Origin of the sequence: Streptomyces sp. BBFR2, from assembly GCF_044497305.1 — a bacterium.
In the GTDB taxonomy this organism is placed as follows: domain Bacteria; phylum Actinomycetota; class Actinomycetes; order Streptomycetales; family Streptomycetaceae; genus Streptomyces.
In genome coordinates, this window is the sequence record NZ_CP172415.1 from 5,766,775 (window position 1) to 5,824,445 (window position 57,671).

Below are 57,671 nucleotides of genomic sequence, written 5' to 3' on the forward strand. Positions count from 1 at the left end.
GATGTGGACCGTCGCCCACGCCCGCGCCGCCTCCGCGTCACCGGTGCGCAGGGCGGCGAGGATCGCGCGGTGCTCGGTGAGCGTGCGGGCCACCGCGTCCTTCTGTGTCAGCCCGCGCCAGACCCGCGCCCGCGTGGTCGGCCCCGACAGGCCCTCCAGCAGGGAGCAGAGCACGGAATTCCCGGACGCCGCGACGATCCGCCGGTGGAACTCCAGATCCCCGGCGACCAGCTCCTCCACCGAGGGATCGGGCCCCAGCGCCGCCAACCCCGCCTCCAGCGCGTCGAGTTCGGCCGCCGCGATCCGCCCGGCGGCCATCGCGGTGGCGGCGGGCTCCAGGATCCGGCGGACGGCGAGGAACTCCAGCACCGTGTCGTCGCGGTGGAAGTCCACCACGAAGCTCAGCGCCTCCAGCAGCAGTTGCGGATCGAGGCTGGTCACGTACGTGCCGTCGCCCTGCCGTACGTCGAGGATGCGGATGAGCGACAGCGCCCGCACCGCCTCGCGCAGCGAATTGCGCGACAGGCCCAGCTCCGCGGCGAGTTCGCTCTCCTTGGGCAGCCGGTCGCCCGGCCGCAACGCCCCGGAGACGATCATCGCCTTGATCTTCTCGATGGCCTCGTCAGTGACCGCCACGGCCGGCCTCCCCCGTTCCGATCCGCCGGACGCCCTCCCAGACATCCGATGTCTGGGCCCATTATGTACCGGCCTGCGAACCCATCCCCAGGCCGGTCGGTAACGGACGGTCCGGCGGCCCGCCCGCCGCCCGCGTCCGCACACGCCGAAGGGGCGGCTCCCGTACGGGAACCGCCCCTCCGCCGGACCGTACGCGCGTGGCGTACGCCCTCGGCTCAGTTGTCGAGCATGCCCTTCACCTTGGCGCGGACGTCCTCCGTGTCCAGGCCGCGGATGGTCAGCGTGGTCCGGCGGCGCAGCACGTCGTCCACGGTCTCGGCCCACTCGTGGTCCCGGGCGTAGGCGACCTGCGCCCAGATCTCCGGCGCGTCCGGGTGGATGCGCTCGGCCAGCTCCGGGTTCTCGTTGGCCAGGCGCGCGATGTCGAACGAGAGCGAGCCGTAGTGCGTGGCGAGGTGCCGCGCGGTCTCCGGCGCCATCTGCGGGCCGTCGGCGGTGCCGTCGACCAGCAGGCGGTGCGCCACCGCGTTCGGGTTGGCGATACCGGGCAGCGGGAGCTTCTTCGGCAGGCGCGCGATCGGCTCCATGTCGCCGGCCAGCGGGTGGCCGGGGAGCGCGGCGAGCTTGTTCATGACCGTACGGCCGATGTGGCGGAAGGTCGTCCACTTGCCGCCCGCGACGGACAGCATGCCGCCGCTGCCCTCGGTCACGACCGTCTCGCGCTTGGCCTTGGAGGTGTCGCCGGGGCCGCCGGGCAGCACCCGCAGACCGGCGAACGAGTAGGTGATCAGGTCGCGCGAGAGCTGCTGGTCACGGACGGAGAAGGCGGCCTCGTCCAGGATCTGGGCGGTGTCCTTCTCGGTGACCGCGACGTCCGCCGGGTCGCCCTCGTACTCCTCGTCGGTGGTACCGAGCAGCAGCATGTCCTCCCAGGGGAGGGCGAAGGTGATGCGGTACTTGTCGATCGGGGTGGCCAGCGCCGCCTTCCAGGGGGAGGTGCGCTTGAGGACCAGGTGCGCGCCCTTGGACAGGCGGATCGAGGGGGCCGCGTTCGGGTCCTCCATCTTGCGCAGGTGGTCCACCCACGGGCCGGTCGCGTTGAGGACCAGGCGGGCGTTGACGCCGAACTCCTCGCCGTCGGTGCGGTCCTTCAGCTCGGCACCGGTGACCCGGCCCTGGGTGAAGCGCAGCCCGGTGACCTCGGAGTGGTTGAGGACCGTGGCGCCGGCCGCGACGGCGGCGCGGACGGTCATCAGCGCCATCCGGGCGTCGTTCATCTGGTCGTCGCCGTAGACCGCGACGGCCTTGAGGTTGTCGGTCCGCAGCTCCGGCACGTCGCGCTGGGCCTTGGCCGGCGATATGACGTGGCCGACGCCGTCCCCGAACGCGGAGAGCGCGGAGTAGGCGAAGACACCGGCGCCGAGCTTGGCCGCGCCGTGCGGGCCGCCCTTGTAGACGGGCAGGTAGAAGGTGAGGGGGTTGGCGAGGTGCGGCGCCACCTCACGGGAGACCGCACGCCGCTCGAAGTGGTTCTCCGCCACCAGCTTCACCGCGCCGGTCTGCAGGTAGCGCAGTCCGCCGTGCAGCAGCTTGGAGGAGGCGGAGGAGGTGGCGCCGGCGAAGTCGCCGGCGTCCACCAGGGCCACCCGCAGTCCGGCCTGCGCGGCGTGCCAGGCAGTGGAGATGCCCAGGATGCCGCCACCGATCACCAGGAGGTCGTACGTCGCCTTGGACAGCTGTTCCCGGGTCTCGGCGCGGCTCGGGGTCGAACCGTCGGCCGGGTGCGTCCCGAGTGCCGGGACGCTCTGCAGGGTGCTCATTTGATTACTCCTCGACAGTGTCGTCGTCGAGCCAGCCCATGGAGCGTTCCACTGCCTTGAGCCAGCTCTTGTATTCGCGGTCACGGGTGGCCGCATCCATCCGGGGGGTCCATTCGGCGGCCCGGCGCCAGTTGGCGCGCAGCTCGTCGGTGCTGGACCAGAAGCCGACGGCCAGACCGGCCGCGTAGGCAGCGCCGAGGCAGGTCGTCTCGGCGACCATCGGGCGCACCACCGGCGCGTCCAGGAAGTCCGAGATGGTCTGCATCAGCAGGTTGTTGGAGGTCATACCGCCGTCGACCTTGAGCGCGGTCAGCTCGACGCCGGAGTCCTTCGTCATGGCGTCGGTGATCTCGCGGGTCTGCCAGGCGGTGGCCTCGAGAACGGCGCGGGCGATGTGCGCCTTGGTGACGTAGCGGGTCAGACCCGCGATCACGCCGCGCGCGTCGGAGCGCCAGTAGGGGGCGAACAGGCCGGAGAAGGCCGGGACGAAGTACGCGCCGCCGTTGTCCTCGACGGTGGAGGCCAGCGTCTCGATCTCCGCGGCGGAGTTGATCAGGCCCATCTGGTCGCGCATCCACTGCACCAGCGAGCCGGTGACCGCGATGGAGCCTTCCAGCGCGTAGACCGCGTCCTGGTCGCCGATGCGGTAGCCGACGGTGGTCAGCAGACCGTTGTACGAGTTCACCGGCTGGTTGCCGGTGTTCATCAGCATGAAGGTGCCGGTGCCGTACGTGGACTTGGCCTCGCCCTGCGAGAAGCAGGTCTGGCCGAAGAGCGCGGCCTGCTGGTCACCGAGGGCGGAGGCGACGGGCACGCCCGCCAGGGTGCCGGCGGCGGTGGTGCCGTAGACCTCGGCGGAGGACTTGATCTCCGGGAGGACGGCGGCGGGGATGCCGATCGACTGGAGGATCTTGTCGTCCCACTCCAGCGTGTGGAGGTTCATCAGCAGGGTGCGCGAGGCGTTGGTGACGTCCGTGACGTGCACACCGCCGTTCACACCGCCGGTGAGGTTCCAGATGACCCAGGAGTCCATGGTGCCGAAGAGGATGTCGCCGCGCTCGGCGCGCTCGCGCAGCCCCTCGACGTTGTCCAGCAGCCAGCGGATCTTCGGGCCCGCGAAGTACGAGGCCAGCGGCAGGCCGGTCTCGCGGCGGAAGCGGTCCTGACCGACGTTGCGGCCCAGCTCCTTGCAGAGCGCGTCGGTCCGGGTGTCCTGCCAGACGATGGCGTTGTGGACCGGCTCACCCGTGTGCTTGTCCCACAGCAGTGTGGTCTCGCGCTGGTTGGTGATACCGATCGCCTTGACGTCGTCGGCGGTGACGCCGGCCTTGGCGACGGCGCCGGCCACGACCTGCTGGACGTTCTCCCAGATCTCGGCGGCATCGTGTTCGACCCAGCCGGGCTTGGGGAAGATCTGTTCGTGCTCCTTCTGGTCGACCGACACGATGCGGCCGTCCTTGTCGAACACGATGCAGCGGCTGGAGGTCGTGCCCTGGTCGATGGCCGCGATGAACGGACCGTGACCGTGGGAGGAGGTGGAGGGGGTGTCGCTCATGGTGTGCTCCAGTGATTCTGTGCGGGCGGGGGCGTTACGGGCACGCGGCTCAGGCGAACGCCACCTGATAGATGCCACCGGCGATGGCTCCGCCAATCAGCGGGCCGGCGACCGGGATCCACGCGTAGCCCCAGTCGGATCCGCCCTTGTTCGGCAGCGGCAGCAGCGCGTGCACGATACGCGGACCGAGGTCGCGGACCGGGTTGATCGCGTAGCCGGTCGGGCCACCGAGCGACAGACCGATACCGACGACGACGAACGCCACCAGCAGGGAGCCGATCGGGCCGACGCCCTTGCCGTCGTCGCTCAGGCCGAGGTTGAGGATCGCCAGCACGAGCACGATGGTGGCGATGATCTCGGTCACGAGGTTCTGAACTGCGTTCCGGATCTCCGGACCGGTGGAGAAGATGCCGAGGACCGGGCCCGCCTTGGGGGCGGTCGCCTTGTCCACCATGCCTTCCTGGCCGTTGTGCGCGGCCAGGACCTCCGGGTCGGTCAGATGCGCCCGGAACTGCCCGTAGTACGACAGCCAGACCAGCACCGCACCGATCATGGCGCCGAGCAGCTCACCGGCGAAGTACACCGGCACCTGGCTCCACTCGATGCCGCCCTTGATGGCGATACCGACGGTGACCGCGGGGTTGAGGTGCGCGCCGGACTTTGCGGCGATGTACGCGCCCGTGAGTACGGCGAAGCCCCAACCGAGGGCGATGGCGACCCAGCCGGCCTCATACGCCTTGGAGCGCTTGAAGGTGACGGCGGCGCAGACGCCACCGCCGAGCAGTATCAGAACAGCGGTACCGATGGTCTCGCTGAGGAAGATGTCGGAGCTGGACACCCGCGACTCCTTTGTCCTTCGTCCAGGGGAAGGCGAACCCCGGGTCTCCGGTGGTCCGCGCCCTCCGAGAGGGCTGTGGTCGGCCCCGCGGCACTGTCCACCATAACGAATATTGTCGTGTGGTGTTCGACAATGCCGACCGACGAACGGCAGTTTTGTTCACCTGTTTGGTGGCGTCAAGGGTTCTGTGGCGAAAAAGTCGCGTGAACAATCAGTCGCAATACGGTCAGAATCGGCCTGCGCCCAGATCCCTGGACACAGCGCGTGCGCAATCCCTGACAGCAGCGACGATTTCCGGCCGCACCGCGCCCTCCCGGCACACCCGCTCCACGGCACCCGTGATGCCCACCGCACCCACCGGCATCCGCCGCCGGTCGTGCACCGGCGCGGCCACCGACGCCACGCCCTCCCACGTCTCCTCGACGTCCGCGGCCCACCCCCGCGCCCGGGTCAGCTCCAGCGCCGTCTCGAACGCGTCCGCCCCGGTCACCGTGTGCGCCGTGAGCGCTTCCCGCTCCACCTCCGCGACCTCGCTGTGCGCCACCGGGTCGTACGCGCACAGCACCTTGCCCAGCGCCGTGCTGTACAGCGGATGCATCGCGCCCACCTCCAGCACCTGACGGCTGTCGTCCGGCCGGAAGACGTGGTGCACGATCAGTACGCCCTGCTGGTGCAGGACGCCGAGGTAGACGCTCTCGCCGCTGGAGCGTGCCAGGTCGTCGGTCCACACCAGGGCGCGGGCCCGTAGCTCGTGGACGTCCAGATAGCTGTTGCCCAGGCGCAGCAGCTCGGCGCCGAGCTGGTAGCGGCCGGACGCCGGGTCCTGCTCGACGAAGCCCTCCTGCTGGAGGGTGCGCAGGATGCCGTGGGCGGTGCCCTTGGCCAGGCCGATCGCCGAGGAGATGTCGGACAGTCCCAGCCGCCGTTCCCCGCCCGCGAGCAGCCGCAGCACCGCGGCGGCTCGCTCCAGCGACTGGATGGTGCGTGCCATCGGACAACCTCCAAGATGCGCGGTTCGACAATGCGGAACGATATAGGTCCATGCCGAACCACGGGAGGGCCGGACTCCGCTCCCGATCATGGCCGAGGTGCGACCGGCCGGGGGACGGCGGGCCGTCCAGGCGGTGGAACACCGGAACACCTGTCCCGGACCTCGGGCTAGGCTGGCCGCGTGCGCCGTCCACCGGAGGGCGCAAAGCCGACAGCCGTCGCAACCAGGGGAGCACCTCCATGGCCTCGTACACGTCCACGTCCTCCAGCGCGTCCCGCGTCGACTCCTTCCGCGAGGCGCTGGCCTCCCGGGTGGTGGTCGCCGACGGGGCGATGGGCACGATGCTCCAGGCGCAGGACCCCTCGATGGAGGACTTCCAGCAGTTGGAGGGCTGCAACGAGGTCCTCAACATCACCCGTCCGGACATCGTCCGATCGGTCCACGAGGAGTACTTCGCGGTCGGCGTCGACTGCGTGGAGACCAACACCTTCGGCGCCAACTTCGCCGCGCTGGCCGAGTACGACATCCCCGAGCGGGTCTTCGAACTCTCCGAGGCGGGCGCCCGCATCGCCCGCGAGGTCGCCGACGAGTTCACCGCCTCGACCGGACAGCAGCGCTGGGTCCTCGGCTCGATGGGCCCCGGTACCAAGCTGCCCACCCTCGGCCACGCCCCGTACACCACCCTCCGCGACGCCTACCAGCGCAACGCCGAGGGCATGATCGCCGGCGGCGCCGACGCGCTGCTGGTCGAGACCACCCAGGACCTGCTCCAGACCAAGGCGGCCATCCTCGGCGCCCGCCGCGCCCTCGCCGCCACCGGCACGAACCTCCCGGTCATCTGCTCCGTCACCGTCGAGACCACCGGCACCATGCTGCTCGGCTCCGAGATCGGCGCGGCGCTCACCGCCCTGGAGCCGCTCGGCATCGACATGATCGGCCTCAACTGCGCGACCGGCCCCGCCGAGATGAGCGAGCACCTGCGCTACCTCGCCCGCCACTCCCGCGTCCCGATCTCCTGCATGCCCAACGCGGGCCTGCCGGTCCTGGGCAAGGACGGCGCCCACTACCCGCTCACCGCCGCCGAGCTCGCCGACGCCCAGGAGACCTTCGTCGGCGAGTACGGCCTCTCCCTCGTCGGCGGCTGCTGCGGCACCACCCCCGAACACCTGCGCCAGGTCGTCGAGCGGGTCCGCGGCCTGACCCCGCCGGAGCGCGAGCCGCGCCCCGAGCCCGGCGCCGCCTCCCTCTACCAGACCGTCCCCTTCCGCCAGGACACCTCGTACCTCGCGATCGGCGAGCGCACCAACGCCAACGGTTCGAAGAAGTTCCGCGAGGCGATGCTGGCGGGCCGCTGGGACGACTGCGTGGAGATGGCCCGCGACCAGATCCGCGAGGGCGCCCACATGCTCGACCTCTGCGTCGACTACGTCGGACGCGACGGCGTCGCCGACATGGAGGAGCTGGCCGGCCGCTTCGCCACCGCCTCCACCCTCCCCATCGTCCTGGACTCCACCGAACTGCCGGTGCTCCGCGCCGGACTGGAGAAGCTGGGCGGCCGCGCCGTCATCAACTCCGTCAACTACGAGGACGGCGACGGCCCCGAGTCCCGCTTCGCCAAGGTCACCGCCCTCGCCGCCGAGCACGGCGCGGCGCTCATCGCCCTCACCATCGACGAGGAGGGCCAGGCCCGCACCCCCGAGCACAAGGTCGCCATCGCCGAGCGCCTCATCGCCGACCTGACCGGCAACTGGGGCATCGACGAGTCCGACATCCTCATCGACACCCTCACCTTCACCATCTGCACCGGCCAGGAGGAGTCCCGCAAGGACGGCATCGCCACCATCGAGGCCATCCGGGAGCTCAAGCGCCGCCACCCGGACGTCCAGACCACCCTGGGCCTGTCCAACATCTCCTTCGGCCTCAACCCGGCCGCCCGCATCCTGCTCAACTCCGTCTTCCTCGACGAGTGCGTCAAGGCGGGGCTGGATTCGGCCATCGTGCACGCCAGCAAGATCCTGCCGATCGCCCGCTTCGACGAGGAGCAGGTCACCTGCGCCCTCGACCTGATCTACGACCGCCGCGCCGAGGGCTACGATCCGCTCCAGAAGCTCATGGAGCTGTTCGAGGGCGTCGACACCAAGTCCCTCAAGGCGGGCAAGGCCGAGGAGCTGGCCGCGCTGCCGCTGGAGGAGCGCCTGGCCCGCCGCATCATCGACGGCGAGAAGAACGGCCTGGAGGCCGACCTCGACGAGGCGCTGCGCACCACCCCCGCCCTCGACATCGTCAACAACACCCTCCTGGAGGGCATGAAGGTCGTCGGCGAACTCTTCGGCTCCGGCCAGATGCAGTTGCCGTTCGTCCTGCAGTCCGCCGAGGTGATGAAGACCGCGGTCGCCCACCTCGAACCGCACATGGAGAAGATCGACGACGGCGAGGGATCGGGCAAGGGCACCATCGTCCTGGCCACCGTCCGCGGCGACGTCCACGACATCGGCAAGAACCTCGTCGACATCATCCTCTCCAACAACGGCTACAACGTCGTCAACCTCGGCATCAAGCAGCCGGTCTCCGCGATCCTGGACGCCGCCGAGGAGCACCGCGCCGACGTCATCGGCATGTCAGGACTGCTGGTCAAGTCCACGGTGATCATGAAGGAGAACCTGGAGGAGCTGAACCAGCGCAAGATGGCCGCCGACTACCCGGTCATCCTCGGCGGCGCCGCCCTCACCCGCGCCTACGTCGAACAGGACCTCCACGAGATCTACGACGGCGAGGTCCGCTACGCCCGCGACGCGTTCGAGGGGCTGCGCCTGATGGACGCGCTGATCGCCGTCAAGCGCGGCGTGCCCGGCGCCGCCCTGCCCGAGCTGAAGCAGCGCCGCGTCCCCAAGCGTGAGACGGCCGAGCCGGCGGCCGAGGAGCCCGAGGGCTCGGTCCGCTCCGACGTCGCGACCGACAACCCCGTCCCCGCCCCGCCGTTCTGGGGCACCCGCGTCGTCAAGGGCATCCAGCTCGCCGACTACGCCTCCTGGCTGGACGAGGGCGCCCTCTTCAAGGGCCAGTGGGGCCTCAAGCAGGCCCGCACCGGCGACGGCCCGACCTACGAGGAGCTGGTGGAGACCGAGGGACGGCCGCGGCTGCGCGGCTGGCTCGACCGGCTCCAGACGGAGAACCTGCTGGAAGCCGCCGTCGTCCACGGCTACTTCCCGTGCGTCTCCAAGGGCGACGACCTCATCCTGCTGCACGAGGACGGCACCGAGCGCACCCGCTTCACCTTCCCGCGCCAGCGCCGCGGCCGCCGCCTGTGCCTGGCGGACTTCTTCCGCCCGGAGGAGTCCGGCGAGACCGACGTCGTCGGCCTCCAGGTCGTCACCGTCGGCTCCCGCATCGGCGAGGAGACCGCCAAGCTCTTCGCCGCCAACTCCTACCGCGACTACCTCGAACTCCACGGCCTCTCCGTCCAGCTCGCCGAGGCGCTGGCCGAGTACTGGCACGCCCGGGTCCGTGCCGAGCTGGGCTTCGGCGGCGAGGACCCGTCCGACGTCGAGGACATGTTCGCGCTCAAGTACCGCGGCGCCCGCTTCTCCCTGGGCTACGGCGCCTGCCCCGACCTGGAGGACCGCGCGAAGATCGCCGATCTGCTCCAGCCGGAGCGCATCGGCGTCCACCTCTCCGAGGAGTTCCAGCTCCACCCCGAGCAGTCCACCGACGCGATCGTGATCCACCACCCTGAGGCGAAGTACTTCAACGCCAGGTGAGCGCCCGGGCCGTAACGCCAGGTGAGCGCCCGGCCGTCCGCCGCCCGAACGGCGGACGGCCTCCTTCCGCGTCACCCCGCGGACCGGCGCGCACAGTCGTACACTGGTCGGTCCGGTAGCGGCCGGTCATCACCCCACTCCGGGGCGGTGGCCGGCCCTTTTGTCCCTCAGGGGACCCTCACGGAGGTGGACGGATGACCAGCAGCATCCCCGCGGCCGACTCCCGGGCGGTCGAGGACACGGCTCTCCAGGCGGTCTTCCTCGACCTGGACGGCACCCTCGTCGACACCGAGGGTTTCTGGTGGGAGGCCGAGTCTGAGGTCTTCGCCGAGCTGGGCCACGTCCTGGACGACACCCACCGCGAGGTCGTCGTCGGCGGTCCCATGACCCGCAGCGCCGGATATCTGATTCAGGCCACCGGCGCCCGGATCGGCCTGACGGAGCTGAGCGGACTGCTCAACGCCCGCTTCGCCGCCCGGATCGGCCGCGGGGTACCGCTGATGCCCGGCGCCCGCCGGCTGCTGGCCGAACTCTCCGCCCACGGTGTGCCCACCGCCCTGGTCTCCGCCTCGCACCGCGCCATCATCGACCGCATGCTGCACTCCCTGGGCCCGGCCAACTTCCATCTGACGCTCGCCGGTGACGAGCTGGAGCGCACCAAACCGCATCCGGATCCGTACCTCACCGCCGCCGCCCGGCTGGGCGTCGATCCGGCGCGGTGCGCGGTGGTGGAGGACACCCTCACGGGGGTGCGCGCGGGGGAGGCGGCCGGGTGCCGCGTCGTGGCCGTGCCGTCGGTGGTGCCGGTGCCGCCCGCGGCGGGCCGGACCGTCGTCCGGTCACTCGAAGAAGTTGATCTTTCTTTTCTTCAGGCGCTCATCACGGAAAGCAATTGAGGCATGCACTGAGCGTTCCTCCGGGAAAGCGGTAAGAACTCAGGGCAGCGACCTGCTCATTTTCCGTGACGTATACCCTGGCCGAATTCCCGCATTGCCGCTCCCGCCGGGGCGCGTGACGTTTCTCACGCGCCTCGGCGTCGACAGGTGTCATCACGGGTGTTCCAGGTGGGTCTGCGAGCCTGATGTGCGGGGGTAAGTGTCCGGATTCATTGATCAACGCCCGCTTCGTTCCCGCGTCCGGTAATCGGAGACCTGTGTTCTGTTATCCGGTGTCCCTATAACGGCAACTCCGTTGCGGCCCGGACCCGATGGCTGTTCCTACTAATGTCGACGTGAGCAACACCTCTGCGCTGATAAGGAACCTGCCGACGATGAATCGCAAGACCTTGGTGCTGCCGGCTCTGGCCGGTCTGCTCGCCCCCGTACTCGCGGCCTGCGGCGGCCCGGACGGTGCGGACGGGAGCGATCCCATCGTCGTCGGGGTCGCCACGCAGATCGAGGCCACCAAGGATGCCCCCGCACCGTTCGATCCGGCGCAGGCGTACGACGTCGACGCGATGAACGTGCTGCGCGGCACCCTCCAGACGCTGCTGCGGCTGCCCAGAACCGGCACCACGCCGGTGCCCGAGGCGGCCAAGACCTGCGGCTTCCGGGACACGCGGAACGAGCAGTACCGGTGCACCCTCCGCAGCGACCTGAAGTTCTCCAACGGCCACGCGCTCACCGCGCAGGACGTGAAGTTCTCCATCGACCGCGTGCAGAAGATCAACTACGCCAACGGTCCGGGCACGCTCGTCAACGACATCGACAAGATCGAGACGCCCAGCGACACCGAGGTGGTCTTCCACCTCAAGAAGCCGGACGCCACCTTCCCGCAGAAGCTCACCACGCCCGCCGCGGGCATCGTCGACCACCAGGTGTACCCCGGGGACCGCCTCTACAGCGGCTTCGACCTCGTCGGCTCCGGCCCGTACACGCTCAAGGCCGAGCGCAGCGGCGAGCGCGTCACCAAGATCGTCTTCAGCCGGAACCCCGGCTACAAGGGCGCGGTGAAGCCGCTGAACGACAAGGTCGAGATGCGGTTCTTCCCCAGCTCGTCCGCGATGGAGAAGGCGCTGCGCAAGGGCCAGATCGACCTGATGAACCGCGGTCTGTCGCCCGCGCAGGTCAAGGGCCTGCAGAACTCCCGTGACGAGCACATCTCCCTCCAGGAGATGCCCGGCCAGGAGATCCGTTACCTCGCCTTCAACACCAAGGACCCGTCGGTCTCCAACCCGGCCGTCCGCCAGGCGATGGCGCAGGTCGTCAACCGCTCGCAGATCCTGCGTGACGTCTACTCCTACGTCGGCGACCCGCTGTACTCCCTGGTGCCCACCGGCCTCACCGGCCACATCAACTCCTTCTTCACCAAGTACGGCAACCCCAGCGCCTCCGCCGCCCGCCAGATCCTGGAGCAGGCGAACGTCCACACCCCGGTGAAGCTGACCCTGACGTACACCGAGAACCACTACGGCGCGAGCACCGCCAAGGAGTTCGAGGCCCTCAAGCAGCAGCTCAACGCCAGCAAGCTGTTCGACGTCGACATCAAGGGCATCGACAACTGGCAGCAGTTCCGCACCGACTCCTCGAACGGCAAGTACGCGGTCTACGGCATGGGCTGGTTCCCCGACATCCCGGACGCCGACAACTACGTCGGCCCGTTCCTCGGCAAGGGCAACTTCCTCAACTCGCCCTACCGCAACACCAAGATCGAGACGCAGTTGATCCCCGGCACCCGCCAGCAGACCGACCGCAACGCCGCGGGCGCCGGCTTCAAGGAGATCCAGAACATCCTCGCCGACGACGTCCCGATCCTCCCGCTGTGGCAGGGCAAGCAGTACGTCGCCGCCCGGGACGACATCACCGGTGTGGAGTGGGCGCTCAACTCCTCCTCGGCGCTGCAGATCTGGGAGCTGGGCCGCGGCGTCTCCGAATAACCCGCACGACACAGGAGGGGCCGGTCCGGGAAACCATCCCGGACCGGCCCCTCCGGCCGTTCCCACAGCCCCGGACCGGGGCCCGCGCCGCCGCTACTGGGCGCCGGGGCGCACCAGCCCGCTCTCGTACGCGTACACCGCGGCCTGCACACGGTCGCGCAGCCCCAGCTTCGTCAGCACATGGCCCACATGGGTCTTGACCGTCGTCTCGCTCACGAAGAGATCCGCGGCGATCTCGGCGTTCGACAGCCCGCGCGCGACCAGCTTCAGCACCTCCACCTCGCGGTCGGTGAGGGTGTTCAGCGTGTCCGGCACCGGCTCCTCGCCGGACGGCAGATGCCCGGCGTACTTGTCGAGCAGCCGGCGCGTGATGCTCGGCGCGAGCATCGCCTCGCCCGCGGCGACCACCCGGATCGCCTGCACCAGCTCGTGCGCCGGGGCGTCCTTGAGCAGAAAACCGCTGGCCCCCGCGCGCAGCGCCTCGACGACGTACTCGTCCAGATCGAAGGTGGTCAGCACCAGCACCTTGGCCGGGCCGTCCTTCGCCGGGCCGGTGATCTGACGCGTCGCCTCCACACCGTCCATCCGCGGCATGCGGATGTCCATCAGCACCACATCGGGCTGGAGCGCCCGGACCTGCTCCAACGCCTGCAGACCGTCACCGGCCTCACCGACGACCGCCAGATCCTGCTCGGCCTCCAGGATCATCCGGAAACCCGTACGCAGCAGCGGCTGGTCATCGACCAGCAGGACGCGGATTGCCACCACTTCTCCTTTGTTGGACCGGCTCCATTCTGCCCTGCTCCGGCTACGCGCCGTCCGCCGGGCGGATCTCCAGCGGATACACCGGGGGAGTGCCGCCGAACTCCGGACAGTGCGCCTGGTGATCGCACCAGCCGCACAGCTTCGTCGGCCGCGGCCGCCAGTCGCCCGTCGCCGTGGCCTTCCCGATCGCCTCCCACAGCGCCAGCAACTTCCGCTCCACCGCGAGCAGTTCACTCTCGCCCGGGTCGTACGTGATGACGTCACCGCTGCCCAGGTAGACGAGCTGGAGCCGCCGCGGCACCACCCCGCGCAGCCGCCACATCACCAGCGCGTAGAACTTCATCTGGAACAGCGCGCCCTCGGCGAACTGCGGGCGGGGCGCCTTACCGGTCTTGTAGTCGACGATCCGGACCTCGCCGGTCGGCGCGATGTCCACCCGGTCGATGAAACCGCGCAGCCGGAGCCCCGAGTCCAGCACCGTCTCGACGTACAGCTCCCGGTCGGCCGGCTCCAGCCGGGTCGGGTCCTCCAGCGTGAACCACCGCTCCACCAGCGCCTCGGCGTCCGCCAGCCAACCGGCCAGCCGCTCGCCCGCCGGGTCGTCGGCGAACAGCTCCGCCAGCTCCGGGCGCTTCGCCAGCAGCTTCTCCCACTCGCCGGCCACCATCGCCCGCGCGCCACCCGCCGTACGCTCCGCCGCCGGCGCGTCGAACAGCCGCTCCAGCACCGCGTGCACCACCGTGCCCCGCGTCGCCGCCGGACTGGGCTGCTCCGGCAGCTTGTCGATCACCCGGAAGCGGTAGAGCAGCGGACACTGCAGAAAATCGCTCGCCCGCGACGGCGACAGCGCCACCGGCGGCCCGGGCTGCCCCGAGCGCGCGACGGGCCCCGCCGCCTCCGTACGCGGGCCGTCGCCGGCCGCCCGCGGATCCGCGGCCGTGGCCTGCGGCCCGATCGCGGCCGCCCGCGGTCCGTCCGCCGCCGCGGCGTTCCCGGCCGCGACCGCGCCGTCCGCCGACGGCCCGTCCGCCGGCCCCTGCGCGTGCCGCTCCCGCGCCGTGTCCGCCCCGGCATTCTCGGTGCTCGTTCCCATGACACCCGACCCTACGGCCCGCCACTGACAACGCCCGCGCCGCGGAGCGCCGCCACGGCACCGCCCGCGCCCCGCGACGGATCCGTGACGGTGGCTCGGCATACCATCGAGGCCAGAACCCCTTTGCCCTGCACGATCGGGAACGATCACGCCGAGCAGGCGCGAAGGCCGTATCCGACGAGGGGACGCCGTGGACGACAGCGGGAAGCCGCAGGACCCCAAGGAGCCGCAGGGCCCCGAGGAGCACCGGCCGCCCCAGTCGGCCGAGCCGCCCCCGGGCCCCGGGGCCGGTCCGCGCCGCACGGGCCGCGGCGCGCCGAGGCCCCGCCGCCCCAAGGGCACCGGCGGCGGCATCCTGATGGGCCGCCCCTTCGGCGTGCCGGTCTACGTCGCCCCGAGCTGGTTCCTCGTCGCCGCGCTGATCACCTGGGTCTTCGGCGGCCAGCTCGAACAGGTCCTGCCGGAGCTGGGCGCCCTCCGCTACCTCGTCTCCCTCTTCTTCGCGGTCGCCTTCTACGCCTCGGTGCTCGTCCACGAACTGGCCCACACCGTCGCCGCCCTCCGCTTCAAACTCCCCGTACGCCGCATCCAGCTGCAGTTCTTCGGCGGCGTCTCGGAGATCGAGAAGGAGACCGAGACCCCCGGCCGGGAATTCGTCCTCGCCTTCGTGGGCCCGCTGCTCTCCCTGGCCCTGGCCGGTGTCTTCTACGGAGGCATGCGGCTGGTCGAGCCGCGCACGGTGCCGGGCGTCCTGATGGCCGGCCTGATGATCTCCAACCTCATCGTCGCGGTCTTCAACCTCCTGCCCGGCCTGCCCCTCGACGGTGGCCGGATGCTGCGCGCCGTCGTGTGGAAGCTCACCGGCCGCCCCATGACCGGCACCGTCGCCGCCGCCTGGGTGGGCCGCGCCCTCGCCGTCACCGTCCTCATCGGGCTGCCGCTGCTGACCCATTCCGGTGCGCTCGGCCGCCCGCCCGCCGACATCACCGGCACCGACTCCCTCACCGACGCGCTGCTCGCCGCCGTCCTCGCCGCCATCATCTGGACCGGCGCGGGCAACAGCCTGCGCATGGCCCGCCTGCGCGAACGCCTCCCCGACCTGGGCGCCCGGGCCCTCACCCGCCGCGCGGCGCCCACCGGACCCGACACCTCCCTCGCCGAGGCGCTGCGCCGCGCCAACGACGCGGGGGCCCGCGCCCTCGTCGTCGTCGACCCCGGCGGCGAGCCCACCGGCATCGTCCGCGAGGCCGCCATCGTGGGCGTACCGGAACACCGCCGCCCCTGGGTCGCGGTCGGCACGCTCGCCCAGGACCTCAAGGACGGCATGCGCGTCCCGGCCGACCTCTCCGGCGAGGAGCTGCTGGAACACCTCCGCACCACCCCGGCCAGCGAATACCTCGTCGTCGAGGAGACGGGGGAGATCTACGGCGTGCTCTCCGCCGCCGACGTCGAGCGTGCCTTCGTCACCGCCATGGCCCGCCACTCCTGACCGCCGTGCGGGCCGGTCCCGGGGCCGCCGCCGGACGCCCGGACACCCGCTGGTCCGGGGCACGCCCCCGGGGCCGGTAGGCTGGTCACATGTCCGAACCGACCGGTGCCGCCCGCCGTCGCGGGCCCTTCAAGGTCGGGGACCAGGTCCAGCTCACCGACCCCAAGGGACGCCACTACACCTTCACGCTCGAAGAGGGCAAGAGCTTCCACACCCACAAGGGAGCCTTCCCCCACGACGAGCTGATCGGTGCTCCCGAGGGCAGTGTTGTCCGTACCACCGGGAACGTCGCCTACCTCGCGCTGCGCCCGCTGCTCCCCGACTACGTCCTGTCCATGCCCCGCGGCGCCGCCGTGGTCTACCCCAAGGACGCGGGGCAGATCCTGGCGATGGCCGACATCTTCCCCGGCGCCCGGGTCGTCGAGGCGGGGGTGGGATCCGGCTCGCTGAGCAGCTTCCTGCTCCGCGCCATCGGTGACCAGGGAATGCTGCACTCCTACGAGCGCCGCGCCGACTTCGCCGAGATCGCCACGCAGAACGTCGAGCGGTACTTCGGCGGTCCGCACCCCGCGTGGACGCTCACCGTCGGCGACCTCCAGGACAACCTCTCCGACACGGAGGTCGACCGCGTCATCCTGGACATGCTCGCCCCCTGGGAGTGCCTGGAGGCCGTCTCCAAGGCGCTCGTCCCCGGCGGCATCCTCTGCGCGTACGTCGCCACGACCACGCAGCTGGCCCGCACCATCGAGGCGATCCGCGAGCACGGCACCTTCAACGAGCCGTCGGCCTGGGAGACCATGGTCCGCACCTGGCACGTCGAGGGCCTCGCCGTCCGCCCGGACCACCGCATGATCGGCCACACCGGCTTCCTGCTCACCGCCCGCCGCCTCGCCGACGGCGTCGAGCCCCCGCTGCGCCGCCGCCGCCCCGCCAAGGGCGCGTACGGCGACGACTACACCGGCCCCGGCTCCGCCTCGGGCGGCGCCAAGGACGCCTCCGCCAAGGACGCCGCCGAGCGCGGCTGACGGCCGGTTTCCGGCCACCGAACAACCGGGCGCCGCCGATGAGTTCCCTCCGGGGAACCGTCGGCGGCGCTCTTTCGTTTCCTGGGTGTTCCCGGCGTGAAACTCGGGTCCCACTGGTTCCTCGGCGCCCCGTCCTGTGGAACGATGCTGGGCACTCCCACCGCCACAGCACTTCACAGGAGTTACCCCGCGTGCAGCCCTTGGCAGGCCAGGACCTTTCGCACACCCAGCCCCGCCCCATGCACTGGCTCACCACGGCCACCGCGATCGCCGCGGTCATCGCCGCCGGGTCCTTCGTCCAGCCTCCTGATGCGACCGCCACCACCACCGCCGCGAAGCCCGGCCACACGGCGCCCGCCCCCGACGCGCGCGCCGTGAGCTTCCCCGTCGAATGCGGCCCCAACCGCCTCGATGTGGTGAAACAGGTCTCCGGCGATCTCGACGGCGACGGCACCACCGAAACCGTCGCCTCGGTCCGCTGCCACAGTGAGACCGGCACCCCGCCCAGCGGCGTCTACGTCCTCGCCCGCACCTCCGGCGCCAAGGCCACACCCCGCATCGTGGCGACCCTCCTGGACCCCTCCCGGAAGATGAGCGTCCAGGACCTCGCGCTGCACGACGGCACCATCGCCGCGACGCTCCTGGGCTACTCCACGCTCGACGTCCCGCGCTGCTGCCCGGACATCAGCACCGACACCGAGTGGCGCTGGCAAGGCGGCAGGTTCCTCCGCACCGACAACCGGGCGGCGCCGGGCACCACCGGCGTCTGACCGCGCACCTCCGGGGCCACGGTCCGCCCCGTACCCTCCGACGACACACCGGACCGTACGGGAGCCCCGCCCAGGGCCCCCTTCCGGAAAGCCGAAGGCGGCGGTCGCGATCCGCGCCGCCGCCACTCCCGGTCCGCCCCGCCTACTCCGCGTCGGGTCCGTAGACCTCCACCTGATCGGCGACCCGCCGCACATGGATGCAGTCCCCGGGGCACTCCTTGGCGGAGTCCCTTACGTCATTGAGGAGCGGCAGCGGGACCGGCGTCGTCGCGCCCTTGTCCTGGAGCAGCTCGTCGTCCGCGCTCTTGACGTACGCCAGCCCGTCGATGTCCAGCTCGAAGACCTCCGGCGCGTACTGCGCACAGATCCCGTCCCCCGTGCACAGGTCCTGATCGATCCAGACTTCAAGCTCTGGACGGGCTTCTTCCTGCACGGTCATCTCGCCTGCCGTTTCCTGCGTACGTGAAGCAATTTTGTCTAAGTGGCGCCAGCCCTGACGGGTGTTGACCGTCCCGACGATACAACCGGTCGCTTTCCGATGTTGTTCGGTGGGTATTCCCTTGGTGAGCGGACGTGCGCAAGGGTGAAGATCGGACACGCCCCGACCGTCTTTTCGATCTAGGGGTTTCAACCCGCACCCGCCCAGGTAGGGTCAGGAAGCGTCCAGCTCCCCTTGGAGGAGGTGAGGACCGTGGCAGCCCACGACGACGACATCAACCACGGCATCCGGCCGGGGCGGGGGTCCGAGGATCCCGCCGGTCAGGTTGCCTATCTTGAGCAGGAGATCGCCGTCCTGCGACGTAAGCTCGCCGACTCTCCGCGGCATACGAGGATTCTCGAAGAGCGGATCGTCGAGCTGCAGACCAATCTGGCCGGCGTTTCCGCGCAGAACGAACGCCTCGCGAATACGCTGCGCGAGGCGCGCGACCAGATCGTCGCCCTCAAGGAAGAGGTCGACAGGCTCGCCCAGCCGCCGGCCGGCTTCGGCGTCTTCCTGCAGGCCAATGACGACGACACGGTCGATATCTTCACCGGCGGCCGCAAGCTCCGGGTGAATGTCAGCCCGAGCGTGGAGAAGGCCGATCTCCGGCGTGGCCAGGAGGTCATGCTCAACGAAGCGCTCAACGTGGTCGACGCCATGGAGTTCGAGAGCGCCGGCGACATCGTCACGCTCAAGGAGATCCTGGAGGACGGCGAGCGCGCCCTGGTGGTCGGGCACACCGACGAGGAGCGGGTGGTGCGGCTCGCCGAGCCGCTGCTGGAGACGACCATCCGCCCCGGCGACGCCCTGCTCCTCGAACCGCGCTCCGGCTACGTCTACGAAGTCATCCCCAAGAGCGAGGTCGAGGAGCTGGTCCTCGAAGAGGTCCCGGACATCGACTACAACAAGATCGGCGGTCTGGGAGGCCAGATCGAGCTGATCCGGGACGCGGTCGAGCTGCCGTACCTCTACCCCGACCTCTTCAAGGAGCACGAACTCCGCCCGCCCAAGGGTGTCTTGCTCTACGGCCCGCCCGGCTGCGGCAAGACGCTCATCGCCAAGGCGGTCGCCAACTCCCTCGCCAAGAAGGTCGCCGAGGTGACCGGGCAGCCCGCGGGGAAGAGCTTCTTCCTCAACATCAAGGGCCCCGAGCTGCTCAACAAGTACGTCGGCGAGACGGAGCGGCACATCCGCCTGGTCTTCCAGCGCGCCCGGGAGAAGGCCAGCGAGGGCACGCCCGTCATCGTCTTCTTCGACGAGATGGACTCCCTCTTCCGCACCCGGGGCTCCGGCGTCAGCTCGGACGTGGAGAACACCATCGTCCCGCAGTTGCTCTCCGAGATCGACGGTGTGGAGGGCCTGGAGAACGTCATCGTCATCGGCGCCTCCAACCGCGAGGACATGATCGACCCGGCGATCCTCCGCCCGGGCCGGCTCGACGTGAAGATCAAGATCGAGCGTCCGGACGCCGAGGCGGCCAAGGACATCTTCTCCAAGTACCTCACCGAGCGCCTGCCGCTGCACACCGACGATCTCGCCGAGCACGGCGGCTCGCGGAAGGCAGCGGTCAGCGGCATGATCCAGTCGGTCGTCGAGCAGATGTACGCGGAATCCGAGGAGAACCGCTTCCTGGAGGTCACCTACGCCAACGGTGACAAGGAAGTCCTCTACTTCAAGGATTTCAACTCCGGCGCGATGATCGAGAACATCGTCGGCCGGGCGAAGAAGATGGCCATCAAGGCTTTCCTCGAACACGACCAGAAGGGTCTGCGGGTCTCCCACCTCCTCCAGGCGTGCGTGGACGAGTTCAAGGAGAACGAAGACCTGCCCAACACCACCAACCCGGACGACTGGGCCCGTATCTCCGGCAAGAAGGGCGAGCGGATCGTCTACATCCGCACGCTGGTCACCGGAAAGCAGGGCGCGGACACCGGCCGCTCCATCGACACGGTCGCGAATACCGGCCAATACCTGTAAACCGCGTTCCGGCTGCGGATGTCCTGCACGGGGCGTCCGCAGCCGGACGCTTTTCCGGGTCCGGAAACCGCTCCTGGAAAGCCGTACGGCCAAAACCGTACTGGAGCAATGACTGCCATGATCTCCCCAGTACCGCAAAGGCGCTCTAGGCTCGTGGGTACCGCCGCGTCACACGGTACGGAAACGGGGATCGCATACGGATCGGAAGCGCAGCGGTACGTGAGCGCCGACCTCATCCGGGGGCGCCGCCGGGCAAGGAGGGCCGCATGACCGTACGGCGAGTAATGGGAATCGAGACCGAGTACGGAATTTCCGTCCCTGGTCACCCCAATGCCAATGCCATGCTCACCTCGTCCCAGGTCGTCAATGCCTATGCGGCGGCGATGCACCGGGCACGCCGTGCCCGCTGGGATTTCGAGGAGGAGAATCCGCTGCGGGACGCCCGCGGCTTCGATCTCGCCCGTGAGGCCGCCGATTCCAGTCAGCTCACCGACGAGGACATCGGCCTGGCCAACGTGATCCTCACCAACGGCGCGCGCCTCTACGTCGACCACGCGCACCCCGAATACAGCTCGCCCGAGATCACCAACCCGCGGGACGCGGTGCTCTGGGACAAGGCCGGTGAGCGGATCATGGCCGAGGCGGCGGAGCGGGCCGCGCAGGTCCCCGGCGCCCAGCCGATCCACCTGTACAAGAACAACACCGACAACAAGGGCGCCTCCTACGGCACGCACGAGAACTACCTGATGAAGCGGGAGACGCCGTTCTCGGACATCGTGCGGCACCTGACGCCGTTCTTCGTCTCGCGGCAGGTCGTCACCGGCGCGGGCCGGGTCGGCATCGGCCAGGACGGCCGGGACCACGGCTTCCAGATCAGCCAGCGCGCCGACTACTTCGAGGTCGAGGTCGGCCTGGAGACGACACTCAAGCGCCCGATCATCAACACCCGCGACGAACCCCACTCGGACGCGGAGAAGTACCGCCGCCTGCACGTCATCATCGGCGACGCCAACCTCTCCGAGATCTCCACCTACCTCAAGCTGGGCACCACGGCGCTGGTCCTTTCCATGATCGAGGACGGTTTCATCGCCGTCGATCTCGCCGTCGACCAGCCGGTCCGCGCCCTTCACCAGGTGTCGCACGACCCCGGTCTGCAACACCTGATCACGCTCCGCAGCGGGCGCACGCTCACCGCCGTACAGCTCCAGATGGAGTACTGCGAGCTGGCCCGCAAATACGTCGAGGACCGTTACGGCGCGGACGCGGACGACCAGACCAAGGACGTGCTCGGGCGCTGGGAGGACGTCCTGGGGCGGCTGGAGAACGACCCGATGAGCCTGGCCGGCGAACTGGACTGGATCGCCAAGCGCGAGCTGATGGAGGGCTACCGCCGCCGCGACGGCCTGGACTGGGACGCCGCCCGGCTCCACCTCGTCGACCTCCAGTACGCCGACGTCCGCCCGGAGAAGGGGCTCTACAACCGCCTCGCCGCCCGGGGGAAGATGACGCGGCTGCTGGACGAGGCGGAGGTCGTACGGGCCGGTCTGGAGCCGCCCGAGGACACCCGGGCGTACTTCCGGGGCCGCTGCCTGGAGCAGTACGCCGACGACGTCGCGGCCGCCTCCTGGGATTCGGTGATCTTCGATCTGCCGGGGCGGGACTCCCTCCAGCGGGTGCCGACCCTGGAGCCCCTGCGCGGTACCCGGGAGCACGTCAAGGACCTGCTGGACCGCTGCCGTACGGCGGAGGACCTGGTGAGGGCGCTTTCCGGCCGCTGAACCCGTCAGGGATTCACCGCCTGATCGCGGCTGAAAGGGCCGCGTGGCGGGAATGATCGGGGTGTCCCCCGGACGTTGCATCAAGTGCAGGGCCGATGTCAGAGGGGCCTTGTAGGGTCGGATCTTGAAAGTCACATCGAGCGGGGCCGAACCGAGCGGGGTGAGGGTAATGGCGACCAAGGACAGCGGCGGCGGTCAGCAGAAGGCGACGCGTTCCACCGAAGAGGTCGAGGAGCAGACGCAGGACGCAGAGGCGTCCGACGACCTCAAGGAGCGCCAGGAAAAGCTGTCGGACGACGTCGATTCGGTGCTGGACGAGATCGACGACGTGCTCGAGGAGAATGCCGAGGACTTCGTGCGGAGCTTCGTCCAGAAGGGCGGGGAGTAACCGCAGCGCGGGTCAGGGCACGGCGCCGGTGGTGTCCCGCGCGGCACCACCGGCCGTGTCCGGCACGCTCCGGCTCCCGTCCGGGCCGGTCGCCGTCGGCGGATGGCGGCCCGTCAGCCTCCTGCGGGCGCGCGGGCCGTGCGGCCGGAGCCCGGTTCCACCACCCATGTGGATCACGCCCGCGGGGCGGGTAGGGTCCCGGTCGTACAGTGCTTCAGCTGCACCGCAGCCTGGGACAGTCAAGCAGCGGCCCGTCGCCCCGAGGCGGCCGGCCGAGTATCCGGAAGGAAACGTGTGGAAGCCAACACCCGTAACACCGGGCGTCTACCAGCTGCCTTCCTGACGCCTGGATCCTCGTCGTTCATGGACTTCCTCGGGGAACACGCCCCCGGCCTGCTGCCGGGCAGCCGCCCGTTGCCGCAGGTCCAGGGCGCCATCGAGGCGCCGCACGGCACGACCATCGTCGCCGCGTCGTTCCCGGGCGGTGTGGTGCTCGCCGGTGACCGGCGGGCCACGATGGGCAACGTCATCGCCCAGCGCGACATCGAGAAGGTCTTCCCGGCCGATGAGTACTCCGCGGTCGGCATCGCCGGTACCGCGGGGCTGGCCGTCGAGATGGTGAAGCTGTTCCAGTTGGAGCTGGAGCACTTCGAGAAGGTGGAGGGCGCGCAGCTCTCCCTGGAAGGCAAGGCGAACCGCCTCTCCACGATGATCCGGGGCAACCTCGGCATGGCCATGCAGGGCCTCGCCGTGGTGCCGCTCTTCGCCGGGTGGGACGTCGACCGCGCCAAGGGCCGCATCTTCTCCTACGACGTGACCGGCGGACGCTCCGAGGAGCACGGCTACGCGTCGACGGGCTCCGGCTCCGTCTTCGCCCGCGGTGCCCTCAAGAAGCTGTACCGCGACGACTTCACGGAGCATCAGGCCGTCACCGCCGTCGTCCAGGCGCTCTACGACGCGGCGGACGACGATTCGGCGACCGGCGGTCCCGACATGGGCCGGCGGATCTACCCCATCGTCACGGTGATCACCGACGAGGGCTTCAAGAGGTTCACCGACGCCGAGGTCGCGGAGGTCGCCCGCGCCGTCTACGAGCGCCGGCTCCAGGAGCCCGACGGTCCCCGTGCCGCGCTGCTCTGAGGGAAGGACGGCGGGCGGATGCGCGTGCCAGTGAGAGAGCCATTGACAGAAAGGGACGGATAACCGGTGTCGACGCCGTTTTATGTCTCACCCCAGCAGGCCATGGCCGACCGCGCCGAGTACGCCCGCAAGGGCATCGCCCGCGGCCGCAGCGTCGTGGTGCTGCAGTACACCGACGGCGTGGTCTTCGTCGCCGAGAATCCCTCCCGGGCCCTGCACAAGGTCAGCGAGATCTATGACCGCATCGCGTTCGCGGCGGTCGGCAAGTACAACGAGTTCGAGAATCTGCGGATCGGCGGGGTGCGCTACGCCGACCTGCGGGGCTACACCTACGACCGCGCCGATGTGACCGCGCGCGGGCTGGCGAACGTCTACGCCCAGACGCTGGGCACGATCTTCTCCAGCGCCGCCGAGAAGCCGTACGAGGTCGAGCTGATCGTCGCCGAGGTCGGGGAAGCTCCTGAGGACGATCAGATCTACCGGCTCCCGCACGACGGCTCGATCGTCGACGAGCACGGTTCGGTCGCGGTGGGCGGTAACGCCGACCAGATCAGCAGCTACCTCGATCAGCACCACCGCGACGGTATGACGCTGGGCGAGGCGCTGAAGCTCGCCGTGGACTCGCTGTCGCGGGACAACAACGGCGGGGAGCGCACCCTCACCGCCGAGCAGCTTGAGGTCGCCACGCTCGACCGCACCCGCCCCCAGCAGCGCAAGTTCAAGCGGATCCTCGGCAGCCACCTCTCCCGGCTGCTGGACGAGTCCACGGCGGACACGTCCGGAGACGCGGACGGTACGGCGGATTCCGCGGCGCCGGACGCCACCGAGGACGCGGAGGCGACCGGCGGCGGCACCGCGGAGAAGAAGCGGAAGCAGAAGCCGGAGGACGACGCCTAGCGGCGCGTCACGGCATCCGGGTCCGGGCCCGGTCGGTGCGCCCCGGCGGGACATCCCGCCGGGGCGCACCGCGTCTGTGGCGGGGTTCGGCCCGGGCCCGCTGCATGCCAGTGCGGCCTTCCGGACGGCGGCCGGTTCGCAGACGCCGTGCCCGTACGGCCTCCTGCGAGGGGCGATCGGCCTGAGCCGCACCCGCCTCCCGCGCTGCGTATCCGTCAGGGATCGGGGCCTGGCCCGCTCGTACCGCCTCCCGGCGAGGCCTTGGCCTCAGGTCAGCCCGTACCGGCCTTCTGTGAGGGCCTTGCTCCGCCTTGCCCGAGCGGACTCCCCGTGGTCCGACCGCGCCTCAGTGCCGCCGCACCAGCCGCCCGCCCGGCCCGTGCCGTACGGCGGGCCGCTACGCGGGTGCCGGTCCCGTCGAGCCGCGGGTGATGAGGTCGACCGGGAGGGGGCGGGCGGTGGGGCGGTGGCCGTCCAGGGCGGCGAGCAGGGCGCGCATTCCGGCGGCGCCGAACTCCTCGGCGGGCAGTCGTACGGTCGTCAGCTCCGGCTCGACGGCCACGGCCAGTGCCAGGTCGTCGAAGCCGGTGACCGAGACGTCCTCCGGTACGCGCAGGCCCAGCCGCCGTACCGCCTTGCAGGCGCCCGCGGCCACGATGTCGTCGTCGCAGATCAGCGCGGTCGGGCGGGGGCCGGGGGCGGTCAGTGCGGTGTGTGCGGCGGTCAGCCCCGCCGTGACGGAGAGGGCGGTCGGCACCCGGCGGAGCGAGACGCCGGGCGGTGCGGCGAACGCGTCGGCCAGGGCGCGGCCGCGGACCTCGAAGGTCCAGGAGGCGACGTCGGCGGCGAGGTGGCCGATGCGGCGGTGGCCCAGGGCGAGGAGGTGCGCGGCCACCTGGCGGGCGCCGTCGGCGATGTCGAGGTTGACGGTCGCGGCGGCGCGGTCGTCGGCCGGATCGTTGTCCAGCATGACCAGCGGGAGCCCGGCGTCGTGCAGGGCGGCGAGCGCGTCCACGGCCATCGAGGAGGCGATCACCCCGTCGAGGCTGGTGCGCGCCGAGCCGAACGGGTCGGGGGCCGGGCCGATGCCCTCGGGCGAGGGGTAGAGCACGACACCGAAGCCCGCGTCGGCGGCCGCGCGGGTGGCGCCCGTGTGCACCCGCGCGAAGAACTCGGTGGTGAGCGCGGGGACGACGAGGAGTGCGGTGCGGGTGCGGCCGGTGCGCAGGCTGCGGGCGGCGAGGTTGGGGCGGTAGCCCAGGTCCCGGGCGGCGGCGCGCACCGCTTCGGCCTTGGCGGCCGAGACCCGGCCGCGCCATTTGCCGCCCAGGACGAGCGAGACCGCCGCCTGGGAGACCCCGGCGGCCCGGGCCACGTCCCGGCTGGTGACGTGGGCGGCTCCGGCGGTCCGCCCGGTGTCACCGGCCGCCGGCCGTGTCGCGTCGTCGCTGCTCACCGGCGGTTTCCTCCTGATGGTCGGGCGGGCGGCCTGGACCCGCGAGTGCCGACATGATACGTATGACGCCGGAAGTTATACGTATCATGTCCGGCCGTACCGGACGAGGAAGGGGCGGCATGGCCGCGGGATATGCGGAGCTGCTGCGGACCAGGCACGCGGCGCGGCTGCTGGCCGGCACGCTGATCGGACGGTTGCCGAACGCCACGGCGGCCCTGGCCGTGGTGCTCTTCGTCCGCGCCGAGGGCGGCAGCTACGCCCTGGCCGGCGCGCTCTCCGCCGTCTACGGCGTCTGCACCGCCATCGGCCAGCCGCTGCTGGGCCGCGCCGTCGACCTCTACGGACAGCCGCGGGTGATGCTGCCCGCCGCGGTGATCTCCGCGCTGGGCGCGGCGCTGCCGGCTGTCGTCGGGCTGCACCCGGTGGCGCTCACCTGCGTCGCCATGGTGATCGCCGGACTCTTCACACCACCGCTGGAGGGCGGACTGCGGGCGCTGTGGCCCACGGTGCTCAAGCGGCCGGAGCGGGTGCACGCGGCGTACGCGCTGGACGCGGTGGCGCAGGAGGTGATGTTCGCGGTCGGGCCGCTGCTGGTGACGCTCTGCGTGGCCGCCTGGTCGGAGCGGGTGGCGCTGCTGGTCATCCATGTCATCGGGGTGCTCGGCGCGCTCTGGGTCGTGGTGTCGCCGCCGTCGCGGCAGTGGCGCAGCGAGCCGCGGGAGGCGCACTGGCTGGGCGCGTTGCGCTCGTCCGGGATGCTGGTGCTGATCGGCGCGTTCTTCTTCGTCGGGCTGGCGCTCGGCTCCATCGCGGTCGCCGCGGTGGCGTACGCCGACGAGCACGGCGGCGGCATGGTCTCCAGTTGTCTCCTCTCGGCGCTCGGCGTCGGGGCGCTGGCGGGCGGTGTCGTCTACGGGGCGCGGGAGTGGCCCGGACGGCCCGAGGGGCGGCTGCGGCTGCTTGTCGCGCTGCTGGCGCTGGGGTACCTGCCGCTGGCGTGCGTCCCCGGTGTGGTCGGGATGACGGCGTTGACGGGGCTTGCCGGGGTGTCCCTGGCACCCGCGCTGGCCTGCGCGTTCGTCGTCGTGGACCGGCATGCGCCCAAGGGCACGGTCACGGAGGCGTTCTCGTGGCTGGTGACGACCTTCGGCGTCGGCTCGGCGGTCGGCGCGTCGGTGGTGGGGCCCGCGGTGGAGCGCGGGGGAGCGGCCGCCGGCTTCGCCGTCGCGGCCGCTGGGGGCGTCGCCGCGCTGCTGGTCCTGGTGGCGACGAAGCGCTTCCTGGGAGATCCCGTACGGCCGAAGCAGCTCGTACTCCCGGCGGAAATTGATCGCAACGGGGCCGTCGAACCCGGTTTCAGAGCACGCCGTCAGGCGTAATGTTCAGTCATGGACCGCCGCATTTTCGGGCTGGAGAACGAGTACGGCGTCACGTGCACGTTCAGGGGACAGCGCCGACTGTCGCCTGACGAAGTGGCGCGGTACCTCTTCCGCCGTGTCGTGTCATGGGGCCGCAGCAGCAATGTCTTCCTGCGGAACGGCGCCCGCCTGTACCTCGACGTGGGATCGCACCCGGAATACGCAACCCCCGAGTGCGACAACGTGACGGAACTCGTCACCCACGACAAAGCAGGCGAGCGCATTCTCGAAGGTCTTCTCGTCGACGCCGAACGCCGCCTGCACGAGGAGGGAATCGCGGGCGACGTCTATCTCTTCAAGAACAACACCGATTCGGCGGGTAACTCCTACGGCTGCCACGAGAACTATCTCGTCGCCCGCCACGGGGAGTTCTCCCGGCTCGCGGACATTCTCATTCCCTTCCTCGTCACCCGGCAGTTGCTGTGCGGCGCGGGCAAGGTGTTGCAGACCCCGCGCGGCGCGGTCTACTGCGTCAGCCAGCGCGCCGAGCACATCTGGGAGGGCGTCTCGTCCGCGACGACCCGCTCGCGCCCGATCATCAACACCCGCGACGAACCGCACGCCGACGCCGAGCGGTACCGCCGGCTGCACGTCATCGTCGGCGACTCCAACATGTCCGAGACGACGATGCTGCTGAAGGTCGGCGCCACCGATCTGGTGCTGCGCATGATCGAGGCGGGCACCGTCATGCGGGATCTGACGCTGGAGAACCCGATCCGGGCGATCCGTGAGGTCAGCCACGACATCACCGGTCAGCGCAAGGTCCGTCTCGCCAGCGGGCGCGAGGCGTCGGCGCTCGAAGTCCAGCAGGAGTATTACGAAAAGGCGGTGGATTTCTGCGACCGCCGCGGAATCCGCACCGGCACCGTCGAACGCGTACTGGAGTTGTGGGGCCGTACTCTCGGCGCAATCCGCGATCAGGAACTCGGCCGCGTCGCCACCGAGATCGACTGGGTGATGAAACATCAGCTCATCGAGCGGTACCGCGCCAAGAACAACATCACCATGTCGCATCCGCGGGTGGCTCAGATAGATCTCGCGTACCACGACATCCACCGCCGCAGGGGGCTCTACTACCTTCTGGAGCGGAAGGGACAGGCGGCCCGGATCTGCAACGATCTGAAGATCTTCGAAGGCAAATCGGTGCCGCCGCAGACCACCCGGGCGCGGTTGCGCGGTGATTTCATCCGCCGCGCGCAGGAACAGCGCCGCGATTTCACGGTGGACTGGGTGCATCTCAAGCTGAACGACCAGGCGCAGCGGACGGTGCTGTGCAAGGACCCGTTCCGCAGCGTGGATGACCGGGTGGAGAAGCTGATCGCCGGAATGTGAGGGTGTCCGGCGGCGAAGTGCCGGGAGCCGCGGGCTCCCGGCACTTCGCCGTGTTCGAACGGGAAGGGCCCCGGACCTCAGGTCGTAGAGTGGCGGGCACTGGCCACCACCCCCCGATCCCGAGTGGGACTGATGAACCTCACGAAAAACACCCGTCGCGCTGCCGCCGCCGCGCTGACCGTGCCCCTTCTGCTGTTCACCGCCGCCTGCGGGTCCGACGACAAGGAGTCGGGCAAGACGGTCGCCGATGTCCAGGGCAAGGTGGGCGACCAGCCGGAGATCAAGGTCTCCAAGGGCGCCAAGGTCGCACCGGACATCGTCACCAAGACCCTGAAGCAGGGCTCGGGCACGAAGGTCGAGGACGGCTCCACCGTGCGTGTCGACTACGACGGCAAGCTGACGAAGGGGCAGAGCCTCGGCAGTAGCTGGGACGTCCCGCCCGGCTCCGGCAAGGCGGCCAAGGGCGAGCCGCGGCGTCAGGTCGTCGTCGAGCTGAACGACCAGCTCGCGCAGATGCAGCAGCAGCTACCGCTCCCGGTCAAGGTGCTGGAGGCGCTCAAGGGCCAGAAGGCGGGCAGCCGCGTCCAGCTGGAGGGGACCGCCAAGGCGTTCCTCGGTGAGCTGCCGCCGCAGGCCAGCGTGAAGCCGGACGACGGCATGGTGTACGTCGTCGACATCGCCGGTGCCGAGAAGGTCGACAAGAAGGCCAAGGCCGAGGGCGCGCAGGCCAAGCCCGAGGACGGTATGCCCGAGGTGAAGGCGGAGGGCGAGAAGGCCGCCGTGATCACCGTGCCCAAGGGGGAGAAGGCGCCCGCCGACCTCAAGCAGCAGGTGCTGATCAAGGGCAAGGGCAAGGAGGTCAAGAAGGGGGACGCGCTCGTCGCCCAGTACACCGGCGTGAAGTGGGAGGACGGCAAGAAGTTCGACTCCTCCTGGGACCACGGCGGCGCCACGACCTTCCAGATCGGCTCCGGCTCGGTCATCAAGGGCTGGGACGACGCGCTGGTCGGCAAGCACGTCGGCGACCGCGTCGAAATCGTGATTCCGCCGAAGCTGGGCTACGGTTCCTCCCCGCAGTCCGATCTCGCCAAGAACACCCTGGTCTTCTCCGTCGACATCGTCGACGCGTTCTGACCCGGGTCTGCGAGACTGGCGCGGCCATCGCACGGAAACATACGTAGGAGCACACCCGTGAGCATCGACAAGCCCGAGATCGACTTCCCCGAGGGCCCGGTTCCCACCGATCTGGAGATCGTGGACCTGTGGGAGGGTGACGGGCCGGTCGCCAAGGCCGGGGACAACGTGAGCGTCCACTACGTCGGTGTCTCCTTCAGCACCGGCGAGGAGTTCGACGCGAGCTGGAACCGCGGCAAGCCGCTGCAGTTCCAGCTCGGTGCCGGCCAGGTCATCGCCGGCTGGGACAAGGGCGTGCAGGGCATGAAGGTCGGCGGCCGCCGTCGGCTGACCATCCCCGCGCACCTCGCGTACGGCGACACCGGCGCCGGCGGCGGCCGGATCGCCCCCGGTGAGACGCTGATCTTCGTCTGCGACCTGGTCTCCGTCTGAGATCACGCCGCACCCCGAGGGCCCGTGCCGCAGCGCACGGGCCCTCGGCTTTTGCCCCGGGCGCCCGTGGCGGTACGGTCACGGATCGGGAGTTCCACGAGAAAGGGCGCCGATGGCGATTGCCAAGGCCGAGCGGCTGATGAACCTGGCGCTGTGCCTGCTGGGTACCCGTCGCCCGCTGACCAAGCGCGAACTGCGGTCGTCGATCGAGGCGTACGTCGAATCGTTCGGTACGGGCGACGACGGCGGATCCGACGACTCGTTCAACCGCATGTTCGAGCGGGACAAGGACGACCTGCGCGAGCTGGGCCTGGTGATCGAGACCGTCGAGGGTCTGGAGGGCGACGTCGGCTATCTCGCCCGCCGTGACAGCAACCGTCTCCCGCCCATCACGCTGGACGCCGAGGAGGCCGCGGCCCTCGGGCTCGCCGCCAAGATCTGGCAGCAGGCCAGGCTGGCGGGCGCGGCCAGCGGCGCCTTGCAGAAGCTGCGCGCCGCCGGGATGCCGCTGGCCTCCGGGGACGACGCCGCCGACGCCCCGCACAGCGCGCTGGAGCCGCGCATCCCCGCCCACGAGGCCGCCTTCGAACCGCTGATGCTGGCCTGCCGCGACCGCCGTCCGGTCGTCTTCGACTACCGCAAGTCCAACGCCGCGCACCCCGAGCGCCGTCAGGTCGAGCCGTGGATCCTGGAGTGCTGGCGCGGCCACTGGTACCTCGCCGGCTGGGACCGCGACCGCCGCGCCGAACGCGTCTTCCGGCTCTCCCGGATCACCGGCAAGGTCCGCTCCCGGCAGGGCGCGTTCACCGCGCCGGTGCCCGACCACGTCACCGTCCGCGAGACCGTCGAGGGCTGGGCGGGGGAGACCGCGACCGGCACCGCCCGCATCAGGCTGCGCGCCGGGCACGGCTATCCGCTGCGGGCCCGCGCGCTGACCGTCCGTGAGCTGGGCGACGGCTGGGACGAGTTGGAGATCCCGAACGGACGCGGGCTCGACGCCTGGCTCGTGGAGTTCGGGCCCGGCGTGGTGGTGCTGGAACCGGCCGAACTGCGCGCCGATGTCATCGACCGGCTGCGCGCCGTGGCCAAGGGCTGAGGGGGAGACGCCACCCATGGCGACCAACGCGATCGATCAGACCCGCCGGATGCTGTCCCTGGTGACGTACCTGCGTGAGCGCCCCGGCGCCCGCGTCAGCGATGTGGCCCGCGCCTTCGGCATCACCGAGGACGAGCTGATCGCCGACCTCGACGTCCTGCCCATGTGCGGGACGAGCTTCCGCGGCGGCGACCTCCTCGACATCGACACCGACGGCGACCGCATCTGGTGGCACAACCCCGACGACGTCGCCGCCCCGCTGCGGCTGGCCGCCGACGAGGCCACCGCGCTGCTGGTCGCGGCGCGCGCCGTGGCGACCCTGCCGGGCCTGCGCGAGGGCGACCGGCAGGCGCTGCTGCGGGCCACCGCGAAGCTGGAGGCCGCGGCGGGCGAGGCGGCCGGGGCCAGCTCCCGGGTGTCGGTGACCTTCGAATCCGAGGGCGGCGTCTTCGCCGACGTGGACCGGGCCATCGCCGAGCGCCGCCGCCTGTGGCTGCGTTACTACTCCCCGGCCCGCGACGAGCTGACCGAGCGTGAGGTGGACCCGATCCGCCTGTTCGCCGTCGGCCACACCTATATGGAGGCGTGGTGCCGGCTCTCCGAGGCCCGGCGGACCTTCCGCCTCGACCGGGTCGCGGAGATCAGGTTGCTGGACGCGCCCGCCGACCCGCCCCCGGTCGAACTGCGCGACCTCTCGGAGGGGCTCGTCCAGCCGGCCGCCGAGGACCCGGAGGTGTGCATCGAGGTCGGGCCCGGCGGCCGCTGGGTCGCCGAGTACTACCCGCACGACAGCGCCGAGGAGCTGCCGGACGGCGGGCTGCGGATCACCCTGCGCACCCCCGACCCGGCGTCGCTGCGGCGGCTGGCGCTGCGGCTGGGCCGCGACGGCCGGATCACCGCACCGCCGGAGCTGGCCGACAGCGCGCGCCGCGCCGCCACCGAGGCGCTCGCCGCGTACGGCGAGTGAGCGCGCCCCTGTCACGGTGAGGAGAGACAGCGAAGGATGACGACGACGGCGACCGGCACCCTGGCGGATGTGCCCGCACCGGTGCTGTTCAAGGCGGCGTGCCCCGACTGCCGGGGCCGGTTCGAGTTGGCGTCGGACGCCTTCCGGCTGGCCATAGGGGGCAGCCGGAAGACCACGTTCTACTCCTTCACCTGCCCCGACTGCGGCCGTGCGGTGCGCCGCCCGGCCGGGGAGCGCATCGTCGAACTGCTCACCGGCGGCGGGGTGCGCACCCTGCGGCTGCACACCGGCTGACCGCGCCGCCCGTGGGCGGCGGTGCCCCGCGCCCCCGTTAGGCTCGTCCCATGTTCTGGCCCATGCTCGCTGTCGTCCTCGGCTTCCTCGGCATCGCCGTGCTCGGGGTGCTCGCCTTCCGTGTCTTCGTCGAGGTGCGGCGGCTGGCCGGGCAGGTGGGGGCGGCGTCGGAGCGGATCCAGCGGGCCGCCCGGGACCTGGAGCGGGCGGCCACGCCGCTGGCGGCCCGGGCCGGAGGGGCCGCCTCCGGGGAGCCGGGATCCGGGAAATCCAGGGGTTGACGGGACGCCATCACCGCGTTTAAGGGCGGTACGCTGGGGCGCGGGTCCGGCGGGCGTGGCGCGTACGTGTCCGGGAGTGCGCACGGGGGTTGCCCGGCGTTCACCGGTGAGCGTTACGATCGCTCAAGCACGGTGGGCGGACGGATGTCCGGCCTGGTCAGGTAGTCCCATCCTCAGCCGCCTCGGTGAGAAGGTATTCGCTTATGTTTGGAAAGATCGGTTGGCCCGAGCTCGTACTGCTCCTGGTCATCGTGGTCGTGCTGTTCGGCGCCAAGAAGCTTCCCGACATGGCCCGCTCACTCGGCAAGTCCGCCCGCATCCTCAAGAGCGAGGCGAAGGCGATGAAGTCGGAGAGCGCCCAGAAGGAGGCCGCTCCCGCCGACCCGCCGCAGGACGACGCACAGGCCGCGCCCCGGACGATCAAGGCCGCACCCGGTGATGTGAACAGCGCGCGTCCGGTCACCGAGACCGACCGCACCGCGTAGCCGACCCGAGGGCCCTGACCGGGTGGCGGATCCGGCCGCCCCCACCGGATGAGATGAGGACGAGGGGTGCGCAAGTCCGTCCCCAACAAGCAGAAGCGGGAGAAGGATCCCGAGGGGCGTATGCCGCTCGTGGAGCACCTGCGGGAGCTGCGTAATCGCCTTGCCAAGGGCGTGCTGGCGATCGTCGTGATGATGATCGTCGCCGCGTTCTTCTACGAGTCGATCATCAACTTCTTCACCAAACCGATTCTGCAGACGATCGGCTGCGACTCCCTCTTCACCGACCTGGCCAAGCAGAGCAAGGGCCGCTGCGCGAACATCGTGATGATGGACCTGCTCGGTCCCTTCACCCTCGCGCTGAAGGTCTCGCTGGTCTCGGGTGTCATCCTCGCCGCGCCGGTCTGGCTGTACCAGCTCTGGGCCTTCCTCGCCCCGGGGCTGCACAGCAAGGAGAAGAGGTACGCGCTGAGCTTCGTCGGCGCGGGCTTCCCGCTCTTCGTCGCCGGTGCGTACTTCGCGTACGAGGTGATGCCGACCACGGCGCGGGTGCTGATCGAGTTCACCCCGGCGGGCGTGGACAACCTGCTGACGCTGGACAAACTCCTCGATCTGATCACCCGCATGGTGATCGTTTTCGGCCTCTCCTTCGAGCTGCCGCTGCTGCTGATCATGCTGAACTTCGCCGGGGTCCTCTCGGGCAAGCGGATGCTCGGCTGGTGGCGCGGCATGATCATGGGCATCACGGTCTTCGCCGCCATCGCGACGCCCAGCACGGACCCGGTCACCATGCTGCTGCTGGCCGGCCCGATCTGGCTGCTGTACTTCGGTGCCGTACTCATCGCGCTCTCCCGGGACGCGCGGCGGCGGCGCCGGGAGGATTCCGGGCCGTCCGACGACGAGGCGTCCGACCTGGACCTGACGCCGCAGCCGATCGGGGAGATGGAGCCGGTGGGCGCCCCGCCGGAGCTGCCCGAGCAGGCGAGCGGATCCGGTGACGACCGGCGCCACCGCGGTGAGCTGGACGATGTGACCTGACACGTGCCGAGGTGACGGTGAGGCGGGGGGCCGGTGGGCTCCCCGCCTCCGTCGTTCCCGGGATGCGCTTGCCCCGGCGTACGGGGCCGGGGGCCGGGGCGTACCGGAGGGGATGGTGCCGGATAAAGCCGGGCCGAGTGTCAGAGGTGGCCGGTAGGCTCGTGAGCACGATGACCGAGGACATGTCTCCTGCTGAGCGCTATGCCGCCGCCAAGCTCCGTGCGGCCGAGCAGGCCACCGCACTCGCCCCTTTCCGTGAGATGTACGACTTCCCCCTGGACCCGTTCCAGCTCGACGCCTGCCGTGCCCTGGAGGGCGGCAAGGGTGTGCTGGTCGCGGCGCCGACGGGCTCCGGCAAGACGATCGTCGGCGAATTCGCCGTCCACCTGGCTCTGACCCAGGGCCGCAAATGCTTCTACACCACCCCCATCAAGGCACTGTCCAACCAGAAGTACCAGGACCTGGTGCGGCGGTACGGCCCGGAGAAGGTCGGCCTGCTGACCGGGGACAACAGCGTCAATTCCGAGGCGCCGGTGATCGTGATGACCACCGAGGTGCTGCGGAACATGCTCTACGCGGGCTCACAGTCGCTGATAGGGCTCAGCTATGTGGTGATGGACGAGGTGCACTACCTCTCCGACCGCTTCCGGGGCGCCGTCTGGGAGGAGGTGATCATCCATCTCCCCGAGTCGGTGACGCTGGTCTCGCTGTCGGCGACGGTCTCCAACGCCGAGGAGTTCGGCGACTGGCTGGACACCGTCCGCGGTGACACCGAGGTGATCGTCTCCGAGCACCGCCCGGTGCCGCTGTGGCAGCACGTCCTCGCGGGCCGCCGGATGTACGACCTGTTCGAGGAGCGGGAGGGCCGCGGCGGTGGCCGGCGGGAGGTCAACCCCGATCTGGAGCGGCTGGCCCGGTTGGAGAACAGCCGCCCCACCTTCGGCCGGGACAAGCGCCGCGGCCGGAATCTGCGCGAGGCGGACCGCGAGCGTGAGCGGCGCCAGCGCAGCCGCATCTGGACGCCGAGCCGCCCCGAGGTGATCGACCGGCTGGACAACGAGGGCCTGCTGCCCGCGATCACCTTCATCTTCAGCCGCGCGGGCTGCGAGGCGGCCGTCCAGCAGTGTCTGCACGCGGGGCTGCGCCTCAACGATCAGGAGGGCCGGGAGAAGGTCCGGCGCATAGTCGAGGCGCGGACGGCGGGCATCCCCGACGACGACCTCCATGTGCTGGGGTACTTCGAGTGGCTGGAGGGTCTGGAGCGCGGGATCGCCGCCCACCACGCCGGGATGCTGCCGACGTTCAAGGAGGTCGTCGAGGAGCTGTTCGTGAAGGGGCTGGTCAAGGCCGTCTTCGCGACCGAGACGCTGGCGCTGGGCATCAACATGCCGGCCCGTTCCGTGGTGCTGGAGAAGCTCGTCAAGTGGAACGGCGAGCAGCACGCCGACATCACCCCGGGCGAGTTCACGCAGCTCACCGGGCGGGCCGGGCGCCGCGGTATCGACGTCGAGGGCCATGCGGTGGTGCTCTGGCAGCGCGGGATGAATCCGGGCGCGCTGGCCGGTCTCGCCGGTACGCGGACGTATCCGCTGCGCTCGTCGTTCAAGCCGTCGTACAACATGGCGGTCAATCTCGTCTCGCAGTTCGGGCGGCACCGTTCGCGGGAGCTGCTGGAGATGTCGTTCGCGCAGTTCCAGGCGGACCGGTCGGTCGTCGGGATCTCCCGTCAGGTGCACAAGAACGAGGAGGGGCTTGAGGGCTACCGCGCCTCGATGACCTGCCACCTCGGCGATTTCGAGGAGTACTCCCGGCTGCGGCGGCAGCTCAAGGAGCGGGAGACGGAGCTGGCCAAGCAGGGCGCGGCGCACCGCCGGGTGGCGGCGGCCGCGGCGCTGGAGAAGCTGCGGCCGGGCGACATCATCCACGTCCCGGCGGGGAAGTACGCCGGGCTCGCGCTGGTGCTGGATCCGGGGATGCCCTCGGGCCGCACCGACCGGCAGCGTGGATACGAAGTGGCCGACGGGCCGCGGCCGCTGGTGCTGACCGCCGAGCGGCAGGTCAAGCGGCTGGCGGCGATGGACTTCCCGGTGCCGGTCGAGGCGCTGGACCGGATGCGGATCCCGAAGTCCTTCAACGCCCGCAGCCCGCAGTCCCGTCGCGATCTGGCGTCCGCGCTGCGCACCAAGGCCGGGCACTACGTTCCGTCCCGCCACCGCAAGAAGCGCTCGGAGGCGGCCGACGACCGCGAGATCGCGCGGCTGCGCAAGGAGCTCCGGGCGCACCCCTGCCACGGCTGTGACGAGCGGGAGGACCACGCCCGGTGGGCGGAGCGCTATCACCGGCTGCTGCGGGACACCCGGCAGTTGGAGCGCCGTATCGAGGGCCGGACGAACACCATCGCCCGTACCTTCGACCGGATCTGCGCGCTGCTGACGGAGCTGGACTACCTGGAGGCCGACACCGTCACGGACGAGGGGCGGCGACTGGCCCGGCTCTACGGCGAGTTGGATCTGCTGGCCAGTGAGTGTCTGCGTGAGGGTGTCTGGGAGGGGCTCGGCCCCGCGGAGCTGGCCGCCTGTGCGTCGGCGCTGGTCTTCGAGGCGCGGCAGGCGGATGACGCGGTGGCGCCGAAGCTGCCGTCCGGCAAGGCGCGGGACGCGCTCGCGGAGATGGTGCGGATCTGGGGCCGGCTGGACGCCCTGGAGGAGGACCACAAGATCAATCAGGCGGAGGGCGTCGGCCAGCGCGAGCCCGACCTCGGCTTCGCCTGGGCGGCCTACCGCTGGGCATCCGGCTTCGGCCTCGACGAGGTGCTGGCGGAGGCGGAGATGCCGGCCGGTGACTTCGTCCGCTGGTGCAAGCAACTGGTCGACGTCCTCGGCCAGATCGCGGTCGCCGCCCCGCCCGGCGGTACCGTCGCCCGCACGGCCCGCAAGGCCGTCGACGGTGTGCTGCGCGGTGTGGTGGCGTACTCGTCGGTGGGGTGAGGACCGAGCCCCGGGCCGAGGGCCCGGGACCGCTGATGCGGCGCCCGTCTCCGGGGAGGAGGCGGGCGCCGCTGCGGTGAGGGCGGGTCACGGGGTGGCCGGGCCGCTCCCGGGGGCGGCGACGCCGTACGGGGACGCCGTGCGGCGCCGGTGGCGGAGGGCGGCGCGCAGGGGGAGGAAGAGCAGCAGCCCGAACGGCGAGAGCAGGATGGTGAGGACCAGGAGCGGTCCCATGACCAGCGGATGGATGCCCAGGGACCGGGCCTCGCGGTACATCCACTGACCGATGAAGAGGTCCCAGGCGATCACCTGCGCCCAGATCGCCCCGGCGCCGCCGCCGAGCGTCATCAGCTCTTGGAAACCGGCCAGGTCCGGGTGGCGCACGGCGGCCCACAGCTCGGGGAAGACCGGGACGGCCAGCGCGAGGTAGACGGCGATCACGGGGAGCAGCGGTAGCGGTGACGCGGCGACGCGGTCGGTCAGCCGGCGGCCGGGGGCGAGGATCAGCAGCGCCCAGAACGGCGCCGCGCAGAGGAAGGCCAGATCGAAGAGGGTGCTGTCGGTCATACGGTCAACTCCGTGGATGGGGTGGGGTGTCGGTGGGGGCCGGGCCGCGGGTGGCGGGCCGCGGCTTTTGGGGGCGCCGCGCCATGGGCCTGCCGTGTGGCGGTGTGTCAGGCCGGCGACCGGCGGGGCACTTCCGGGGGCAGGTGCGGAGCGAGGGTGCCGCCGGGGTGGCGTAGCGCCCTGGCCGTGGCGGCGGCGGTGAGGAGGGTGAGGCAGGCCAGCGCGGTGAGGGTGGCGGCGTCCGGGCGGGTCAGGGCCTGGCCGCGCAGCGCCTGCCAGGTGAGGAGGGTGAGCAGTGCGGCGGCGGATCCGGCGGCCACCAGGACGAGACGGAGCCGCACCCGCTCCGCGCGCAGCCGGGGAAAGCGGGCGCCGAGCGCGTCGATCCCGTGGAGCAGGAGCGGGAGCGCCTGGAGGGCGTGCATGCCGAAGAAGTGCGGTATGCGCAGGTCACCGCCGGTGGTGTTCCAGCCGGTGACCGGCATGGCCGGGCCGCCGTCGGGGACGCCGACGCTGTGCGCGCCGATGGCGGTGCGCAGCGCGCCCGCGGCCTGCTGAGCCGGCGTCGGCAGCAGCATCAGTGCGCCGAGCAGCAGTCCGGCCAGCCCGAGCAGCATGCCGAGCCGGATCGCCCAGGTCGCGGCGGGGTCGCCGAGCCGGGCGCGGAAGAGGAGTACGGCGATCACGAGCGTGCCCGTCCACAGCACGGCGATGGTGACGCCCATGACCTGGAAGAGCGCCCGGTCCAGCGGGGTCGCGACGTTGAAGTGGCTGGCGCGGCCGCGGATCGTCTGGCCGACGATGATCGCCATCTCGGTGATTCCGGCGGCCACGACGGCGTGCGCCGCCCACCGGCCGGTCCGGGTCGGGCCGCGGCGGCCGAGCATCCAGGCGAGGGTCAGGCCGTAGGCGGCGAACGACACCGCGAACTTGAAGGGCTTCAGCCAGATCGGCGCGCCGACGAGTACGCGGTCGTCGGTCAGCAGGCCGACCGCCGCGACGACGGCCAGGGCGGCCATGGCCCAGGAGAAGACGCGCAAGGAACGGAATCCGGGCATACGGGTCCCCCAAGAATGGATAGTGGCGCTTTCTGCTATCTGATAGCTGGACTATCTATGATGGGGAGTGACATGGCAAGGCCGGGCGGCGCGGAGGCTCGGTGGCACGGCGCCCGGACAGGGGCCGTGCGGGAGAAGGGCAGCGGATGCGCATCGGGGAATTGAGCCGCGAGACCGGCGTGGCGGTGCCGACGATCAAGTACTACGTCCGTGAGGGGCTGCTCCCCGCCGGGCGGCTGACCAGCCCGAATCAGGCGGTCTACGAGGAATCGCACGCACGCAGGCTGCGGCTGATCCGCGGTCTGATGGAGGTCGGCGGGCTCTCGGTCGCGGCGGTCCGGGAGGTGCTGGCGGCGGTCGATTCGCCGGAGCCGGTGCACAAGGTGCTGGGTGCGGCGCAGCACGCCGTCACCCCGCCGGTCGGCGGCGAACCCGGGGGGCTGGAGGAGGCGCGGAACGCCGTCGCGGAGCTGGTGCGCCGCCGGGGGTGGCGGGTCGATCTCGCCAACCCGTCCGTGGAGGCGATGGCGGTGACGCTGGCCACCTTCCGCGACATCGGCCACGGCGCGTTCGAGGAGGTGCTGGACGACTACGCGGAGGCGTGCGAGCGGATCGCCCGCGCCGATCTGGAGTTCGCCGGGCGCGGCGCGGAGGTGGACCGCCTCGTGGAGAGCGTGGTGGTCGGCACCGTACTGGGCGATACGGTGCTCGCGGCGATGCGCCGGCTCGCACAGGTGGACGCGTCGGCCCGGCGCTTCGGGACGGCGCCGCGCTGACGGGGTGTCATCTTCCGGGCCGCTGCCGTGCGGTGACGAGTGGGAGCGTCAGGGGGCGGGGGCCCGTCGTCCGTTCCGTGACGTTGCCCCGGGGCGGCGCGGAGCCTCGGCTCGGTGAGGGGACCCGGGGTCCAGGTCGGGAGCGCCCCGCCCGGGTCGGCCCGCCCCGTCGTCGCCCCGTACGGACATGACGGCGCCGCCCGGTGTGGGGGTGTGCCCACGCCGGGCGGCGCCGTTCGGTGTCTGTGCTGCTCAGGCGGCTGTGGCGGGCTCCTGCTCCGCCTCGATGCGCTGGTTCCAGTCGCGCTTGGACGCCTGCCAGCCGTCCTCGTCGTGGCCGCTGCGCCAGTAGCCCGAGATCGACAGAGCCTCGCGCGGGATGCCGTGCTCGACGCGCAGCACGCGGCGCAGCTCCTTGACGAAACCCGCCTCGCCGTGGACGAACGCCTGGACCTGCCCGGCGGGGAAGTCCAGTGCGGCGACGGCGGCGACGAGCCGGCGGCCGACCGGTGCGGTGCCGCGGTGCAGCCAGGTGATCTCGGCGCCCGCCGGGGCCGTCAGCTCCTGCTCCTCCTCGGGCCCGGCCACCTCGATGAAGGCGCGCACCGGCGTCCCCTCCGGCATCCGGGCCAGCGACGCCGCGATGGCGGGCAGCGCGCTCTCGTCCCCGGCGAGCAGATGCCAGTCCGCCGTGGTCCCGGGGACGTACGCGCCGCCGGGGCCGAGGAAGCGGATCTCCTCGCCCGGCTTCGCCGCGGCCGCCCACGGGCCCGCGATGCCCTCGTCGCCGTGGATCACGAAGTCGACGGTCAGTTCGCGCCGCTCCGGGTCCCAGGCGCGCACCGTGTACGTACGCGTCCGGGGCCACTGGTCGCGCGGCAGCTCGGCGCGGATCTGCGCGATGTCGAACGGCTCGGGGTAGGTGACGCCCTCCAGCGGGAACACCAGCTTGATGTAGTGGTCGCTGTAGGTGCCCGCGATGAAGGCCGCGAGGCCCTCGCCGCCGAGGACCACCCGCACCATGTGGGGGGTGAGCTGCTCGGTGCGCCGGACCTCGGCGCGGTGCAGCGTCTGCTTCTTGCGGGCGGGTCGCTCTGCTGCCACGGCGGTCTCCCCTGAGGACGCGATAATTGGTTAGGATTACCTAACTTAGCAGGTCACCCCTGGAGTGTGTCGAGCAAACGGCGCAGTGAGCTGCCCAGGCCCCACCGTGTGGCGAGCGATTCCAGCCGTTCGGGGTCGGCGGGCTCGCGGGGGAGTGCGAAGTCGCCCTCCGGCACCGGTACGTCGGTGGCCACCCGCACCACCTTCGGGGCGACCGCCAGGTACGGGCCCGCCTCGGTCAGCCGCCGGCGCTGGGCAGGGGTGAGCTTCGAGGCCGGATCGGCGGCCGCCGCGATGATCCCGGCCAGGTCGCCGTAGGCGTCGAGCAGCTTCGCCGCGGTCTTCTCGCCGATGCCCGGCACGCCCGGCAGGCCGTCGCTCGGGTCGCCGCGCAGCAGCGCCAGATCCGCGTACCCGCGCCCGTCGACCCCGTACTTCTCGCGCAGCAGCGCCTCGTCGGTGAGCTGGAGGGTGCCGACGCCCTTGACGGGATAGAGGATGCGGACGCCGCGGGCGTCGTCGACGAGCTGGTAGAGGTCGCGGTCGCCGGTGACGACGTCGACCGGGCCGCTCGCGCGGGCGGTGAGCGTGCCGATGACGTCGTCCGCCTCGTACCCCGCCGCGCCGACGCGGGCGATGCCCAGCGCGTCCAGGACCTCCTCGATCACCGGGACCTGCGGGGAGAGGGTGTCCGGGATCTCCTCCTCGTCCGGCGCGGCGGAGCCCGCCGGGGCCTCGGCCGCGACGCGGTGCGCCTTGTAGGAGGGGATCAGATCGACCCGCCACTGCGGACGCCAGTCGGCGTCCATGCAGGCGACGAGGGAATCGGGGTGGTGGTCCTGGACGAGCCGGGCGATGAAGTCCAGCAGGCCGCGCACGGCGTTCACCGGGGTGCCGTCCGGGGCCCGGACCGACTCCGGGACGCCGAAGTACGCGCGGAAGTAGAGGGAGGCGGTGTCGAGGAGCATCAGGCGTCGAGTCACCCCCGCATGATGCCGCACGCGGAAACCTCCCAGGTGTACGGCTCAAACGTGACCCGGATGTGAGGTGGGTCACCGGACGGTTTGAGCCAGATAAAGGGGGGCAGGCGCGCAGCCGGAGAGGACCCGATAAGCGTTTCAACATTTTTATCGGTGAAGGCGAGCGGATCTCGTCCCTCTCCACGACCTGTCTACGGGGGTGGCAGGTCGTTCTCGTGCGACAAGAGAGGTGTATGTGTCCAGGCTTCAAGCCGAGCACCTGTACATGGTGTTCGGCAGACGACCGAAGGACGCGGTGCGCAGGCTCCAGGAGGGAGCCGACCGCGGGGAACTGCGCGCCGAGGGCACGACCGCCGCGGTGATCGACGCGTCGATCGAGGTGGACGAGGGCCAGATCTTCGTCGTCATGGGTCTCTCCGGGTCCGGTAAGTCCACGCTGCTGCGGACGCTGAACGGGCTGCTGGAGCCGACCGCCGGAACCGTCCGGTTCGACGGCCAGGACCTGACCTCGCTCAGCCCCAAGGAACTGCGCAAGGTCCGCTCCGAGAAGATCTCCATGGTCTTCCAGCACTTCGCCCTCTTCCCGCACCGCAGCGTGCTGGAGAACGCCGCCTACGGTCTGGAGGTCCAGGGCGTCCCGCGCGAGGAGCGGGAGAAGCGCGCCTACGAAGCCCTGGAGCTGACGGGGCTCAAGGGCTGGGAGAAGTCCTGGCCCGACGAGCTGTCCGGCGGTATGCAGCAGCGCGTCGGGCTGGCCCGCGCGCTCGCCACCGACGCCGACCTGCTGCTGATGGACGAGTCCTTCAGCGCGCTGGACCCGCTGATCCGCCGCGATATGCAGGATCAGCTCCTGGAGCTGCAGAAGACGCTGAAGAAGACCATCGTCTTCATCACCCACGACCTCAACGAGGCCATGCGCCTCGGCGACAAGATCGCCGTCATGCGCGACGGCCGTATCGTGCAGATCGGCAGCGCCGAGGACATCCTCGTCCGCCCGGCCAACGACTACGTCGCCTCCTTCACCCAGGACGTCGACCGCACCCGGGTGCTGACCGCCGGCGCGATCATGACCGCCGCCGACGACGTGCTCGGCACCACCGCCCCGGACGGCAAGAAGATCGCCACCCTCGACGACTTCCTCGCCGCCGCGCCCGCCGTGGTCGTCGCGGACACCCCGATCGTCGATCTCTTCACGCCCTGCTCGCTCAGCACCGTGCCGGTCGCCGTCGCGGACAAGGCGGGCAAGGCCATCGGCGCCATCCGCGCCGACCGGCTGCTCGCCGCGCTCGGTGAGGGCGAGGAGGAGTCCGCGGCCGCCGTCCCGGCGCCGGCGGACGAGCCCGCGAAGCCCGCCGCCGACGCGAAGAAGGACGCGGACGAGGACAACGACCCCGAGGGCAAGGTGAGCACCGGTGCCTAGAATTCAGATAGGTAGCTGGGCCAGCGACGCCGTCGACTGGCTGACCAAGCACGCGGCCTGGCTCTTCGACTTCGTCACGCAGATCCTCAACGGCCTCTACACCGCCATCCACGCGGTGCTGGCCGCTCCCGAGCCGCTGCTGCTCGCCGGTATCTTCGCGATCATCGCCTGGTGGCTGCGCGGTCTGCCGGCCGCGGTCCTCACCTTCCTCGGCTTCGCGCTGATCGACTCGATCGAGCAGTGGGACGAGACGATCTCGTCGCTCTCGCTGGTGCTGGTCGCCTGCATCATCACCATCCTGGTCGCCGTGCCGCTCGGCATCTGGGCCGCCCGCAGCCGCGCCGTCGGCGGTGCGCTGCGTCCGGTCCTCGACCTGATGCAGACGATGCCCGCGATGGTCTACCTGATCCCGGGCATCCTCTTCTTCGGCCTCGGTGTCGTCCCCGGCATCGTCTCCACCATCGTCTTCTCCATGCCGCCCGCCGTCCGGATGACGGAGCTGGGCATCCGGCAGGTCGACGAGGAACTGGTCGAGGCGGCCGAGGCGTTCGGCACCCATCCGCGGCGCACCCTCTTCCGGGTGCAGCTTCCGCTGGCGCTGCCGACGATCATGGCCGGTATCAACCAGGTCATCATGCTGGCGCTGTCCATGGTCGTCATCGCCGGTACCGCCGGTGGCGGCGGTCTGGGCGGTTCGGTCTACAACTCGCTCAGCTCCGTGGACGTGAAGCTGGGTGCCGAGGCGGGTCTCTCCGTCGTCATCCTCGCCGTCTACCTCGACCGGATGACCGGCGCCCTCAACCAGCGGGTCTCGCCGCTGGGCCGCCGTGCCCTCGCCAAGGCGCAGGCCGCGCTCGGCGGGATGAAGTTCCTGCGCTGGAAGCCGGCCACCTCGCTGGCGACCGTCGGTGTCGTCGTCCTCGCGCTGGTCGCGGGCGGCATGGGCTACTTCGGCAAGAACTCCGGCGGCGGTGCGGGCGGCACCGACGGCAACGGCCGTGCGATCACCCTCGGCTACGTCAACTGGGACGAGGGGCGCGCCACCACCTTCCTGTGGAAGGAGATCCTGGAGCAGCGCGGCTTCAAGCCGAAGCTCCAGGCCCTCGACGCCGGTCCGCTCTTCGCCGGTCAGGCCCGCGGCGACATCGACGTCCAGTCCAACGCCTGGCTGCCGACGACGCACGAGGCGTACTGGAAGCAGTACAAGGACAAGCTGGAGGACCTCGGCGCCTGGTACGACAAGACGTCGCTGGAGATCGCCGTCCCGTCGTACATGAAGGGCATCACGTCCCTCGACGACCTCAAGGGCAAGGGCGACACGTTCGGCGGCAAGATCACCGGTATCGAGCCGGGCGCCGGTGAGATGAAGATCCTCAAGGACAAGGTCCTGGGGGACTACGGTCTGTCCGGCGAGTACAAGGTCCAGGACTCCTCGACCTCCTCGATGCTGGCCGAGCTGGACCGTTCGATCCGGGCGAAGAAGCCGATCGCCGTCACGCTGTGGTCGCCGCACTGGGCGTACAACAAGTACGACCTGACCAAGCTGAAGGACCCCAAGGGCGCCTTCGGCTCCGGTGACAGCCTGCACATGCTGGGCCGTAAGGGCTTCTCGAAGGACGAGCCGCTGGTCGCCGGGTGGATGAAGAAATTCCACCTGGACGAGGACCAGCTCACCAGCCTGGAGAACGAGGTCACGAAGGCCGGCAACGGCCATGAGCAGGACGGCGTCCGCGCCTGGCTGAAGAAGAACCCCGGTCTGGTCGACAAGATCGCGCCGTCCAGCCACGTCTCGTACGCCAAGGGCAAGGACGCCGGCAAGGCGCCCGACATCGGCTACCCGGCGTGGGACGAGGGCATCGCCACCACGTACCTGTGGAAGAACGTCCTGGAGAAGCGCGGCTACAAGCCGAAGCTGCACAACCTCGACGTCGGCCCGATGTGGACCGGCCTGTCGACCGGCCAGATCGACGTGGAGACCGACGGCTGGCTGCCGGTCGCGCAGAAGCAGTACTGGGACAAGTACAAGAAGGATCTCGTCGACGTCGGCCCCTGGTACGACAAGACGTCGCTGGAGATCGCGGTGCCGTCCTACGTCAAGGACGTCAAGACCCTCGACGACCTGCGCAAGCACAAGGACGAGTTCGGCGGCAAGATCATCGGCATCGAGCCGGGCACCGGTGAGATGAAGCGGCTCAAGAGCACCGTCGCCCCGGCGTACGGTCTGGACGGCTTCCAGGTCACCTCCGCCGGTACCAGCGCGATGCTCGCCGAGCTCCAGCGGGCGTACGCCAAGAAGGAGCCCATCGCGGTCGTCCTGTGGTCGCCGCACTGGGCGTACAGCAAGTACGACCTGACCAAGCTGGCGGACCCCAAGGGCACCTGGGGCGCCGAGAACCACATCACCTCCATCGGGAACAAGAGCTTCCCGAAGGAGTTCCCGGAGTTCCACGGCTGGCTGAAGAACTGGAAGATGACCCCCGATGAGCTGGGCAGTCTGGAGAAGGACATCCAGGACGCCGGCAAGGGCAACGAGGACAAGGGCGTCCAGAAGTGGATCGACGCCCACCCGGGCATCGTCGACAAGATGGCTCCCGTGAAGTAACGCGCACGGCACACCCGTCGCACGGGTACGGGCCCCGCCTCCGGCATGACGCCGGGGGCGGGGCCCGTTCCGTGTACGAGCGGTGGGGGAGCGGGGGCGGCTCCGGGCCCGGTGGCTTCCGGGGCGGGGCCGTGTCTCCGGGGCCGCGCCTTCCGTGTCCGGCTCCGGCCCCGCGTCTCCGGAGCTGAGCCGCGCCCGGCCCGCTCAGTCCGTCGCCGTCGTGGCCGTGCCGCCCGCCGCGGCGACCAGCGCCGCCACCACCCGGACGTCCTCGCCGGCCTCGGGATGCCACTGGACGGCCAAGGTGAACGCGGGGGCGTCCGGGTCCTCCAGCCCCTCGACCGTGCCGTCCGCCGCGTGCGCGGAGATCCGCAGGTTCCGGCCGAGGCGGTCGACGGCCTGATGGTGGTAGGTGGGGACGGCGACCTCCTCGGGCAGGACGGCGGCGAGGGCGGTGCCGGGGACCGGGGTGACGGTGTGCCGGGCGAACACGCCGGGCGGGCCGTTGTGCCCGTCGAGGTGCTGGAGGAGGGTGCCGCCGCGCGCGACGTTCAGCAGTTGCAGCCCCCGGCAGATGCCGAGCAGCGGGACGGCCGCGGCCGACGCCGCCTCGATCAGGGCGAGTTCCCAGGCGTCCCGGGCGGGCGCGGGCGGTCCCGTCCGCGGGTCCGGTTCGGCGCCGTAGCGGGCCGGGGCGACGTCCGCACCGCCCGCGATGATCAGCCCGTCCAGCCGGGCGACGGTGGCGGCGGCGCGCTCCGGCGCGTCCGGCGGCAGCAGCGCGGCGATCCCGCCCGCCCGCTGGACGTGCCGGTGGTATCCGGCGGGCAGCACGGCGGCGGGCTGCGTCCACACGCCCCACCGCGCCGCGTCCTCCAGATAGGTGCTGATGCCGATGAGCGGCCGGTGCATCGGGGCCTCCGTACGGTTGCGGGTCGGTGATCGGGCTCGGGGCGCGGCCGGTCAGCCGCGGTCCAGTTCCGCCTCGGCGGCGGCCAGCGCCGCGAACTCCTCCTCGGGCGCCGCGGCCACCAGCCGGTGCCGGGAGTAGCACGCGAAGTACAGCAGCGCCACCGCGTACACGCCGAGCGCGATCAGCGCCGCGTCCTTGTCCACCAGGAACGTCGCCACCAGCGCGGCGCAGGCCAGGACGAGGGCGACCGACGACGTCACCATCCCGCCGGGTGTGCGGTACGGCCGGTGCAGCCCCGGCTCGCGGCGCCGCAGCACCAGATGCGAGAGCGCCATCAGGGCGTACGAGATGGTCGCGCCGAAGACCGCGACGTTCAGCATCCGGGCGCCGTCGCCGGTGGCCGCCGCGAGGGCGAAGCCGAGGGCGCCGGGCACCAGCAGGCCCAGGTAGGGGGCCTTGCGGCGGCTCGTCAGGGAGAGGAAGCGGGGCAGGTATCCGGCGCGGGAGAGGGCGAAGAGCTGCCGCGAACCGGCGAAGATCAGCGAGAAGAACGACGCCACCAGACCGGCGAGCCCGGCGTAGTTGACGATCCGGCTCACCGCCGTCGGCGTGCCGTGCGGCTGGAGCGCCTGCACCAGCGGATCGCCGACCGACCGGATCGCCGCGCTGCCCCGCGCACCGGTCGCCGCGGTGAAGGTGACCAGCGCGAGCAGCAGCAGCACGCCCATCGCGGCGGCCATCGCCCGCGGCAGCACCCGCGCCGGATCCCGGGTCTCCTCCGCCGCCAGCGGTACGCCCTCCACCCCGAGGAAGAACCACATCCCGAACGGGAACGCCGCCCAGATGCCGAGCAGCCCGAACGGCAGCCAGGACGACGCGCCGAACGCGTGCGGCCGCACCGGGATGTCATCGAGCGCGTCCACGTGGAAGTCGCTGAACGCGGCGAGCGCGAAGACCAGCAGCGCGGCCACCGCGACGGCGGTGACCACCAGGCTGAAGCGCAGCGCCTCGCCCACGCCCCACAGGTGGATGCCGATGAAGAGGACGAAGCAGGCGAGATACACGGGCCAGCCGGAGTGCAGGCCGAACAGGCCGAGCGATTCGACGTAGTCGCCGATGAAGATGGAGATGGCGGCGGGCGCGAGGACGTACTCGATGAGGATGGCGGTGCCGGTCAGGAAGCCGCCCCAGGTGCCCAGCGCGCGGCGGGCGAAGCCGTAGCCGCCGCCCGCGGTGGGCAGCACCGACGCCAGCTCCGCCAGCGCGAAGACCAGGCAGGTGTACATCAGGCCCATCAGCACGGCGGCGATGGCCAGTCCGCCGAAACCGCCGTGGGCCAGGCCGTTGTTCCAGCCCGAGAAGTCGCCGGAGACGACGTAGGCGACGCCCAGTCCGGTCAGCAGCAGCGGGCCCGCGCTGCCGCGCCGCAGCGACCGCCGCTCCAGATAGGTGTCCTCCGGCGAGGCACTCCCGGTGCCGGTCCGGGGCGGTGCGCTCTGCGGTTCCGTACGGTCGGCCATCAGCCGCTCCTGCCTCGCCGGTCGGCCGGGACGCCCGGGACGGACGGCCCGAATAAAGGTTCAGCGGCATACCTTTACCCGGCTGGTGGGCGGGGCGCAAGACCTCTGCGGGAAAAGGGCGGTTACCGGACCGGGCAAGAGGGACGTGTCCGGCGTACGGCGCCTGCCGGCCCGTCACGGAGGCCCGCGATCGGCGCTCCCTGCGGACGCGGGCCCGGCGCCCGGCCCGGCGCGGTCCCGCCGCCCCGTGCGCGCTCCGCCGCGTCCGCCGCCCCGTACGGACCGCGCCCGCCGCCCCGTACGGCGCGCCGCCCCCTCACCCCGCGGGCCGGGTCAGGAACCCCCGCAGCAGCGCCGCGGTGCCGCCGCAGTGTTCGCGGGCCACCTCGCGGGCGCCGTCCGCGTCGCCCTCCAGGACCGCCTCCACCAGCGCGTCGTGCTGGGCCTGGGAGTGCTCCAGGTTGCGGACCAGCAGCGGGATGCCGTCCAGCAGGTCGTTGACGCGGGCGCGCACCGCCGCGTACTGCGCCGCCAGCGAAGGGGAGCCGGACAGCTCCGCGAGGGTGAGGTGGAGGAGGGTGTCGCAGCGGCGGTAGTCGGTCAGCGGCGCGTCCCGGGTGGCGGTCAGGCAGCCGCGCAGCCGCGCGGCGTCCGCCTCCGGCAGTCCGTGCGCCGCGCACAGCCCGGCGGCGCCGGTCTCCAGCACCTCGCGGAAGCGCAGCGTGTCCTCCAGATCGATCCGGTCGGTCCGGCGGCGCAGCTCCGCCTCGCCCGGACGCGCCTGGCGTACGCGGACGAACGTGCCGCCGTACCGCCCGCGCCGGCTCTCCACCAGCCCCTCGTCCGCCAGGACCTTCAGCACCTCGCGCAGCGTCACCCGGCTGATGTGCAGCCGCTCGGCCAACTCCCGCTCCGCCGGCAGCCGTTCGCCCTGCGCCACCAGGCCGAGCCGGACGATCTGGAGTATCTGCTCCAGCGCCTCCTCGAAGCCGTTCCCCGCCCGCACCGGCCGCAGTACGGGTGCCAGTCCATCCGCCGCACCGTCCATCCCCGACCCCTTCCCAACCAATGGTTCGTATGCATACCTTATTCCGGCCGGGGCGCCCGAGCGCTCTCGCGACCGCAGCGACAGGAGGCAACACCGTGGCCCACCGCACGCCCCCGCTCTCCGTGGAGGAGCTGAGCGCACTCGTCGCCGCAGGGGAGATCGACACCGTCGTTCTCGCCTTCACCGACATGCAGGGACGGCTCCAGGGCAAGCGGTTCGCCGCCCGCCACTTCCTCGACACCGTCCTCGACCACGGCACCGAGGGCTGCAACTACCTCCTCGCCGTCGACGTCGACCTCAACACCGTCGACGGCTACGCCATGTCCTCCTGGGAGCGCGGCTACGGCGACTTCGCCATGCACGGCGACCCGGCCACCTTGCGCCGCACCCCCTGGAACCCGGGCACCGCCTTGATCACCGCCGATCTCGCCTGGCACGACGGCAGTCCCGTGACCGCCTCGCCCCGGCAGATACTCCGCCGCCAGCTCGACCGCCTCGCCGCCCGCGGACTCCACGCCTTCGCCGGCACCGAGCTGGAGTTCCAGCTCTTCAAGGACACCTACGAGGACGCCTGGTCCCGCGGGTACCGCGACATGACCCCGGCCAACCAGTACAACGGCGACTACTCCGTCCTCGGCACCGGCCGCGTCGAGCCCGTCCTGCGCCGCATCCGCAACGAGATGGCCGCCGCCGGGATGACCGTCGAGTCCGCCAAGGGCGAGTGCAATCTCGGCCAGCACGAGATCGTCTTCGTCTACGACGATGCCCTCACCACCTGCGACCAGCACGCCGTCTACAAGACCGGCGCCAAGGAGATCGCGGCTCAGGAGGGCATGGCGCTCACCTTCATGGCCAAGTACGACGAGCGCGAGGGCAACTCCTGCCACATCCACCTCTCGCTCCGCGACGACGACGGTGCGCCCGTCCTCGCCGACCCCGACGCCCCGCACGGCATGTCCGCGCTGATGCGCCACTTCCTCGCCGGACAGCTCGCCGCGCTGCGCGACTTCACCCTCCTGTACGCCCCCAACATCAACTCCTACAAGCGCTACCGCCCCGGCTCCTTCGCCCCCACCGCCGTCGCCTGGGGCCCCGACAACCGCACCTGCGCGCTGCGCGTCGTCGGCCACGGCGCCGCCCTCCGGCTGGAGAACCGGCTGCCCGGCGGCGACGTCAACCCCTACCTCGCCGTCGCCGGAATGATCGCCGCCGGACTCCACGGCATCGACCGGAAGCTGGAGCTGCCGGACGCCTGCACCGGCAACGCCTACGACGGCGACGCCGCCCACGTCCCCGCCACCCTCCGTGAGGCCGCCGGCCTGTGGGAGCGCAGCGCCCTCGCCCGGGACGCCTTCGGCGATGACGTCGTCGACCACTACCGCCACATGGCCCGCGTCGAACAGGACGCCTACGACGCGGCCGTCACGGACTGGGAGCGCTTCCGCTCCTTCGAGCGCATGTAAGGACTGCCCGTGCCGCACGAGCTGGACATCATCAACCCGGCGACCGAGGAGACGGTGGCGACCGTCCCCGTCACCCCGCCCGAAGAGGTCGACGCGGCGGTCCGGCGGGCCGCCGCCGCCCAGGAGAAATGGGCCGCCCTCGCCCCCGCCGACCGCGCCCGGCTGCTGCGCCGCTTCGCCGACACGGTCGACACCCATATCGACTCCCTCGCCCGTCTCGAACTCCTGGAGGCCGGACACCCCCTGGCCAACGCCACCTGGGAGGCGGGCAACGTCCGCGACCTGCTGCACTATGCGGCCGGGGGAGCGGAGCGGCTGACCGGCAGTCAGATCCCGGTGGCCGGCGGCCTCGACGTCACCTTCCGCGAACCGCTCGGCGTCGTCGCCGTCATCGCCCCCTGGAACTTCCCGATGCCGATCGCCGCCTGGGGCACGGCCCCCGCGCTCGCCGCCGGCAACGCCGTCCTCCTCAAACCCGCCGAGACCACCCCGCTCACCGCCCTGCGCCTGGCCCGCCACGCCCTCGACGCCGGGCTGCCCGAAGGGCTCTTCCAGGTCCTGCCCGGTGAGGGCAAGGTCACCGGCGCCGCCCTCGTCGACCACCCCGGCGTCGCCAAGGTCGTCTTCACCGGCTCCACCGCCACCGGCCGCCACATCGCCGCCCGCTGCGCCGAGCGGACCAAACGCCTCACCCTCGAACTCGGCGGCAAGAGCCCCAACATCGTCTTCGCCGACGCCGACCTGGAGGCCGCCGCCGCGGCCGCCCCCGGCTCCTTCCTCGACAACACCGGCCAGGACTGCTGCGCCCGCAGCCGCATCCTCGTCCAGCGCTCCGTCCACGACCGCTTCCTGGAACTGCTGGAGCCCGCCGTCAAGGCGTTCACCGCCGGCGACCCGGCCGACCCCGCCACCCGCATGGGCCCGCTCATCTCCGCGGCCCAGCGCGACCGCGTACGGTCCTACGTCCCCGAGGGCGCCCCCGTCGCCATCCGCGGCGAGGCCCCCGAGGGCAAGGGCTTCTGGTACCCGGCGACCGTCCTCACCGGCCGCCCCGACGACCGCGCCGCCGTCGAGGAGATCTTCGGCCCGGTCGCCGTCGTCCTCCCCTTCGACGACGAGGCCGACGCCATCCGCCTCGCCAACGCCACCGACTACGGCCTGTCCGGCTCCCTGTGGACCCGCGACATCGGCCGCGCCCTGCGGGTCTCGCGTGCCGTCGCCGCCGGGAACCTCTCCGTCAACTCCCACGCCAGCGTCCGCTACCAGACCCCGTTCGGCGGCTTCAAACAGTCCGGCATCGGCCGCGAACTGGGCCCCGAGGCCCTCACCGCCTTCACCGAGACCAAGAACGTCTTCATCAGCACCGAGGAGTGACCGTGACCGACCAGACCCCCGTCTGCCGCCGCCTGGTGGACCGCACCGCCGTCGTCACCGGCGCCGGCAGCGGCATCGGCCTGGCCACCGCCCGCCGGCTGGCCTCGGAAGGCGCCCGCGTCGTCTGCGCCGACATCGACGAGGCGGCCGGAAAGGCCGCGGCCGACGAGACCGGCGGCCTCTTCGTCCAGGTGGACGTCACCGATTCCGATCAGGTCGAGGCGCTCTACCGCACCGCCTTCGAGACGTACGGCTCCGTCGACATCGCCTTCAACAACGCCGGGATCTCGCCGCCCGAGGACGACTCCATCCTCACCACCGGCCTCGACGCCTGGAAGCGCGTCCAGGAGGTCAACCTCACCTCCGTCTACCTCTGCTGCAAACACGCCCTGCCCTACATGCGCGAGCAGTTCGAGCGGACCGGACGCGGCGGCTCCATCATCAACACCGCCTCCTTCGTCGCCGTCCTCGGCGCCGCCACCTCCCAGATCAGCTACACCGCGTCCAAGGGCGGCGTGCTGGCGATGTCCCGCGAGTTGGGCGTGCAGTTCGCCCGCGAGGGCATCCGCGTCAACGCGCTGTGCCCCGGGCCGGTCAACACCCCGCTGCTGAAGGAGCTGTTCGCCAAGGACCCCGAGCGCGCCGCGCGCCGTCTGGTGCACGTGCCCGTCGGCCGTTTCGCCGAGCCGGAGGAGATCGCCGCGGCCGTCGCCTTCCTCGCCAGCGACGACTCCTCGTTCGTCAACGCCGCCGAATTCCTCGTCGACGGCGGCATCGCGGGGGCCTACGTCACCCCGGTGTGAAGGCTGGGTAAAGTCGCACGTCACAGCCGGGGCCGACGCCACCAGGGGCCGGCCCCGGCGCCGTTTTCCATCCGCACGGACACCGGAGTCCCCCATGCGCAGACCCGCCCTCGCCCTGGGCCTGGCCGCCGCCGCTCTCCTCGCCGGCAGCGTCCCGGCGACCGCCGCGGCCCCCGCCCGCGCCGAGTCCGCCCACCCCACCCGCTGCCCGCAGCTCTCCCGCGACCTGCCGTGGTACGGCCACAACCGCGCCAAGCTCCAGCGCACCATCGACACGCGCGGCACCTGCGAGAACCCGGGACTCGCCCACGGACACGGCCGCGCCCCCGTCGCCGCGTTCGACTGGGACAACACCATGACCAAGAACGACGTCACCGACGCGACGCTCAACTGGTCCCTGCTGAACGACAAGATCCTGCGGCCCGCCCACTGGCGCGACACCAGCAAGTGGATGACGCCCGCCGCCGACCGCGCGCTGACCGCCGCCTGCGGCACCTCCGTCCCCGTCGGCGCCCCGCTGCCCACCTCCACCAACGCCGCCTGCGCCGACGAGATCCTCGAAATCCGCGCCGAGGCGAAGACGATGAGCGGGCAGGAAGCTTTCGCCGGCACCTGGAACCACCGCCGTACCGTCCCCGAGTACGCCTGGGTGCCGCAGCTCTTCGCCGGTCACACCGAGGACGAGGTCCGCTCGTACGCCGCCGCCGGCCGCAAGGCCGCCCTCGCCGCGCCCGTCGGCGCCACCGTCAAGGTCGGCACCCACACGCTCCCGGCGTACGTGCGCTACTACGCCCAGCAGAAGGACCTGGTCCGCACGTTGCGCAAGGCCGGGTTCGACGTCTACATCGTCTCGGCGGGCTCCAAGCCGGTCACCGAGGTGTGGTCCCGCGCCATCGGCTTCGACCGCGCCCACACCATCGCCATCCGCAGCATCCTCGACGACGAGAACAAGCTGACGTACCGGACGCAGGGCTGCGGCGACATGCCCGACTCCCAGGGCGACGCCATCCCGTACATCGACGGCAAGCGCTGCTGGATCAACCAGGAGATCTTCCACCTCAAGGGCGCCGAGGCGTGGCGCAAGCAGGACGCCGCGCACCGCATCGCCCTCGGCGGCGGCGACGCCGACACCGACTCCACCTTCGTCGCCGACGCCACCGGCGCCCACCTGGTGATCAACCGCAACAAGACCGAGGTCATGTGCCGCGGTTACGACAACGCCGACGGCCGCTGGGTGATCAACCCGATGTTCATCGACCCGCTGCCCCGCAAGTCCGGCACCTACCCCTGCGCCACCCGGGGCCACATCAACACCGACGGCGTCCTCGGCCCCCTGCGCCGCCCCGACGCCACCGTCGTCCCCGACCAGCGCGACCGGATCCACGGCTGAACCACCACCGGGCCGCGCGGGGTTGTGCGCGCGGCCCGGCGGCGGGGCCTCGCCGGGACCGGAGCCGGGGGAGCCCGGAGCCCCGGGCTTCCACGAGGTCAGGTCCGGCACAGGCCCCGGCGGCCCGCCCATGGACTCGGGGCTCCGGGCGTCCCCGGCCCGGAGCGCGGCCTTCCCGGGGCACTCCCGGGTGCGCCCGCTCCCGGGAAGCCGCACCCGAAAGGCCCGCCGACCGGGGTGGTCACCCGTCCCGGGGCGGGCACCTCGGGGCGGGCGCCCGGGTGCGCCCACTCCGCGAGGCGTCCGGCCCGCCGGTCGCAGACGCCCCGGGTGCGCCCGCTTCCGAGACGGCCGGTCCCGGCAGACCCGCCGGTCGCAGGGGCCCCGAGTACGCCCGCGCCCGAGGCGGCCGGTCCCGGTCGGTCCGCCGGTCCCGTCGATCCGCCGGTCCCGGTCGGCCCGCCGGCCGAATCGGCCCCCGGTGCGCCCGCTCCGCTACAGATACGTCCGGCCCTCGCCCCGGTACGTCGGCACCGTCGCCACCACCCGGTCACCGTCCACCAGGTGCAGCGTGTCGAACCGTTCGCACAGCTCACCGGCCTTGGCGTGGCGGAACCAGACCTTGTCGCCGATCTCCAGCCGGTCCGCCGCGGCGCCCAGCAGCGGTGTCTGCACCTCGCCCGGCCCCTCCTGCGGGTCGTACCGCAGCCCGGCCGGGAGATACGGCTCCGGCAGCCGGTCGGCGCCCGCCACCCCCGACGCCGGATAGCCGCCGCCCAGGACCGTCACCACCCCGGGGCCGGGGCGGCGCACCACCGGCTGTGCGAACAGCGCCGCCGGACGCCCCCGGAACGACCGGAAGTTGTCGAACAGCCGCGGGACGAACAGCCCGGAACCGGCCGCGATCTCGGTGATCGCCGCCTCCGCCGCCGTGTGCTGCACGCTGCCGGTACCGCCGCCGTTGACGAACTCCAGCCGCGGCGCCACCGCCCGCACCGCCCGCACCGCCTCCCAGCGCCGCGCCGCCAGCTCCTTGCGCGCCACCGCCTGCACCGTCCGCACCGTCCGCGAGAACACCGGCCGCCCCGCGACCTCGTCGCCCACCCCCGCCACATGCCCCTCGTACGCCATCAGCCCGACCAGCCGGAAGCCGGGGCGGCGCACCACCTCACCGGCCAGCTCCGCCAGTTGGGCGGGGCGGCGCAGCGGCGACCGGCGGGCGCCGATCCGCAGCGCGCCGCTGAGGCGGTACGAGGTGTCCAGCTCCAGGCAGATACGTATCTCCGCGCCGCCGTCGGCGGGCCGGCACGCGTCGATCAGGTCCAGTTGCGCCGGATCGTCGGCCATCACCGTCACCGCGGCCGCCGCCCGCGCGTCCCCGGCCAGCTCGGTGAGTGCCGCGCGGTCCGCCGTCGGATACGCCAGCAGCACGTCACCGAAGCCCGAACGCGCCAGCCACAGGGACTCGTCGAGCGTGAAGCTCATGATCCCCGCGAAGCCGTCCCGGGCCAGCACCCGCTCCAGCAGCGCCCGGCAGCGCACGGACTTGCTCGCGACCCGGACCGGTTTGCCCCCGGCCCGCCGCACCAGATCGTCGGCGTTCGCGTCGAAGGCGGCCAGATCGACGAGGGCCAGCGGCGCGTCCAGCCCGGCGGTCGCCCGGTCGTAACGGGCTTTGTCGTCATACGAGGTGGCGGGATCCTGGGACATGGCGGCAGCCTGCCAGAGACCGCTACCCCTGGGTAGGGGCGCGGAACGCCGCCGGCGGACCACGGGGGTTCGGGCCGGACCACGGGAGACCGTAGAGTGTCCGGACGCCGTGACCAGCAGGTCAGCGGCGCTTTACTGGGATACGGACCACCTTGCCCCGATTGCCGTGCGGGGGCGGGTGCGTGGCGCGAGGGGGCGCGGGTGAGCACCGAGGCCGAGTGTGCCGGAAAGCAGCAACGCCCCCCGATACCTCCGCCCCCGGCCTACCCACCGGCCAACCTGGAACGCGACACGGCGAGCCTCCCCGTCATCCGCCTCGACGCCGCAGACCCGCCCCCGCCCGTCCGACCCGCGCCGTCCCCCGCGAAAAGCGCCTCCCCGGTCCCGCCCCGCCCCCTGACGGACCCGGTGCCGCCCACCTCGCTGACGGACCCGGCCCCGCCCCGTCCGCTGTCGGACCCTGCACGGCCCCGCTCGCTCACGGAGCCGGTACCGCCTCGTCCGCTGACGGAACCGGGGTCGCCTCGTCCGCTTGCGGAGCCGGTGGCGGGCCCTCCGGCGGGGGCCACGGAGGGCGAGCCGTCCGTCCCGTCCGCGAACGGCCGGTCACCGAAGCCCAAGGCGCGCGGCGGCAAGGTCCGGTCGGCGAAGGGACGGCTGCTGAAGGGCCGCACCCCGGGCCTGCGCCGCCGCGGCGGCGAAGCGTCCCCGGACGGGCTGGGCCGCCCCTCGGGCCCGCGCCGCCCCGGCGGCGAGACACCCCAGGACGGACAGGGCCGCCCGTCCGGCGCGCGCCGCCCCGGCGGGGACGCGGCGAAGGGCGGCCTGGCAGGCGTCTCCCGGGTACCGGCGGGCACCTCGCCGGTCCCTGCCGCGGCCCGCCGCGCCCCCGCCCCGCCGCCCGCCGCGGCCCTGGACGGCCCCGCCTCCGCCGTCCCGCCCGCCCCGCTGCCGGAATCGGTCACCGGCCCCGCGCCCGCCGCCCCGCCCCGGGCCGTACCGCCCCGCCCCGCCGCCGAACTGGACGGCCCGGCCCCGTCCGCGTCCTCACGATCCCTCCCGGAGGCGCCCGTGACGCGGCCATCCACCGCAGGCCACCCCGCACCCGGGGACGCCCCCGACGACACCCCGCCACCCCCGCCCGCTTCCGGCCCCGCTCCGGAACGGGGCTCCGGTACGCCGTCAGCCCGGGGCAAGGCTGCGCCGTCCGGTACGGGCGTCGGCCCCGCCGGGTCGTCCGGTCCCAATTCGGGGACCGGCCCCGCCGTCCCGCCGGGCTCCGGGCCGGGCCCCGGTACGGGCTCCGCGTCGGCTTCCGGCCCGGCGGCAGGCCCCGCTGTGCCGTCTGATCCGTCCGAGCCGTCTGATCCGTCCGCTCCGGGCCCGGTGCTGCCGCCCGCTTCCGGCTCCGCTTCGGACCAGGGCTCCGGTACGCCGTCCGCCCGGGGGGAGGCTGCGCAGTCCGGTACGGGCGCCGGCCCGGCCAGGTCGTCCGGTCGCAATTCGGGGACCGGCCGTGCCATGTCGTCGGGCTCCGGACCGGACTCGACTTCGGCCCCAGGCCCGGCCACAGGCCCCGCTGTGCCGTCTGATCCGTCCGAGCCGTCCGCTCCGGGCCCGGCGCTGCCGCCCGCTTCCGGCCCCGCTCCGGAACGGAGCTCCGGTACGCCGTCCGCCCCGGGCCCGGCTGCGCCGTCCGGTGTGGACGCCGACCCTGCCGCGCGGTCCGGCTCCGGTACGGGCGCCGACC

Annotated in this window: 46 protein-coding genes (1 of these 46 running past the window's edge); 29 read left to right on the forward strand and 17 right to left on the reverse strand. The window is 71.6% G+C overall.

Going from position 1 to position 57,671, the window contains the following annotated elements; genetic code table 11:
- The 5 genes from ACGH2B_RS23560 to ACGH2B_RS23580 all read right to left on the reverse strand — a co-directional run.
- A protein-coding gene (locus ACGH2B_RS23560; RefSeq protein WP_399093361.1) for a FadR/GntR family transcriptional regulator crosses the window boundary here: on the reverse strand, nt 1–636 show its 5' portion. The gene continues 36 nt to the left of window position 1, outside the view; the window shows 636 of its 672 coding nt (coding positions 1–636); its start codon is at nt 634–636; the stop codon falls past the left edge of the window.
- Nucleotides 637–851: 215 nt separating this feature from the next.
- Nucleotides 852–2,456, reverse strand: a complete 1,605-nt coding sequence (locus ACGH2B_RS23565; RefSeq protein ID WP_399093364.1) for an FAD-dependent oxidoreductase — start codon at nt 2,454–2,456, stop codon at nt 852–854.
- Nucleotides 2,457–2,460: 4 nt separating this feature from the next.
- The gene (gene glpK, locus ACGH2B_RS23570) at nt 2,461–4,011 is read right to left on the reverse strand and encodes a glycerol kinase GlpK (RefSeq protein ID WP_399093367.1); all 1,551 of its coding nucleotides are present in this window, start codon (nt 4,009–4,011) and stop codon (nt 2,461–2,463) included.
- A gap of 49 nt (nt 4,012–4,060) precedes the next feature.
- Complete coding sequence (locus tag ACGH2B_RS23575) at nt 4,061–4,849, reverse strand: MIP/aquaporin family protein (RefSeq protein WP_399093370.1); 789 nt, start codon at nt 4,847–4,849, stop codon at nt 4,061–4,063.
- 226 nt (nt 4,850–5,075) lie between these two features.
- Nucleotides 5,076–5,840: an IclR family transcriptional regulator gene (locus ACGH2B_RS23580; RefSeq protein ID WP_399093373.1), complete on the reverse strand. Its 765-nt coding sequence runs from the start codon at nt 5,838–5,840 to the stop codon at nt 5,076–5,078.
- Between the two features lie 239 nt (nt 5,841–6,079).
- Between ACGH2B_RS23580 and metH the strand changes: the two genes are divergently transcribed.
- The 3 genes from metH (at nt 6,080) to ACGH2B_RS23595 (ending at nt 12,473) form a co-directional block, all read left to right on the forward strand.
- Nucleotides 6,080–9,598 (forward strand): methionine synthase, encoded by a 3,519-nt coding sequence (gene metH, locus ACGH2B_RS23585; protein ID WP_399093376.1) that lies wholly within the window; start codon nt 6,080–6,082, stop codon nt 9,596–9,598.
- 194 nt (nt 9,599–9,792) lie between these two features.
- Nucleotides 9,793–10,494 (forward strand): HAD family hydrolase, encoded by a 702-nt coding sequence (locus ACGH2B_RS23590; RefSeq protein WP_399093379.1) that lies wholly within the window; start codon nt 9,793–9,795, stop codon nt 10,492–10,494.
- Nucleotides 10,495–10,868: 374 nt separating this feature from the next.
- Nucleotides 10,869–12,473 (forward strand): ABC transporter substrate-binding protein, encoded by a 1,605-nt coding sequence (locus ACGH2B_RS23595; protein ID WP_399097257.1) that lies wholly within the window; start codon nt 10,869–10,871, stop codon nt 12,471–12,473.
- Between the two features lie 93 nt (nt 12,474–12,566).
- On the opposite strand, the gene ACGH2B_RS23600 is transcribed toward ACGH2B_RS23595, so the two are convergent.
- Both ACGH2B_RS23600 and ACGH2B_RS23605 read right to left on the reverse strand, forming a co-directional pair.
- Entirely contained in the window at nt 12,567–13,238 is a 672-nt protein-coding gene (locus ACGH2B_RS23600; protein ID WP_399093382.1) for a response regulator, read from the reverse strand.
- 43 nt (nt 13,239–13,281) lie between these two features.
- On the reverse strand, nt 13,282–14,331 hold the full coding sequence (locus tag ACGH2B_RS23605; protein ID WP_399093385.1) for a RecB family exonuclease: 1,050 nt from the start codon (nt 14,329–14,331) through the stop codon (nt 13,282–13,284).
- A 190-nt stretch (nt 14,332–14,521) separates the two neighbouring features.
- On the opposite strand from ACGH2B_RS23605, the gene ACGH2B_RS23610 reads away from it, so the two are divergent.
- The 3 genes from ACGH2B_RS23610 to ACGH2B_RS23620 all read left to right on the forward strand — a co-directional run bounded on the left by ACGH2B_RS23610 (nt 14,522) and on the right by ACGH2B_RS23620 (nt 17,615).
- The gene (locus ACGH2B_RS23610) at nt 14,522–15,820 is read left to right on the forward strand and encodes a site-2 protease family protein (RefSeq protein WP_399093388.1); all 1,299 of its coding nucleotides are present in this window, start codon (nt 14,522–14,524) and stop codon (nt 15,818–15,820) included.
- Nucleotides 15,821–15,909: 89 nt separating this feature from the next.
- Entirely contained in the window at nt 15,910–16,845 is a 936-nt protein-coding gene (locus ACGH2B_RS23615) for a tRNA (adenine-N1)-methyltransferase (protein WP_399093391.1), read from the forward strand.
- Nucleotides 16,846–17,036: 191 nt separating this feature from the next.
- Nucleotides 17,037–17,615: a hypothetical protein gene (locus tag ACGH2B_RS23620; protein WP_399093394.1), complete on the forward strand. Its 579-nt coding sequence runs from the start codon at nt 17,037–17,039 to the stop codon at nt 17,613–17,615.
- A gap of 142 nt (nt 17,616–17,757) precedes the next feature.
- Here ACGH2B_RS23620 and ACGH2B_RS23625 read toward each other — a convergent pair whose 3' ends face one another.
- Nucleotides 17,758–18,054, reverse strand: a complete 297-nt coding sequence (locus ACGH2B_RS23625) for a ferredoxin (RefSeq protein WP_399093397.1) — start codon at nt 18,052–18,054, stop codon at nt 17,758–17,760.
- A gap of 252 nt (nt 18,055–18,306) precedes the next feature.
- Here ACGH2B_RS23625 and arc point away from each other — a divergent pair, with 252 nt between their 5' ends.
- The 5 genes from arc to prcA all read left to right on the forward strand — a co-directional run bounded on the left by arc (nt 18,307) and on the right by prcA (nt 24,276).
- Complete coding sequence (gene arc, locus ACGH2B_RS23630) at nt 18,307–20,073, forward strand: proteasome ATPase (RefSeq protein ID WP_399093400.1); 1,767 nt, start codon at nt 18,307–18,309, stop codon at nt 20,071–20,073.
- Between the two features lie 266 nt (nt 20,074–20,339).
- A complete protein-coding gene (dop, locus tag ACGH2B_RS23635; RefSeq protein ID WP_399093403.1) occupies nt 20,340–21,851 on the forward strand; it encodes a depupylase/deamidase Dop in 1,512 nt (503 codons plus the stop codon).
- A gap of 169 nt (nt 21,852–22,020) precedes the next feature.
- Nucleotides 22,021–22,239, forward strand: coding sequence for a ubiquitin-like protein Pup (locus ACGH2B_RS23640; protein ID WP_399097260.1), 219 nt, complete (start codon nt 22,021–22,023; stop codon nt 22,237–22,239).
- A gap of 294 nt (nt 22,240–22,533) precedes the next feature.
- On the forward strand, nt 22,534–23,379 hold the full coding sequence (gene prcB / locus ACGH2B_RS23645; RefSeq protein WP_399093406.1) for a proteasome subunit beta: 846 nt from the start codon (nt 22,534–22,536) through the stop codon (nt 23,377–23,379).
- 66 nt (nt 23,380–23,445) lie between these two features.
- Complete coding sequence (gene prcA / locus ACGH2B_RS23650; RefSeq protein WP_399093409.1) at nt 23,446–24,276, forward strand: proteasome subunit alpha; 831 nt, start codon at nt 23,446–23,448, stop codon at nt 24,274–24,276.
- A 397-nt stretch (nt 24,277–24,673) separates the two neighbouring features.
- Here the strand turns inward: prcA and ACGH2B_RS23655 are convergent, their stop codons facing one another.
- Nucleotides 24,674–25,732: a LacI family DNA-binding transcriptional regulator gene (locus ACGH2B_RS23655; RefSeq protein ID WP_399093412.1), complete on the reverse strand. Its 1,059-nt coding sequence runs from the start codon at nt 25,730–25,732 to the stop codon at nt 24,674–24,676.
- A 119-nt stretch (nt 25,733–25,851) separates the two neighbouring features.
- Here ACGH2B_RS23655 and ACGH2B_RS23660 point away from each other — a divergent pair, with 119 nt between their 5' ends.
- The 11 genes from ACGH2B_RS23660 (at nt 25,852) to ACGH2B_RS23710 (ending at nt 37,193) form a co-directional block, all read left to right on the forward strand.
- Nucleotides 25,852–27,111 carry an MFS transporter gene (locus ACGH2B_RS23660; RefSeq protein ID WP_399093415.1) on the forward strand — a complete coding sequence of 420 codons (1,260 nt, stop codon included), beginning with the start codon at nt 25,852–25,854 and terminating at the stop codon, nt 27,109–27,111.
- A gap of 9 nt (nt 27,112–27,120) precedes the next feature.
- The gene (pafA, locus tag ACGH2B_RS23665) at nt 27,121–28,482 is read left to right on the forward strand and encodes a Pup--protein ligase (protein WP_399093418.1); all 1,362 of its coding nucleotides are present in this window, start codon (nt 27,121–27,123) and stop codon (nt 28,480–28,482) included.
- A gap of 132 nt (nt 28,483–28,614) precedes the next feature.
- On the forward strand, nt 28,615–29,616 hold the full coding sequence (locus ACGH2B_RS23670) for an FKBP-type peptidyl-prolyl cis-trans isomerase (RefSeq protein WP_399093421.1): 1,002 nt from the start codon (nt 28,615–28,617) through the stop codon (nt 29,614–29,616).
- 57 nt (nt 29,617–29,673) lie between these two features.
- A complete protein-coding gene (locus ACGH2B_RS23675; RefSeq protein WP_399093424.1) occupies nt 29,674–30,048 on the forward strand; it encodes an FKBP-type peptidyl-prolyl cis-trans isomerase in 375 nt (124 codons plus the stop codon).
- Nucleotides 30,049–30,160: 112 nt separating this feature from the next.
- Nucleotides 30,161–31,144, forward strand: coding sequence for a helix-turn-helix transcriptional regulator (locus ACGH2B_RS23680; protein ID WP_399093427.1), 984 nt, complete (start codon nt 30,161–30,163; stop codon nt 31,142–31,144).
- Nucleotides 31,145–31,160: 16 nt separating this feature from the next.
- Nucleotides 31,161–32,111, forward strand: a complete 951-nt coding sequence (locus ACGH2B_RS23685; RefSeq protein WP_399093430.1) for a helix-turn-helix transcriptional regulator — start codon at nt 31,161–31,163, stop codon at nt 32,109–32,111.
- A 36-nt stretch (nt 32,112–32,147) separates the two neighbouring features.
- Nucleotides 32,148–32,405, forward strand: a complete 258-nt coding sequence (locus tag ACGH2B_RS23690; protein WP_399093433.1) for a hypothetical protein — start codon at nt 32,148–32,150, stop codon at nt 32,403–32,405.
- A 50-nt stretch (nt 32,406–32,455) separates the two neighbouring features.
- Nucleotides 32,456–32,686, forward strand: a complete 231-nt coding sequence (locus ACGH2B_RS23695) for a hypothetical protein (RefSeq protein WP_399093436.1) — start codon at nt 32,456–32,458, stop codon at nt 32,684–32,686.
- 203 nt (nt 32,687–32,889) lie between these two features.
- Nucleotides 32,890–33,171, forward strand: a complete 282-nt coding sequence (gene tatA, locus ACGH2B_RS23700) for a Sec-independent protein translocase subunit TatA (protein ID WP_399093439.1) — start codon at nt 32,890–32,892, stop codon at nt 33,169–33,171.
- A 120-nt stretch (nt 33,172–33,291) separates the two neighbouring features.
- The gene (gene tatC / locus ACGH2B_RS23705) at nt 33,292–34,206 is read left to right on the forward strand and encodes a twin-arginine translocase subunit TatC (protein ID WP_399097263.1); all 915 of its coding nucleotides are present in this window, start codon (nt 33,292–33,294) and stop codon (nt 34,204–34,206) included.
- 170 nt (nt 34,207–34,376) lie between these two features.
- Nucleotides 34,377–37,193 carry a DEAD/DEAH box helicase gene (locus tag ACGH2B_RS23710; RefSeq protein WP_399097265.1) on the forward strand — a complete coding sequence of 939 codons (2,817 nt, stop codon included), beginning with the start codon at nt 34,377–34,379 and terminating at the stop codon, nt 37,191–37,193.
- 87 nt (nt 37,194–37,280) lie between these two features.
- Here ACGH2B_RS23710 and ACGH2B_RS23715 read toward each other — a convergent pair whose 3' ends face one another.
- Entirely contained in the window at nt 37,281–37,760 is a 480-nt protein-coding gene (locus ACGH2B_RS23715) for an ABA4-like family protein (protein ID WP_399093442.1), read from the reverse strand.
- 107 nt (nt 37,761–37,867) lie between these two features.
- Nucleotides 37,868–38,779 carry a hypothetical protein gene (locus ACGH2B_RS23720; RefSeq protein WP_399097267.1) on the reverse strand — a complete coding sequence of 304 codons (912 nt, stop codon included), beginning with the start codon at nt 38,777–38,779 and terminating at the stop codon, nt 37,868–37,870.
- Nucleotides 38,780–38,964: 185 nt separating this feature from the next.
- On the opposite strand from ACGH2B_RS23720, the gene ACGH2B_RS23725 reads away from it, so the two are divergent.
- Nucleotides 38,965–39,594: a MerR family transcriptional regulator gene (locus ACGH2B_RS23725; RefSeq protein ID WP_399093445.1), complete on the forward strand. Its 630-nt coding sequence runs from the start codon at nt 38,965–38,967 to the stop codon at nt 39,592–39,594.
- Nucleotides 39,595–39,846: 252 nt separating this feature from the next.
- On the opposite strand, the gene ACGH2B_RS23730 is transcribed toward ACGH2B_RS23725, so the two are convergent.
- Together ACGH2B_RS23730 and ACGH2B_RS23735 are read right to left on the reverse strand one after the other, a co-directional pair.
- A complete protein-coding gene (locus ACGH2B_RS23730; RefSeq protein WP_399093448.1) occupies nt 39,847–40,698 on the reverse strand; it encodes a siderophore-interacting protein in 852 nt (283 codons plus the stop codon).
- A gap of 53 nt (nt 40,699–40,751) precedes the next feature.
- The gene (locus ACGH2B_RS23735) at nt 40,752–41,666 is read right to left on the reverse strand and encodes a 5'-3' exonuclease H3TH domain-containing protein (RefSeq protein WP_399097269.1); all 915 of its coding nucleotides are present in this window, start codon (nt 41,664–41,666) and stop codon (nt 40,752–40,754) included.
- A 247-nt stretch (nt 41,667–41,913) separates the two neighbouring features.
- On the opposite strand from ACGH2B_RS23735, the gene ACGH2B_RS23740 reads away from it, so the two are divergent.
- Both ACGH2B_RS23740 and ACGH2B_RS23745 read left to right on the forward strand, forming a co-directional pair.
- Entirely contained in the window at nt 41,914–43,098 is a 1,185-nt protein-coding gene (locus tag ACGH2B_RS23740; protein WP_399093451.1) for a betaine/proline/choline family ABC transporter ATP-binding protein, read from the forward strand.
- Nucleotides 43,091–45,700 (forward strand): ABC transporter permease/substrate binding protein, encoded by a 2,610-nt coding sequence (locus tag ACGH2B_RS23745; protein WP_399093454.1) that lies wholly within the window; start codon nt 43,091–43,093, stop codon nt 45,698–45,700. Before ACGH2B_RS23740 ends, ACGH2B_RS23745 begins: the two co-directional genes overlap by 8 nt.
- A gap of 204 nt (nt 45,701–45,904) precedes the next feature.
- Here the strand turns inward: ACGH2B_RS23745 and ACGH2B_RS23750 are convergent, their stop codons facing one another.
- The 3 genes from ACGH2B_RS23750 to ACGH2B_RS23760 form a co-directional block, all read right to left on the reverse strand.
- On the reverse strand, nt 45,905–46,612 hold the full coding sequence (locus tag ACGH2B_RS23750) for a gamma-glutamyl-gamma-aminobutyrate hydrolase family protein (protein WP_399093457.1): 708 nt from the start codon (nt 46,610–46,612) through the stop codon (nt 45,905–45,907).
- Between the two features lie 51 nt (nt 46,613–46,663).
- Nucleotides 46,664–48,133, reverse strand: a complete 1,470-nt coding sequence (gene eat / locus ACGH2B_RS23755) for an ethanolamine permease (protein ID WP_399093460.1) — start codon at nt 48,131–48,133, stop codon at nt 46,664–46,666.
- A 316-nt stretch (nt 48,134–48,449) separates the two neighbouring features.
- Nucleotides 48,450–49,181 carry a FadR/GntR family transcriptional regulator gene (locus tag ACGH2B_RS23760; protein ID WP_399093463.1) on the reverse strand — a complete coding sequence of 244 codons (732 nt, stop codon included), beginning with the start codon at nt 49,179–49,181 and terminating at the stop codon, nt 48,450–48,452.
- 95 nt (nt 49,182–49,276) lie between these two features.
- Here ACGH2B_RS23760 and ACGH2B_RS23765 point away from each other — a divergent pair, with 95 nt between their 5' ends.
- From ACGH2B_RS23765 to ACGH2B_RS23780, 4 genes are all read left to right on the forward strand, one after another.
- The gene (locus tag ACGH2B_RS23765) at nt 49,277–50,644 is read left to right on the forward strand and encodes a glutamine synthetase family protein (protein WP_399093466.1); all 1,368 of its coding nucleotides are present in this window, start codon (nt 49,277–49,279) and stop codon (nt 50,642–50,644) included.
- A 9-nt stretch (nt 50,645–50,653) separates the two neighbouring features.
- Complete coding sequence (locus tag ACGH2B_RS23770; RefSeq protein WP_399093469.1) at nt 50,654–52,018, forward strand: aldehyde dehydrogenase family protein; 1,365 nt, start codon at nt 50,654–50,656, stop codon at nt 52,016–52,018.
- Between the two features lie 2 nt (nt 52,019–52,020).
- Nucleotides 52,021–52,821, forward strand: coding sequence for a 3-oxoacyl-ACP reductase (locus ACGH2B_RS23775; protein WP_399093472.1), 801 nt, complete (start codon nt 52,021–52,023; stop codon nt 52,819–52,821).
- 94 nt (nt 52,822–52,915) lie between these two features.
- The gene (locus tag ACGH2B_RS23780) at nt 52,916–54,211 is read left to right on the forward strand and encodes a haloacid dehalogenase-like hydrolase (protein WP_399093475.1); all 1,296 of its coding nucleotides are present in this window, start codon (nt 52,916–52,918) and stop codon (nt 54,209–54,211) included.
- 495 nt (nt 54,212–54,706) lie between these two features.
- On the opposite strand, the gene ACGH2B_RS23785 is transcribed toward ACGH2B_RS23780, so the two are convergent.
- On the reverse strand, nt 54,707–55,921 hold the full coding sequence (locus ACGH2B_RS23785) for an amino acid deaminase/aldolase (protein ID WP_399093478.1): 1,215 nt from the start codon (nt 55,919–55,921) through the stop codon (nt 54,707–54,709).
- Nucleotides 55,922–57,671 lie beyond the last annotated feature (1,750 nt).

What these genes read in the sequence shown, in the direction of transcription:
- pafA (WP_399093418.1), top strand. Translation starts at nt 27,121, where the DNA reads ATGGACCGCCGCATTTTCGGGCTGGAGAACGAGTACGGCGTCACGTGC.
- dop (WP_399093403.1), top strand. Translation starts at nt 20,340, where the DNA reads ATGACCGTACGGCGAGTAATGGGAATCGAGACCGAGTACGGAATTTCC.
- ACGH2B_RS23725 (WP_399093445.1), top strand. Translation starts at nt 38,965, where the DNA reads ATGCGCATCGGGGAATTGAGCCGCGAGACCGGCGTGGCGGTGCCGACG.
- ACGH2B_RS23640 (WP_399097260.1), top strand. Translation starts at nt 22,021, where the DNA reads ATGGCGACCAAGGACAGCGGCGGCGGTCAGCAGAAGGCGACGCGTTCC.
- tatC (WP_399097263.1), top strand. Translation starts at nt 33,292, where the DNA reads ATGCCGCTCGTGGAGCACCTGCGGGAGCTGCGTAATCGCCTTGCCAAG.
- eat (WP_399093460.1), bottom strand. Translation starts at nt 48,133, where the DNA reads ATGGCCGACCGTACGGAACCGCAGAGCGCACCGCCCCGGACCGGCACC.
- ACGH2B_RS23660 (WP_399093415.1), top strand. Translation starts at nt 25,852, where the DNA reads ATGGCCGCGGGATATGCGGAGCTGCTGCGGACCAGGCACGCGGCGCGG.
- ACGH2B_RS23690 (WP_399093433.1), top strand. Translation starts at nt 32,148, where the DNA reads ATGACGACGACGGCGACCGGCACCCTGGCGGATGTGCCCGCACCGGTG.
- ACGH2B_RS23670 (WP_399093421.1), top strand. Translation starts at nt 28,615, where the DNA reads ATGAACCTCACGAAAAACACCCGTCGCGCTGCCGCCGCCGCGCTGACC.
- ACGH2B_RS23735 (WP_399097269.1), bottom strand. Translation starts at nt 41,666, where the DNA reads ATGCTCCTCGACACCGCCTCCCTCTACTTCCGCGCGTACTTCGGCGTC.
- ACGH2B_RS23760 (WP_399093463.1), bottom strand. Translation starts at nt 49,181, where the DNA reads ATGGACGGTGCGGCGGATGGACTGGCACCCGTACTGCGGCCGGTGCGG.
- ACGH2B_RS23785 (WP_399093478.1), bottom strand. Translation starts at nt 55,921, where the DNA reads ATGTCCCAGGATCCCGCCACCTCGTATGACGACAAAGCCCGTTACGAC.
- ACGH2B_RS23605 (WP_399093385.1), bottom strand. Translation starts at nt 14,331, where the DNA reads ATGGGAACGAGCACCGAGAATGCCGGGGCGGACACGGCGCGGGAGCGG.
- ACGH2B_RS23695 (WP_399093436.1), top strand. Translation starts at nt 32,456, where the DNA reads ATGTTCTGGCCCATGCTCGCTGTCGTCCTCGGCTTCCTCGGCATCGCC.
- metH (WP_399093376.1), top strand. Translation starts at nt 6,080, where the DNA reads ATGGCCTCGTACACGTCCACGTCCTCCAGCGCGTCCCGCGTCGACTCC.
- ACGH2B_RS23780 (WP_399093475.1), top strand. Translation starts at nt 52,916, where the DNA reads ATGCGCAGACCCGCCCTCGCCCTGGGCCTGGCCGCCGCCGCTCTCCTC.
- ACGH2B_RS23625 (WP_399093397.1), bottom strand. Translation starts at nt 18,054, where the DNA reads ATGACCGTGCAGGAAGAAGCCCGTCCAGAGCTTGAAGTCTGGATCGAT.
- ACGH2B_RS23615 (WP_399093391.1), top strand. Translation starts at nt 15,910, where the DNA reads ATGTCCGAACCGACCGGTGCCGCCCGCCGTCGCGGGCCCTTCAAGGTC.
- ACGH2B_RS23750 (WP_399093457.1), bottom strand. Translation starts at nt 46,612, where the DNA reads ATGCACCGGCCGCTCATCGGCATCAGCACCTATCTGGAGGACGCGGCG.
- ACGH2B_RS23565 (WP_399093364.1), bottom strand. Translation starts at nt 2,456, where the DNA reads ATGAGCACCCTGCAGAGCGTCCCGGCACTCGGGACGCACCCGGCCGAC.
- ACGH2B_RS23680 (WP_399093427.1), top strand. Translation starts at nt 30,161, where the DNA reads ATGGCGATTGCCAAGGCCGAGCGGCTGATGAACCTGGCGCTGTGCCTG.
- ACGH2B_RS23595 (WP_399097257.1), top strand. Translation starts at nt 10,869, where the DNA reads ATGAATCGCAAGACCTTGGTGCTGCCGGCTCTGGCCGGTCTGCTCGCC.
- ACGH2B_RS23720 (WP_399097267.1), bottom strand. Translation starts at nt 38,779, where the DNA reads ATGGCCGCCCTGGCCGTCGTCGCGGCGGTCGGCCTGCTGACCGACGAC.
- tatA (WP_399093439.1), top strand. Translation starts at nt 32,890, where the DNA reads ATGTTTGGAAAGATCGGTTGGCCCGAGCTCGTACTGCTCCTGGTCATC.
- ACGH2B_RS23710 (WP_399097265.1), top strand. Translation starts at nt 34,377, where the DNA reads ATGACCGAGGACATGTCTCCTGCTGAGCGCTATGCCGCCGCCAAGCTC.
- ACGH2B_RS23685 (WP_399093430.1), top strand. Translation starts at nt 31,161, where the DNA reads ATGGCGACCAACGCGATCGATCAGACCCGCCGGATGCTGTCCCTGGTG.
- ACGH2B_RS23590 (WP_399093379.1), top strand. Translation starts at nt 9,793, where the DNA reads ATGACCAGCAGCATCCCCGCGGCCGACTCCCGGGCGGTCGAGGACACG.
- ACGH2B_RS23715 (WP_399093442.1), bottom strand. Translation starts at nt 37,760, where the DNA reads ATGACCGACAGCACCCTCTTCGATCTGGCCTTCCTCTGCGCGGCGCCG.
- glpK (WP_399093367.1), bottom strand. Translation starts at nt 4,011, where the DNA reads ATGAGCGACACCCCCTCCACCTCCTCCCACGGTCACGGTCCGTTCATC.
- ACGH2B_RS23580 (WP_399093373.1), bottom strand. Translation starts at nt 5,840, where the DNA reads ATGGCACGCACCATCCAGTCGCTGGAGCGAGCCGCCGCGGTGCTGCGG.